Below are 57,671 nucleotides of genomic sequence, written 5' to 3' on the forward strand. Positions count from 1 at the left end.
CCGTCAATATATTGTGGACGACCGCGCGCTTTCCAGTCCTGCACGACAGCGTGAACTTCCTCGTCGCGGACAAACGCACCGTGAACACGCACCGGAGAAGTGGAGTTCGGGCCGGAATAGAGCATGTCCCCCATTCCCAGCAGCGACTCTGCGCCGCCCTGATCAAGAATGGTACGGGAGTCAATTTTGCTTGATACGGTAAAGGCGATACGCGTCGGAATGTTCGCTTTGATAAGACCAGTGATAACGTCCACGGAAGGACGCTGGGTCGCCAGCACAAGGTGAATACCAGCCGCACGCGCTTTCTGCGCCAGACGGGCAATCAACTCTTCCACTTTCTTACCAACGGTCATCATCAGGTCAGCGAATTCATCGACCAGCACGACGATATAAGGCAGTTTTTCCAGCACCGGATGCTGGGCATCCATGCTGTCACCCGGCTTCCAGTAAGGATCCGGGATCGGACGTCCCATACGCACAGCCTGGGCGATTTTCTCGTTATAACCGGCCAGATTACGTACGCCCAACGCCGACATCAGCTTATAGCGACGCTCCATCTCATTGACGCTCCAGCGCAGGGCGTTGGCGGCGTCTTTCATGTCGGTGACCACTTCGGTCAGCAGATGAGGAATACCTTCATAGACCGACAGTTCGAGCATTTTCGGGTCGATCATGATGAAACGCACATCTTCCGGCTGCGCTTTATAGAGCATGCTGAGGATCATGGCGTTCACACCGACAGACTTACCGGAACCGGTAGTACCCGCGACCAGCAGGTGAGGCATTTTTGCGAGGTCTGCCACCACCGGATCGCCAGCGATATCTTTACCCAGCACCACGGTCAGCGGGGATGGGTTATCGCGGAATTTGGTGTTATCCAGCACTTCACGCAGGTAGACGGTCTGACGTTTCTTGTTCGGCAGCTCAAGACCAACGTAAGGTTTGCCCGGTATCACTTCCACCACACGTACCGCAACGGTCGACAAGGAACGCGCCAGGTCGCGGGACAGGTTAGAAATACGCGCGGCTTTAACGCCTGGCGCCAGGTTCAGTTCAAAACGGGTGATAACAGGGCCCGGCGAGTAGTTCACCACGTCAGCCTTGATACGGAAGTCGGCCAGACGGGCTTCCACCAGACGCGCCATCTGCTCCAGCGCGAAGGTATCGACGGGTTCCACTTCCGACGGCGGCGGCGTTAACAGATCCAGAGAAGGCAGCGGCGTGCTTGGACGCTGGAGCGGACGGCTGTCACCGTTACGCATCAGCAGCGGGTGAATCAGGCTCTCCTGCGGCTGAGGCGCAGGCTGCTGGAACTGCGGCGGCTGCGGTTGCTGAACTGGTTGTTGCGGTTGCGCATATGGCTGATGAACGGGCTGCTGCGGCTGCGCATACGGCTGATGAACAGGTTGTTGCGGCTGTGCATAGGCCTGTGGTGCTGGCTGCTGGCGCACAGGCTCAACTTCCGGCATCACGCTCGGGGTAAATAAAGGCTCGCTCGGGCCATCATCCACCAGATCCTTCATCGGCGAGAATTCAAAATCAGACAGTGAGAACGGATTTGCACCAGCCGGTTGTTCACCGGAATAACGTTGCTGCTGGGTGGCGGCGAACTGGCGCGCTAATTCCGCTTCTGCAGCGTCATCTTCGTCTTCAGGCACAGGTTCATCGTGCTGATATTCTTCACCGTAGCGTTGATTCTGCTGCGCGGCGAACTGGCGGGCCAGCTCGTCCTGCTGCATCTCATCGACGTCATCTTCGTACTCATGCTCGCGCGCTTTCTCTTCCGCCATGCGCTGGGAAGGCAGCTTGATACCATAAGAGGCAAGTTCACGACGGGTTGGTACGCGAACGCGGTTAGGACGAGGCAGTTGCGGACCAATCCCCTCCTTCACCTGAGGACGTGGCGCGCCCCCTGTTGCCAGGCTAAAGACAGGTGCAGCCACGGCAGCGGCCGCGGTAGCCTGCTTCACGCTTTCCGCTACGGGTGCAACTACAGGTGTCGGGTCGACCGGTGGAACTGGGACAGAAGGCGCTTTTGTCACCGGCTCCTGCACCGGTTCAGGCACAGGCTGATACCAGGCAGCCAGCTGTTCGCGTTCACGCGCGCGGCGCTCTTCGACTTCTTCAAAATAGTACAGCGGTGGACGGGCTGGCTTCACCTCTTCCACGATTTCAGGTTCAGGCTGCGGCGCAACATGAGGCTGCACAGGTTCAACCGGTTCAGGCACATACTCCTGATACGGTTGGGCCACAGGCTGTTCAAAGTGAGGGTAATCTTGCGGTTCATACGCAGGCTGCGGCGGCTGATATGGCTGCTGCCACTGCTCCTGCTGCACAGGGACATAGCTCTCTGGTTCAGGCGCGATAACGGGCTCCGGCGTGTGAACACCGGGAGCAGTCTGCCAGTCAACCTGAGGTTGCTGAATAACGGATTCCGGCGGCGAAACCGGCGCGGATGGCATCACGGCGTCGACAGGCGCGGCATACGCCTGCGCTGCGGTTGTCGCGGCTGCGGCTGCCGCAACCGGTTCAGTGACCGAGTGACCGTTTAACAGCGGGTCGTATTCGTCAAAGTCCCCGGGCGTGGCCCGGCTGCCAGAGAAGAGCACATCGTCAGGATCGACTGCGACACCCGCAGCGCGATACGCCACCTGCTCGTCTTCATCCATGCGTTTACCGGAGAAGAGCGCCGCATCGGTTTTACGACCTAGCGGGTTGGCAAACTTCTCAGCAACACGCTGACGACGCGCCAGCGCGCCGCGCAGAATACGCGCACGACGAGATTCGCGACGCTGCACAGGCGCGTCATCTTCCTCTTCATCTTCGTACTCGTCTTCATCAATCCACGTATCGTCACGGCGGGTACGGTTGCTGGCGAAGGTCAGAATGGTGAGGATAAAACTACCAATTTTCTCGGCAATGCTCACCCATGACCAGCCGGTAAACAGCGTTAGCCCGGCCGCCCAAATGCACAGCAGCGCCAGCGTGCCGCCGCTGCTGTGCAGCATCGGCTGTAGCGCAGAACTGAGTAAGCTGCCGATTACACCGCCAGAGGCGAAGTACCAGATATCATCCGCATTGATTGCCGCCAGCCCGCACGAAGTAAGGATCAGCGCCAGCGCGCCAATCAGGCGCAGCGACACGGCGAAATAGTCGATGTAATCATCGTTCTGACGATGACGCCACGCAAACCAGCAGCCGCCAATGATAATAACGGGGAGGGTGTAGGCCATCACACCGAAAATGAAAAACAGCGTATCCGCCAGCCAGGCACCAGGGACACCGCCTAAATTATGGATAGGCTCATGCCATGCAGTTTGTGACCAGCTGGGATCTGAAGGATTGAAACTGAATAAGGCTGCCATCAGCCAGACGGCAAAAAGGGCAATAACAATCAGCAAAGCCTCGAGGAGACGACGTCCGCTGCTTAGCTTCGATAGTGTGACTTCTTTGTCTTCAGTGTATTCCTGGCTCAAAAAAGGCTCTCCAGGTATCAGGCATATCCTGCCTTTTTGCTAAAACGGACAACAGCGCCGGGACTCCCCGGCACTGTTGCTGTATGGATTAACAGGAGTGTAATCAAACTACGCTGATTTTGCACCTGTTCCGTGTTAGCGCGTCTTAATAACCAGACGATTGCTCTGTTTGACCTCTTCCATCACCACATATGTACGGGTGTCGTTCACGCCTGGCAGACGCAGCAGGGTTTCCCCCAGCAGCTTACGGTAGGCGGACATATCAGGCACACGGGTTTTCAACAGGTAGTCGAAATCACCAGACACCAGATGACACTCTTGAATTTCTTCAAGTTTTTGTACAGCGGCGTTGAATTGTTCAAACACATCCGGCGCACCACGATTCAGAGTAATCTCAACAAATACCAGAAGTGAGGCATCCAGATAATGCGGGTTCAACAGAGCAGTGTAGCCCTGAATGAACCCCTGTCTTTCCAGTCGGCGCACACGCTCAAGGCACGGCGTCGGGGAAAGTCCCACACGTTTTGAAAGCTCGACGTTGGAAATACGCCCATCCTTTTGCAATTCATTAAGAATGTTACGATCGATACGGTCGAGATCTTTGCCAGGGCGCTTCTTGCTATCTACCATTATTATTGTCTCTCTGTATTCCTTCCCTACTCCTGCCTGGACCCTGTGCACATCACTGTTCAGAGCCTGTACCCGTTAGTCATCACATCGCCTGATTATGTAATAGACGCGATGCGGATTCGGGTTCTGTTGGTAAGAAGACCGTTGCCCGAAGGCTGTCACCGACATCACGTATGGCGTCTGTCCACGCCATGCGTAGATTTCACTGACCCGGTAAAAATGGCATTTACGTGCATGCCTATGCGGCATACGGTTAACGCGGTTTTTTTTCTTCCTTGAATGTTTTCGCAAAAGCGCAGGGGATTGTCAAAGCAAAACATCGTTTTTTAGTACAACATGCCGGATATTCATTACGACAGGGTATTAATCCTCATTTTATTGCCTTAGAAACGACCGCTTTTATCGAGAAAGCGTGAGGTTATCGCGCGCTATTCATCGTCCATGGCTATTACACAGATTGATATCAAAATTGCTGCGCTCTTTTTTTACGGCAACAAATTCCCTACAATCCAGCCAAATGTCTGCCAACAACAATGGGGATCTCATGGGCACGGCCAAACACAGTAAGCTGCTAATCCTTGGTTCTGGACCTGCGGGATATACCGCAGCGGTCTATGCTGCGCGCGCTAACCTGCACCCGGTACTCATCACCGGTATGGAAAAAGGCGGTCAGCTGACCACCACCACCGAAGTGGAAAACTGGCCAGGGGACCCGAACGACCTGACCGGGCCGCTGCTGATGGAACGTATGCACGAGCATGCCGCTAAATTCGAAACCGAAATTCTGTTCGACCACATCAACAAGGTCGATCTGCAGAACCGTCCGTTCCGCCTGACGGGCGACAGCGGCGAATACACCTGCGACGCGCTGATCATCGCCACGGGTGCTTCTGCCCGTTACCTCGGTCTGCCATCCGAAGAAGCGTTCAAAGGCCGCGGCGTCTCTGCCTGCGCAACCTGCGACGGTTTCTTCTACCGTAATCAGAAAGTCGCGGTCATCGGCGGCGGCAACACCGCAGTGGAAGAAGCGCTCTATCTGGCAAACATTGCCTCTGAGGTGCACCTGATCCACCGTCGCGAAACCTTCCGCGCGGAGAAGATCCTGATCAAACGTCTGATGGATAAAGTAGCAAGTGGCAACATCGTGCTGCATACCAACCGTACCCTGGAAGAGGTGACGGGAGACCAGATGGGCGTTGCCGGTCTGCGTATCCGTGATACCCAGAACACTGATAACGTTGAAACGCTGGAAGTGGCGGGCCTGTTTGTGGCGATCGGTCACAGTCCGAACACCGCGATCTTCGACGGTCAGCTGGAGCTGGAAAACGGCTACATCAAAGTGCAGTCCGGCATTCACGGTAATGCGACCCAGACCAGCATCCCGGGTGTGTTCGCGGCCGGCGACGTGATGGACCATATTTATCGTCAGGCGATCACCTCAGCGGGAACCGGCTGTATGGCCGCGCTGGACGCTGAACGCTACCTCGATGGACTGGCTGAACAAGGTAAATAATCTTTACAAGTCAGTAACAAACGTAAATAAAGGCGGCGATAAGTCGCCTTTATTGTCTCCCCGTTGTAACATTGCGCTGCCCAACTTCTAATAACGTCACCTGCAAAGTACGCAATGGAAAAAACCCGTCAACAAGAGTTAACACGCTGGCTGAAACAGCAAAGCGTTATTTCCCGCCGCTGGCTTACGATTTCCCGCCTTTTGGGGTTCGTTAGCGGTCTGTTGATTGTTGCCCAGGCATGGCTGCTGGCCCGCATTCTTAATCACATGATCATGGAGAACATCCCGCGCGAAGCGCTCCTTCTGCCCTTTATTGTCCTGATCCTGATTTTTGTTCTGCGCGCCTGGGTGGTATGGCTGCGTGAGCGCGTCGGTTTTCACGCCGGACAGCACATCCGTTACGAGATCCGCCGTCAGGTGCTCGATCGTCTTCAGGAAGCCGGGCCCGCCTGGATCCAGGGTAAACCGGCCGGTAGCTGGGCGACGCTGATCCTTGAGCAGATTGACGATATGCACGACTATTACGCGCGCTATCTGCCGCAGATGGCCCTTGCCGTCTTCGTTCCGCTGCTGATCGTTATCGCTATCTTCCCGGTGAACTGGATGGCGGCGCTGATTCTGATGGGAACCGCCCCGCTGATCCCACTGTTTATGGCGCTGGTCGGGATGGGGGCAGCGGATGCCAACCGCCGTAACTTCCTGGCACTGGGTCGCCTGAGCGGACATTTCCTCGATCGTCTTCGCGGCATGGAGACATTGCGCATCTTTGGCCGCGGTGAAGCGGAAACCGAAAATATTCGCCTGGCGTCGCAGGACTTCCGTCAGCGCACCATGGAAGTCTTACGCCTCGCCTTCTTATCTTCCGGCGTACTGGAATTCTTCACCTCGCTGTCGATTGCCCTCGTGGCGGTCTACTTCGGCTTCTCCTACCTTGGCGCGCTGGATTTCGGTCATTACGGCACGGCGGTGACCCTTTCTGCCGGTTTCCTGGCGCTGATCCTGGCGCCGGAATTTTTCCAGCCGCTTCGCGATCTGGGAACCTTCTATCACGCAAAAGCGCAGGCGGTTGGCGCCGCCGATAGCCTGAAAACGTTTCTGGAAACGCCGCTGGCCCACCCGGAGCGGGGTGACGTAACGCTGAATGCTAAAGATCCGGTGACGATTGAAGCACAGGACTTTTCCATTCTGTCGCCCGAAGGCAAAGTCCTCGCCGGTCCGCTGAACTTTACCTTACCTGCCGGACAACGCGTGGTGCTCGTCGGCACCAGCGGTTCCGGGAAAAGCTCTCTACTGAACGCGCTATCCGGTTTTATGGCCTACACGGGTTCACTGCGGATCAACAAAACCGAACTGCGCAACCTCGAGCCTGACGCCTGGCGTAAACAGCTCAGTTGGGTAGGACAAAACCCGCAGCTCCCGGCTTCTACGCTGCGTGAAAACGTGCTTCTGGCGCGCCCGGACGCGCGTGAAGATGAGCTGCAATCGGTTCTCGACCGCGCCTGGGTCAGCGAATTTCTGCCGCTGCTGCCGAAAGGGGTGGATACCGTGGTCGGCGATCAGTCCGCCGGGCTGTCGGTCGGGCAGGCGCAGCGCGTGGCCGTTGCCCGAGCGCTGCTTAACCCATGCCAGCTGATGCTGCTGGACGAGCCCGCCGCCAGCCTGGATGCCCACAGCGAGCAGCGCGTAATGGAAGCCCTGAACGCCGCCTCCCGGCAGCAAACTACCCTGATGGTCACCCATCAGCTGGAAGGCATTGCCGACTGGGACCAGATCTGGGTCATGGAGAACGGCCGTATTGTTGAGCAAGGCGATTACGCCTCTCTCGTTGCCGCGCAGGGACCGTTTGCCGCCCTGCTGGCGAACCGTCAGGAGGATATCTGATGCGCGCTCTGCTGCCTTATCTTGCGCTCTATAAACGCCATAAATGGATGCTGACGCTGGGGATTGTGCTGGCGATTGTCACGCTGCTCGCCAGCATTGGCCTGCTCACGCTTTCTGGCTGGTTCCTGTCGGCCTCGGCCGTCGCGGGGTTCGCCGGATTATACAGCTTCAACTATATGCTTCCGGCGGCCGGGGTTCGCGGTACCGCCATCACCCGTACTGCCGGACGCTATTTCGAACGCCTGATGAGCCACGACGCCACCTTCCGCGTGCTGCAGCACCTGCGTATCTACACCTTCAGCAAACTGCTGCCCCTCTCCCCTGCCGGGCTGGCGCGTTTTCGTCAGGGCGAGTTGCTTAACCGCGTGGTGGCGGATGTCGACACGCTGGATCACCTTTATCTGCGCGTAATTTCCCCTATCGTGGGCGCGTTTGTGGTGATTGTGGTGGTCACGCTGGGGCTGTCTGTTCTGGATGTTCCCGTTGCGCTGACGCTGGGCGGGATAATGCTGTTAACGCTTATCGTTCTGCCGCCGCTGTTTTACCGCGCCGGGAAATCCACCGGGGAAAACCTGACTCGTCTGCGTGGGGACTATCGTCAGCAGCTGACCTCCTGGCTTCAGGGCCAGGCAGAGCTGACCATTTTTGGTGCCAGCAAGCGCTACCGCGCCCGCATGGAAAGTACGGAGCTAAACTGGCATGAAGCCCAGCGCCGCCAGTCGGAACTGACGGCCTTTTCTCAGGCGCTAATGATGCTAATCGGCGGTGTGGCGGTGATTGCCATGCTGTGGCTGGCTTCCGGCGATATCGGGGGAAATACACAGCCGGGTCCGCTTATTGCCCTTTTCGTTTTCTGTGCGCTGGCCGCATTTGAAGCGCTGACCCCGGTGACGGGCGCCTTCCAGCACCTGGGTCAGGTGATCGCCTCTGCCCTGCGCATCACCCAGATTGCCGAGCAGGAGCCTGAAGTCACGTTCAGTGCCGGGCAGACCGCGGTACCAGATCAGGTTGCGCTGACGCTTGACGATGTCACCTTCAGCTATGACAAACAGGCACAGAACGCGCTGGAGGGTATCACCCTTTCTGTTAATGCCGGACAGCGGATTGCGATCCTCGGCCGTACCGGCTGCGGTAAATCCACGCTGCTGCAGCTGCTGACCCGCGCCTGGGATCCGCAGCGCGGTCAGATTCGTTTTAATAACACGTCGCTGACCGATTTTAGCGAGCAGGCCCTGCGCAAAACCATCAGCGTCGTTCCGCAGCGCGTGCATCTGTTTAGCGCCACCCTGCGCGATAACCTGCTGCTGGCAGCCCCAGAGGCCACTGATGATACGCTTCGCGCCGTGCTGGAGCAGGTCGGGCTGCAAAAACTGCTTGAGGACGACGGGCTGAACAGCTGGCTGGGCGAAGGCGGCCGTCAGCTCTCCGGCGGTGAACTGCGCCGTCTGGCAATTGCGCGCGCGCTGCTGCACGATGCGCCGCTGATGCTGCTTGACGAGCCCACCGAAGGGCTTGACGCCACGACCGAGAGCCAAATCCTTGATTTGCTGGCCAATGTCATGACCGGTAAAACCGTCCTGATGGTCACGCATCGCCTGCGCGGACTGGCGAGTTTTGATCGGATAATTGTGATGGACAACGGACACATTATTGAGCAAGGTAGTCACGCAGAGCTGTTGGCGAAACAGGGTCGCTACTACCAGTTTAAACAGCGTCTGTAGACTATATTTGTAGCGTCCTCACTCGCGTACTGGAGTTTTGCTGTCATGCGCCTGGTCCAGCTTTCTCGTCATAACATCGCGTTCCCTTCTCCGGAAGGGGCGCTGCGTGAGCCCAATGGGCTGCTGGCCCTTGGCGGTGACCTCAGTCCTGCTCGACTATTGATGGCATACCAGCGCGGTATCTTCCCCTGGTTTTCTCCCGGCGATCCGATTTTATGGTGGTCTCCCGATCCGCGCGCCGTGCTGTGGCCAGATCAGTTTCACCTGAGCCGTAGCATGAAGCGTTTCCATGCGAAATCACCGTACCGCGTCACCCTTAATCACGCCTTTGGTCAGGTCATTGAAGGCTGTGCCGAAGACCGCTTTGAGGGAACGTGGATAACCCGCGATATTATTACCGCCTACCACCAGCTTCATGAGCTTGGCTACGCCCACTCAATCGAGGTATGGGACGGCGGAGCACTTGTCGGCGGCATGTATGGCGTGGCGCAGGGCACGCTGTTTTGCGGTGAGTCGATGTTCTCCCGCGCGGTTAACGCCTCGAAAACGGCGCTGCTGGTCTTCTGCCAGGCATTTGCCCAGCGCGGCGGACGCCTGATCGATTGTCAGGTGCTCAACGAGCACACGGCCTCTCTCGGTGCCGTTGAGATCCCGCGACGCCAGTACATTGAGCATCTGGATGCCAGCCGTCAGGAGAAGCTCCCCCGCGACTTCTGGATACCGAGAACGCTCTTTATGCCCAATGCCTAAATGTTTTCCGCATATTTTTTGTGAGGGTGTTATAATTATGCCGCAGAGTAGCTTCTGCCTGTTGCCCCGCCGCCGTTTGGGACCCTCGCTTCAGATAACGTCCTGACGTTTATCCTGTTGTCTCCCCTTTACGAATGCGCTTCCTGTTCGGTTGTACCGTGACGCTTGGGCAATGCGCCGAAACTGTTTTGCTGCGTTTTAATCGCGCAATTCTTTACTTAATTGATGAATTTCGGCATTATCTTGCCGGTTCAAAACTTGGTAGTGATACCCCAGAGGATTAGATGGCCAAAGAAGACAATATTGAAATGCAGGGTACCGTACTTGATACGTTGCCTAATACCATGTTTCGCGTAGAGCTGGAAAACGGTCACGTGGTAACTGCGCACATCTCCGGTAAAATGCGCAAAAACTACATCCGCATTTTGACGGGCGACAAAGTGACTGTTGAACTGACCCCGTACGACCTGAGCAAAGGCCGCATTGTCTTCCGTAGTCGCTAATTGTTTTCGCCTGTAATGGCAGATGAATATTAAATAAGGCCGGGATTTTCCCGGCCTTACTTTTTTGTGCTGCAGGCGATTATTTGACCATTCGATTCAGCCTCAGGGCTGTCTGTTCGACAGCAATGCCAGCCACTGAAAGTGACCGACATTAGCAGCCGCAATGTCCTTTAATGGCTGTGTCTCGCTATGCTTTCAGCCGTTTGCCACCCGGTAACCTATATTTATCAAAGCATCAAGCTCGTCTTTCGCAAACAACCTTGCCCGATAGCACTCGCCTGGGAACTCGGGATAGCCATCCAGAGTACAAATCAGATCGTAGATTGTGGCAATAATATGGCCTGTCGCATCACTGATAAAGAAAGAGCGAGCGTGGTTGGTGTAGATGCCATAGTAGTCACCATAATCGATTGCAGCCCCCATAAAATCAGTGATTTGAGGAACGCGAGAGGAAGGTAACTGGATAATGCTACCTGTCTGAGTTGCTGTTTTGGCAACCAGATCAACAGCATAGAACATGACCCTTGCAGGATCGGTTTTGTAAACATCAGCCGTTGGATCAAGAGTAATATCACGAGTAACCGCGTTTCCTTCATTATCAACGCAGGAGCGATTATCAAATAGCGAAAGAACGAATTTGCCTTCGGCCTCATTGTTTAACCCAGCAAAAGCGCTATTTTTAGTGACGAATACGGTATGAGCACCATTTTCAAAATTCGTAATACCGGAAGTTTCTATCTGCGTAACGCCCTGCCCCGCTGCGAAACCAGGGTTAAATCCACCGGTATTAATACTCCATAATATCGTACCATCGACAGGAGAAATACCAAACGTCAGGCCTGCAGAGCGAGTATGGACAACAATCGCTTCAGAGTTTGCTTCACCCTCGGGGATCCAGGAAAGCGAGTTAAGGTGAGCATCGTTTGTCGGGCTATTATTCAGGATCTGCGTATTATCGAATGCACGCGTATAATTTTTTGCCCACAGCATCATGCCTGTCTTTTCATCAAATTTTAAAATTGATGCATCCTGCCTCATCGTATTGGTCGAACGATCCGGGTTATCATTACCAATCATGAAGAGATTACCGGCTGAATCCCAGATCAGATCGTGGGTATTAGCATAGCGGTTGCCATCGCGGTCACGTAAATCAAATTCCAGAATCTCATTGCCTAAAATATCAATTTTAAAAAAACGTCGTCCATACCAGTGTTCATCTTCATCACTGCCGATAAAGAAATAACCATTATGCGTTTTTAGCATCTGATTACGATAGGGCTGAGCATAATAGCAACGAAGATCGCCATTTTGGTCGTAACCATCACAATTGGTGGTCATTAACCAACTGTTTCCCCATACGGCCGCAAACTTAGTGGGATCCGTTTGCTCAATATCGATATGGAATATTGTCGCATCGCGATAGACTTGTTCCTGTGTGCTTACCTGAATGGTTTGATTAAAAATTTCCACTCCGCTAAGGTTTTTAAAAACAACCTGCACTTGATTAAGATAGTTTGCGTACAGTCCAATAACCGGAATTTTTATCTCAGATAGAGAGATAATGTCATTTGATGAATACGTAAAATCTAAACTTGATGCGCTAGTTAATCTTCCAAGAACTGTATAGGAATATGTTACCGCCTCATCAATTATAAACTTCAGATATACTGCAAGCTGGTTATTTGCAGGCGCGAGATCCATTCCAAGATAGGTAATTGCCATGTTGTTCACCTGTTATTAAGTATTACTGTTCAACTTCTTTTACACGCATTTCTTTCACCTGTTGGGGAATAATCTTATTTCCTTTTACCAGATAATCAATAACCGCATCAGAAAGGTTATACCCACCTTTTACCTGTTTGTTCTGACCATCGATAAATGCGGTAAAACCATCGCCCCCAGGAGCAAGGAAACTATTTGTCGCTACGCGATAGGTATCAGTATCTACAATCGGCTTGCCATTAAGCGTAAATAGCACAACGCGGTGCCCAACAGGTTTATGTTGGTCGTATCGCATTTCCAGTCCTTTCGACATCTGCAAAACACCATTTGTAAGTGACGCTCCGTGTTCCATAAGATTGCGTAAGGATTTCCCTTTCAAATCCATGACAGTTAGCTCATTTGGAAACGGAAAAGCGCTGATAACATCGCCAAGGGTTATCGGACCGGCATTCAAGTCTGCGCGAAGACCACCTGAATTAGTGAGCGCCAGCTGCGCATCAGGCGCTGCAGCAAGCATTGCATCGGTAAATAAATTTCCAAGTGAAGATGACTCACCATAGGCGCGCGTAAGCGTAACAGGCGTCTCACCAACTTTTTGGCGAACCGTTTCGGACAGTTTTTTATTCCAGGTATCAATAACGCTCTGAGTTGCCGGATCGGGTTTCCATTCATCGGCATACAGGGTTTTAAGTTCGAAGCTTTTTATTTTATGGTGATGCGTTTTTAGATCCACATCGAGAACCAGCTTACCGATATCAATCCCCCCACTGTCAGTCGAAAGTACCAACGTGTTGCCTACTTTGAGCGGCTCCACTGTTCCAACATGCGCATGTCCGGTAATCAGAATATCCAGGCCCTTCACCTGCTTCGCCGTCTGAATATCCTTATCAAGGGCGCGCTTCACGTCTGTATTGCCGATACTGGACTGGCGTGCAGGGAAACCTTCATGCATAAGTGCAACGGTAATATCCACTTTTCCACGAAGTTCATCCAGATAATGCTGGAGATATTTCACCTCGTCACGCGCTTCAATCCCCTGACGCATTGACGAAGAAACGGTATCATCGAATGCAAACACGCCGTGCAACCCAATAACCCCAATTTTAATGCCATCCTTTTCGAGGATGGTATAAGGATTATTCCAGAAGAGGACATTACTGTTTTTATAAAAGACGTTCCCTAACAGTATCGGGAATTTAGCCTGACTGAGCTGTATAAGGGTATTATCCCAACCATGATCGAACTCATGATTGCCGACAGACGCAGCATCAAATGACATTGTATTCATAATATCTATGATTGCCTTCCCTTTTGTCAGGCTACTGATATACGGGCCGGTAAAATAATCCCCAGCATCGAAATAAAAAGTAGCCTTATTGTTTTTCTTTTCTTGCTTAACGTATGTTGCAATATTTGCAAAGCCACCCACAGCTCTTTTTCCCTCTGCAACATAGGGGAGTTTATAAGGCTCAACATGGGCATGCAGATCATTAGTATAAATGACGGTAACGTCCTGCGCTGGACTTAGCGAAGCATATCCCGACAATAATAAAACTGCGATTACTGTTTTTTTCATATTTCAACTCTCTAATTAAAAGAAGAGTTTCATTATCGATTAGCAAAAAACAGATTTTGTGAACTTTCTCACGGCATATAAAAAAGAGAGGCGTGAAAATCATCGACTCACAGAATCAGTTGGTGATATGCATGGAATGCGCTCCAAAAATAGACCTGAATGTTTGTAAAAGCTGGTCATGCCCTAATCTTGGAATACCTGATGCGAGTGATTATGTTGTTCCTGTTTATCGTCTCGGCTACGCTGCTCTTGAATGTCAAAAATGTGGCAGCCTTCCGCCCTTGTTTAATAAAAAAGAATGTGACGAGTGGTTCAGACACTTCATGCAACAAAAATTGGGAAATACAGGACAAGGTTGTCCTCGCTGTTTTACAACTCGCATCATTCACTATGGATACACAAAAGCCAGAACCCCACGCCTTCAATGTTGTACCTGCCGCTATGTGTTTACTCCACACTATGACAATGCTCAATGTCAGGATAAAAATATCACCCTTCTTTCCCGGCTCGAACAAGGCGTGCATTCTGGTGAAACGACAAACCAAAGGGCGCTTGCACAAGCGGTTAACGGGTTTGAACACGTTCTTCATGCCTCTGTCCCTGGATTAACAAGGGTGTCAACGACGACGATGGTAATACCGTTTCAGGGCCGCGCTGCGAGGCAGAAATTATATGTTGTGATCAGCGCCGATGCTGATTCAGGGAAAATTATGCAAATCACAACTAACTATAGCGACTGGAAAGCAGGCGATTCGTTGCTCTATAAAAGCTCACAGCCCAGCCCTTCTGCGATATTACCGTCGAGCGATGTTGATCTTATTCGTGAACAAGAGAAGCAATTTCTGACGCGGAGTCAGTTCGATGAAATTCAGTACGGTAGCGCCGAACTTAAGCGAAACGACCGGGGAAGCATAGTCCGTCCTGTCATAACCATACACAGTCATTTTCAGCGATTAAAACGACGATTCCCGGGTGTAACCGATCATTATCTCGCGCATGAGTGCGTCTTGCGTGGCGGTGCAATTACGGCCTGGTCAACAGAGGTTGGCCTTGGAAAAACCAATCTGTGGTTTGTGTCTGAAAAGCCTGAAAACGCCATGCTCTCTGAAAAGTCATTTTACCTGACTGGCAGCTGGAAAATGGGATGGTGGAAGAATGTATGGGAGCGCTGGGATAATGGCGAGAGATGCAAGATGATTGGCCTACTAACCGGACAGCAAAGTACAGCGGAACCCGCTTTGATTACGCTTGCACCCTGCACTGCATTTGGTGCCTGGCTGAAAGCCCATCCATGGTCATTACAGTGTCATCACTATGGAGCCCGGGTTGTGAGCCAGCATTTAGTGGGTCTTGGCTGTATTTATAACCAAAAATTGATTCTGTGAGCCCGTATTTTACGTCTTATAGACCGGCTCCAGGCAATAACGTACGTTAAGGTGAGCACGTAAGATTGTCAATTCATACACTTACAGGATGCCAGTCCTGACACCTGATTTGCAGGTTCGCCGCCATTTTATTACTGTGGATTTATCCAGAAACCAACGTCGAACAAAAGTGGAAAGCGCCTCGCAAAATTCCTCTGCGGCCTGATGCCGTCATCCCGACCCTCTCCCACTGGGAGAGGGAGAAAAGCAGGAATAAAAAAACCGGGCAAATGCCCGGTTTCTAACATTAGCCTTCCACTCACTCAGTGAGCCGCTTCCGGCTTGTGCTTCGCCGCACTCTGGAAATCGTACGTCAGTTCGTTCTTCGCCTGATCCAGCGCCACGGTCACCTGGCCGCCGTCCACCAGCGAGCCAAACAGCAGTTCGTTCGCCAGCGGTTTCTTCAGGTTGTCCTGAATTACACGCGCCATTGGACGGGCGCCCATCGCACGGTCGTAGCCTTTCTCGGCCAGCCAGTTTCGAGCCTCCTGGCTCACTTCCAGCGACACGCCTTTCTGATCCAGCTGTACCTGCAGCTCGACGATGAACTTATCCACGACCTGATGGATCACCTCGGTAGACAGGTGATCGAACCAGATAATGTTGTCCAGACGGTTACGGAACTCCGGCGTGAAGATCTTCTTGATCTCCTCCATCGCATCGGTGCTGTTATCCTGGTGGATCAGGCCGATGGACTTACGCTCGGTTTCTCGCACCCCGGCGTTAGTGGTCATTACCAGCACCACGTTGCGGAAGTCAGCTTTGCGCCCGTTGTTGTCGGTCAGCGTCCCGTTGTCCATCACCTGTAGCAGGATGTTGAACACGTCCGGGTGCGCTTTCTCGATTTCATCGAGCAGCAGTACCGCGTGCGGGTGCTTGATGACCGCGTCGGTGAGCAGGCCGCCCTGGTCAAAGCCCACGTAGCCCGGAGGCGCCCCGATCAAACGGCTGACGGTGTGACGCTCCATATACTCGGACATATCAAAGCGCAGCAGCTCAATACCCAGCGCTTTGGAAAGCTGAACCGTTACCTCGGTTTTCCCCACGCCGGTCGGGCCGGCAAACAGGAAGGAACCGACAGGCTTGTGCTCATGCCCCAGTCCGGCACGGGCCATCTTAATCGCTTCGGTTAAGGCCTCAATGGCTTTATCCTGACCAAAGACCAGCATTTTCAGGCGATTACCGAGGGTGCGCAGCGTGTCGCGATCGCTCTGAGAGACGCTCTTCTCAGGGATACGCGCGATGCGGGCCACCACGGACTCAATATCCGCCACGTTAACGGTTTTCTTACGCTTGCTGGCCGGCATCAGGCGCGCACGCGCCCCGGCCTCATCAATCACGTCAATCGCCTTATCCGGTAGATGACGGTCGTTGATGTATTTCACCGCCAGCTCCACCGCCGCACGCACCGCTTTCGCGGTATAACGCACGTCGTGGTGCGCTTCGTACTTCGGCTTCAGGCCGTTGATGATCTGCACCGTTTCCTCGACGGACGGTTCGGTCACGTCGATTTTCTGGAAGCGGCGCGCCAGCGCACGGTCTTTCTCAAAGATGTTGCTGAACTCCTGGTAGGTCGTGGAGCCAATCACGCGGATCTTGCCGCTGGAAAGCAGCGGTTTGATCAGGTTAGCGGCATCCACCTGGCCACCGGAGGCCGCACCTGCCCCGATGATGGTGTGAATTTCATCGATAAACAGGATGCTGTTGGTGTCCTGCTCCAGCTGTTTCAACAGCGCCTTGAAGCGTTTTTCAAAATCACCGCGGTATTTTGTGCCCGCTAGCAGCGAGCCGATATCCAGCGAGTAGATGGTGCAGTCGGCAATCACTTCCGGCACATCGCCCTGAACAATGCGCCAGGCAAGCCCTTCGGCAATCGCGGTTTTACCCACGCCTGACTCCCCCACCAGCAGCGGGTTGTTCTTGCGGCGACGGCACAGCACCTGGATCGCGCGCTCCAGCTCTTTATCGCGACCAATCAGCGGGTCGATACCGCCAACGCGAGCAAGCTGGTTAAGGTTGGTGGTGAAGTTTTCCATACGATCCTCCCCGCCTGCTTGCTCTTCATTGTTATTGACCTGATTGCTGGAATCCGATGCCTGGTTAGGCTCGTCTTTGCGCGTTCCGTGAGAGATAAAGTTAACCACGTCGAGGCGGCTGACTTCGTGTTTGCGCAGCAGATAGGCAGCCTGTGACTCCTGCTCGCTGAAGATGGCGACCAAGACGTTTGCGCCAGTCACTTCGCTACGCCCGGAAGACTGGACGTGGAATACCGCGCGCTGCAGCACGCGCTGGAAGCTGAGCGTCGGCTGCGTGTCGCGCTCTTCTTCACTGGCTGGCAGCACCGGTGTGGTTTGTTCGATGAAGGCTTCGAGTTCCTGACGTAGCGCCACCAGATCCACGGAGCAGGCTTCCAGCGCTTCGCGGGCAGATGGGTTGCTAAGCAGTGCGAGCAGTAAATGCTCGACGGTCATAAACTCATGTCGGTGCTCACGCGCTCTGGCGAAAGCCATGTTTAAACTGAGTTCCAGTTCTTGATTGAGCATAGGCACCTCCCCCAATTTTATGCCTTATCAGGCCTTTTCCAGCGTACACAGCAACGGATGCTCGTTCTCCCTCGCATAGTCGTTCACCATCGCCACTTTGGTCTCCGCCACTTCGGCTGTGAAGATGCCGCAGATAGCTTTGCCACGATAATGAACGGTAAGCATCAGTTGCGTTGCACGTTCTACATCATAAGAAAAGAACTTTTGTAGCACGTCAATAACAAATTCCATCGGCGTGTAATCATCGTTCATTAACATAACTTTATACATAGATGGCGGTTTTAGCGCGTCGCGCACTTTGTCTTCCGCCAGCTGGTCAAAATCCAGCCAATCGTTGGTCTTACCCATTATGCATAACCACTTTGAATCTACCTCAGATGTTAGATAACAATCATCTATTACTGTCATCCGCGATGTCTGTCACAAACTGTTGCAATAGCGTTAACTGCTTCAAACTTTGGTTGATTATTGTCCCATCTCCAGCGCCAAACGCTTGACGACTTCTTTCGTTTCTCTAAATTGTACAAGCGTGAGATGGCGAGGTTTTGAACAGCCCCCACTCCACCACCGGTTCATTCCATCTTAACTTATAAGATTTACGAAGGATGTCGAAGCATGGAAATGGGTACTGTTAAGTGGTTCAACAACGCCAAAGGGTTTGGCTTCATCTGCCCCGAAGGCGGCGGCGAGGATATCTTCGCTCACTATTCCACCATTCAGATGGATGGTTACAGAACGCTCAAAGCCGGGCAGTCCGTCCGGTTCGATGTTCACCAGGGACCAAAAGGCAATCATGCCAGCCTTATCGTCCCCATTGAAGCTGAGACGGTTGCATAGCTCTCTGTTTTATTGTGTACATCCCGCAGTCAAAATGCCAGCCCGATCGGCTGGCATTTTTATTTTCGGGTTATTCCCGAGCCAGCGCGTCCACCGGATCCAGCCGCGCCGCGTTGCGGGCGGGCAACCAGCCAAACAAAATGCCGGTAAAGGTTGAACACAAGAATGCGGTAATAATGGCCACCGGCGAGAAGCCAATTTCCCAGCCGGGTAAAAAGAGCTGGAGCGCGAAGGCGATCATCATCGAGAGCGCAATCCCCATCGCACCGCCGACCAGACACACCAGCACGGCTTCAATCAAAAACTGCTGCAGCACGTCGCTGGCCCGGGCCCCGACCGCCATGCGGATGCCAATCTCCCGGGTACGTTCGGTTACCGACACCAGCATGATGTTCATCACCCCGATACCGCCGACGACCAGCGAAATCACCGCCACCAGCGTGAGGAACAGCTGAAGAGTACGTGTGGTCTTTTCCGCCGTTTTCAAGAGGCCGTCCATATTCCAGGTGAAGAAATCTTTCTTCCCGTGGCGCAGGGTTAACAGCCGCTCAAGCTGCTGTTCGGCCAGCGCGCTGTCGTAGCCCTCCTTCACGCGCACGGTGATGGAGTTGAGCCAGGACTGCCCCATAATCCGCCCGGAGATGGTGGTATAGGGCAGCCAGACGCGCAGGATCTTGCTGCTGCCAAACATCGACTGCTTCTCTTCCGCCACGCCGATAACCGTGGCAGGCATGTTGCCGACCAGGATCACTTCGCCCACCACGTTGGCTTTATTGGGGAAGAGCTGTCTGCGCGAATTCGCGTCCAGCACCACCACCTGCGCCCTGCCCGCCAGCTGCTCGGCGTTGAAGGTGGCGCCTTCGCTGAAGGTCATACCGTAGACGTTGAAGTAGTCTCCGCTCACGCCGTTCGCGCTGGCTGCCACATCAACATTGCCCACGCGCAGGCGCAGGTTCTGCGACACCGCAGGCGTGGCAGAGTTGACCCATGGCTGCTTCTGAATGGCCGCCAGGTCGTCGTATTTCAGTGCCTGTTGATACTGCGGCTCGTCGTCGCCAAAGTCTTTGCCGGGATAGACGTCAATGGTATTGGTGCCAATAGCGCGGATATCTGCCAGCACCAGCTGTTTGGCCGCGTCGCCCACCACCACAATCGACACCACCGAGGCGATACCGATAATGATGCCGAGCATCGTCAGCAGGGTACGCATTTTATTGGCCGCCATCGCCAGCCAGGCCATGGTCAGCGCTTCACGAAAGCCGCTGGAAAACTGTCCCCAGCCGGTTGATGCTGGCAATGCTTCTTTAGATGCCGCAGCTCTGGACTCACGCGGCGGCGGGTTGCTGACCAGCTCGCCGTCGCGGATCTCAATTATGCGCTCCGCCTGTGCCGCCACCTGCGGATCGTGGGTCACGATGATGACCGTGTGCCCCCGATCGCGAAGCTGATGCAGGATCGCCATCACCTCTTCGCCGGAATGGCTGTCAAGCGCCCCGGTCGGCTCATCCGCGAGGATCACCTGCCCGCCGTTCATCAGGGCACGGGCAATACTCACGCGCTGCTGCTGCCCGCCGGACAGCTGCGAGGGCTGGTATTCCACCCGCTCCGCCAGCCCCAGACGCGTCAGCAGCATCTGCGCGCGTTCGAGCCGTTTTTTCCGCTCGACGCCCGCATAGACCGCCGGAACTTCAACGTTCTGCGCCGCATTAAGATGAGAAAGCAGATGGTAACGCTGGAAGATAAAGCCGAAATGTTCCCGGCGCAGCTTCGCCAGCGCGTCACCGTTCAGCGTGGAGACATCCGTTCCGGCCACGCGGTACGTGCCGCTGGTGGGTTTATCCAGACAGCCGAGAATGTTCATCAGCGTCGATTTACCGGAACCCGATGCCCCGACAATCGCCACCATCTCGCCCGCCTCCACGCGCAGGGAGATGCCCTTCAGCACCTCCACCGGGCCGTCGCCCGACGGATAGCTGCGACGAATGTCCTTCAGCTCAAGCAGCGCCGTCATTTGGCGGCTCCGGGCAGGCTTTCGCTGACAACAACCTCCTCGCCCTCTTCCAGTCCTTTCACCACCACCACGTCGGTGTCGTTGCGCGCGCCTATCACAACCTCACGCTCGCGCGTTTCGCCGTTGCGCAGCACTTTCACTTTATAACGGCTATCCCCGGCGGATTCGCCGAGCGCGGAGAGCGGAATGGTCAGCACGTTCTTCACGCCGGTCAGCTGGATATGCACCTGTGCGGTCATGTCCAGACGCAGCACGCCCTGCGGGTTTGGCACCTCAAAGCGGGCATAGTAAAAAATAGCGTCGTTAACTTTTTCCGGCGTCGGCAGAATGTCTTTCAGCACGCCTTCGTAGCGCGTCTGCGGATCGCCCAGCACCGTAAACCAGGCGTTCTGTCCCGGCTTAAGATGGATAACATCCGCCTCTGAAACCTGGGCTTTGACCAGCATAGTGCTCATGTCCGCCAGCGTCAGAATGTTTGGCGCCTGCTGCGCGGCAATCACCGTCTGGCCCTGCAGCGTAGTGATCTGGGTCACTTCACCCGCCATCGGCGCAACGATTTTGGTGTAGTCGAGGTTGGTTTTCGCCGTATCCAGCGAGGCCTGATTGCGCTTTATTTGCGCGTCAATCGTGCCAATCTGCGCCTGTTTCACCGCCAGTTCCGTGGTGGCCGTGTCTAAATCCTGCTTCGAAATCGCCTGGGTTTTGGCCAGCGCCTGCTGTCGGGTCAGCGTCACCTGCGCCAGGTTACGTTCTGCCAGCGCCTGCGCACGCTGCGCGCGCAGCTCCATCAGCGTGGCTTCCACCTCGCGGATCTGGTTCTCAGCCTGTTCAGGATCGATAACGCCGAGCAGCTGGCCTTTTTTCACCTTATCGCCAATCTCAACCGACAGCGTTTTCAGCTGGCCGCTAACCTGCGCGCCGACGTCAACCTTGCGCAAAGCGTCAAGCTTGCCCGTCGCAAGGACGTTTTGCTGCAGTTCGCCCGGGCGAACAATCAGTGTCTGATACTGCGGCACCGGCGCATTTAGCACCTGCCATAGCCAGTACCCACCGACTAAAACCACGACCGCCAGCAGCAGAAACAGCGTTCTGCGTTTTCCCTTGAGATTCATAAATATTCCAAATAAATGTTCTGGCAATTATAAATGTTGATTCTATCTAAACGACTCCTCAACGAAACCCCTGTTCTCTGAAATCGCCCTAATTTGTTTACGAGACGTTGACATTTCTCCTGTTGAAATAGCGATATTCCAAAAGGATCAGGATCTACCATGTCTTCTATCGTCGACACATCACTTTCAAACCTGCCGCAGCCTAAATCCGGCTGGCAGCTCTTCAAAAAACTGGCTTTCGGTGAGATCGCGCCCGGGCTGGCATGGGAAAAAACCGCCTATAGACGTAAGTTCATGCTGCGTTCACTGGCGACACCGCTCAGCACCGCTCGCCTGCTGTCTGACCTTGCAGAACATCCGCACCTGATGCAAATGCTCCAGGTTCAGCCGGGACTGCCCTGCCGCCTTCATCGTCCGTGGTTGACGGTCAATATGGATAGACAGCGTACGCTGGAATCGCTGTCATGGCACTATCAGATGATGTGTCGCCAGCTGCCGGCAAAGCTGACCAGTGGTTACCTTTCAAAGCAGGGCGTGACTCTGCTGACCTTAACCGGAAAAGATGAACAGCAATTTACCGTCCGTCTGTGTGCCGATGCGTTTATGGATAAAGAGGGAGAAGCTACCCTCGTTTTCTGTGGCGGTCAAAATACGGCGCTGGCGGAGATGACCTTTACCCTCTGCCAGTTTGAGGGAAAATCGACGCTGTTCATTGGCGGTTTGCAGGGCGCAAAAGCGCATGTTCCGCATGAGCTGATCCAGGGTGCGACGAAAGCCTGCCATGGCCTGTTCCCGAAACGTCTGCTGGTCGAGGCCGCCATGACCCTCGGCGCCGCGTTCCCGGTAGAGCAAATTGTCGCCGTCAGTAACGATACGCACATTTACCGCAGCTGGCGCTACCGCAAGAAAAAAGAGGGGAAACTGTTGGCCGATTACGACAGTTTCTGGATCTCCATCGGCGGTGAAAAGCAGGACAGCGGTAACTTTATGCTGCCGCTCGTCATGCCGCGTAAACCAATGGAAGAGATCGCCAGCAAAAAGCGTTCCGAATATCGCCGCCGCTACGAGCTGCTGGATAGCCTGATTCAGCAGGTGAAACAGGCGACCCAACGTTAATCCGCTCTCCCGCGAGCCAGCCACAGCACGCGGGAGAACATCTTCCGCAACAGGGTCGGTACCGCCTCCACGCCCCGCCTCCCCGCCTCCGTCGCCACTTCAATGGCTAAATCCGGTTTTGAGGAACGATGAATAGCTTTGGCGATCACGCGCCGCATATTCATCGGGACATCGACCGGCACCATGGCAATTCGGTGGAATACGTCGTCAAACCCCTGACGATACATAAAGTGTTCCATGTCCATGGCGGGCAGCATAGTTAAATGGTCGCGCTCTTCCTCTCGCTCGTTACTCAGCAGGCTTCGCACGGTCGAGGCATATTTTTTGCCCGCCTCATCGCCGTCGACCAGAACGTGCCACTCGATCCCCATCCGGCGGGCAAATTTTATCAGTGGCTTTAATCCCGACTGGGCGAACTCGATTACCTTGATGCCTTCCGCATCAAAATGGTGGCCGCACTGGCGCGCCAGTTCGTTGATGACCCAGGTTTCCGTTTCCCCCTCAACCAGCAGCCAGCAGCGGGCAAAGAGCGACGACGCCCGGTTAAAGCGAATATGGAACGCGATGCGCCGCCCGTCTTCCGCGTTCAAACCGCCCGGCCCAAGCCGGAAAGCGGAGACGCGGGAGGATTCACGCACCAGGCGACAGACGTGTTCTACCGGCGTCAGCGATAATAGCTCCCCGGAATTGGTGGTCGTAATACGCTGGAGCGGCAGCAGATTCAGCAGATGCCATGCCACGGAGAGCATGATGGGATGGAGGCGCGTTTCCGGGTCTTCCACCAGCAGCAGCGGTCGGGCGTCCCGGTCAAGACGAACGGTGCCTTTGGCCTGCAGAAGCGTTGAAAACAGCCCCAGCAGAATCACCCGATGGGTACGACCTCCGGGCCGGTCGATCATCCGGTTAATGATGTCGAGATAACGCCAGCTTCGCTGCTCATCATGAGAGCGGCGGCGCATCAGACGATGGCGCGACTCAGACGTTCCCTGTTCGGAAAAATAGTGCTCCAGAAGCTGTACCATTGCGGACAACCCCTGACGAATTTGGCCATCAGTAAGATTCTGCGGACGCGACACCAGCTCTCTTGCCAGAAAATCCAGCTCGCGGGCGGTGACTTCCACTTCCGGCATATTGGGTACGGTACCGTTACGAATACGCCGCATAAATCGCGCATCGCGCAGGCGTAACACCGGCGTCAGACGGATCAGGTGACGGGCCAGATCGTCGATATTGTCCAGCGGGATGGGGTTAGCTTTCTCATCGAGAAAATCACGCAGGGTGAGTACCCCCTCGTTCTCCGCCATCTCACCTTCCAGCCGGTAGAAAATCCGTTGAAAACCGTCATCGCACGGCACCCAACAGGGTGACAGCGGGCGGAAGCGACGCACGCGGTGACGTCCGGGCTCGGATTCGCGGAACGTCAGGATGATGTGCAGGTGCTTCTCGCGCCCCGTCACGTCGCCGGGGGGAAACCAGAAATCGTCGCGAACAAAGTGATACAGATCGTCCTCGGGCGAAAGCAGTAGCGTCAATGCATCCAGCAGGCTGGACTTGCCCCAAGCGTTCTCGCCGATCAGGACGTTGTTTTGCTCCAGCTGCAGTGACAGGCGGTTAATACCGCGAAACCCGACAATTTCCACACGTTCGAGAAGCATAAATCCCCCGACAAATGATCACTTTTTCCTTCAAGTTATCAGCAGTATAGCGGGAGGTGCTCTGTCACGACAGCATAACATTCACCCTTACAAGAATTGGTCTATGCTCTATTTACCGCTGATTTGAACAAGGATTGACATCACATTGCCTTAAATCAAATTAATCGAATTTATTTAAGTGGCGAAGGGATGTTGTTGGTTTCTAAAATACGGGCTCTTCGAGTCGTCATCCCTTTATGGCGATATATCCCGCGCGCGGGAAAGCGTGCGGAAAATTTTTGAGGTGGTTATGTTTAGAAAATTGGCAGCAGAATGCTTTGGTACATTCTGGCTGGTATTTGGTGGCTGCGGTAGTGCCGTTCTGGCAGCAGCATTCCCGGAATTAGGTATTGGTTTTGTCGGCGTCGCGCTGGCTTTTGGTTTAACCGTATTAACCATGGCGTTTGCCGTGGGGCATATTTCCGGCGGTCATTTTAACCCGGCCGTGACATTAGGTTTATGGGCCGGCGGTCGTTTTCCGGCGAAAGAGGTAATTGGTTATATTGTGGCGCAGGTGGTTGGCGGTATTATTGCGGCTGGCGTTTTGTACGTGATTGCCAGCGGTAAAGCCGGGTTCGACGCGGCGGCCAGCGGCTTTGCCTCTAACGGCTTCGGCGAGCATTCTCCGGGCGGCTACTCCATGTTGTCTGCCATCGTGATTGAAATTGTGCTGACCGCCGGCTTCCTGCTGGTGATCCACGGCGCAACCGACAAACATGCGCCAGCTGGTTTTGCCCCGATTGCCATTGGTCTGGCTCTGACGCTTATCCACCTGATTTCTATTCCGGTCACCAACACCTCCGTTAACCCGGCACGCAGTACCGCCGTCGCCATCTTCCAGGGCGGCTGGGCGCTTGAGCAGCTGTGGCTGTTCTGGGTGATGCCAATTATCGGTGGTATCCTGGGCGGCGTGCTGTACCGCACCCTGCTGGAAAAACGCGATTAATTGCTCGCGGTGTCGGGTGGCGCTAACGCTTACCCGACCTACGTGAGAGTGCACTTGTAGGCCGGGTAAGGCGTAGCCGCTACCCGGCTTTCTTTTGTCGCTTTACTGAACAGCCTTTATTGGGTAGTGTCACTGGCGCTTAACCGATACTCAAAAAGGACCGGCTGTTCATGTTTTCAGGACTCCTCATCATTTTGTTGCCCTTGATCGTGGGCTATCTTATTCCGCTCCATCGTGAATCCGCATTAAGGCTCATTAATCGATTCCTGAGCTGGATTGTCTACGTGATTCTTTTCTTTATGGGGATTAGCCTGGCATTTCTGGACAACCTGTCAGCGAATTTACTCTCAATTCTCCATTATTCTGTCGTCACCGTAGTCGTTATTTTGCTGTGCAATATTGCCGCGCTGCTGTGGCTGGAACGCACTATTCCATGGAAAAATCACCATCATCAGGAAAAGCTTCCTTCACGAATTGCAATGGCGCTTGAATCATTAAAATTATGCGGCGTCGTGGTGCTCGGTTTTCTTCTTGGGCTGACCGGTTGGGCTTTTTTACAGCACGCGACAGAGGCCAGCGAATATACGCTGATCTTCCTGCTGTTCCTGATTGGTATACAGCTGCGAAATAATGGCATGACCCTGAAGCAAATTGTCCTCAACCGTCGGGGAATGATGGTTGCCGTCATTGTTGTTGCCAGTTCCATGGTGGCGGGCGTCATTAACGCCTTTATTCTCGATCTGCCGCTGAAAACCGGCCTGGCGATGGCGTCAGGTTTTGGCTGGTACTCCCTCTCCGGTATTCTGCTTACTGAATCATTCGGCCCGGTGATCGGCAGCGCTGCCTTCTTTAACGATCTGGCGCGAGAGCTGATCGCCATCATGCTGATCCCGAGCCTGGTTCGCCGCAGTCGTTCTACCGCGCTGGGCCTGTGCGGTGCGACGTCGATGGACTTTACCCTGCCGGTATTACAACGCTCCGGGGGGCTGGAGATGGTGCCCGCGGCTATCGTTCACGGCTTCATTTTAAGCCTGCTGGTTCCGGTTCTGATGGCCTTTTTCTCGGCCTGATACTTCTTTGGCGGTAGGTTTCCTGCCGCCAAAATTGCGCTAAATCAATCTCCCTCTATTTTGTAGCAGAAAGCCCTTTCCACCGTTCAGGCACGAGCATAACCTTAAACATGTATATCAAATATAACTTTAACAGGTGTGATTATGTTTTGTGTGCAATGTGAACAAACCATCCGTACCCCGGCAGGCAACGGCTGCTCCTACGCACAGGGTATGTGCGGCAAAACCGCAGAAACATCTGACCTGCAGGACCTGCTGATTGCGGCTCTGCAAGGCCTTTCCGCCTGGGCGTTCAAAGCCCGCGAATACGGCATAGTCGACCACTACGTCGACAGCTTCGCCCCGCGCGCGTTTTTCTCCACGCTGACCAACGTTAACTTCGACTCTCCGCGCATTGTCGGCTACGCCCGCGAAGCGATTGCCCTGCGTGAAGCGCTGAAGGCACAGTGCCTGAAGGCGGACGTCAGCGCCCGCGTGGAAAACCCGATGTCAGAACTTCAGTTGGTCAGTAACGATTTGGGCGACCTCCAGCGCCAGGCGGCAGAATTCACCCCGAACAAAGACAAAGCGGCGATTGGGGAAAACATTCTCGGCCTGCGCCTGCTGTGCCTGTACGGCCTGAAAGGCGCTGCGGCGTATATGGAGCACGCGCACGTTCTGGGTCAGTACAACAATGAGATTTATGCGCAGTACCACAAAATCATGGCGTGGCTGGGCACCTGGCCTGCCGATATGAATGCCCTGCTTGAGTGCTCAATGGAAATCGGCCAGATGAACTTCAGGGTGATGAGCATTCTGGACGCCGGTGAAACCAGCACCTACGGCCACCCGACGCCAACGCAGGTCAACGTCAAGGCTACCGAAGGCAAGTGCATCCTGATTTCCGGTCACGACCTGAAAGATCTCTACAACCTGCTGAAGCAAACCGAAGGCACCGGCGTTAACGTTTATACCCACGGTGAAATGCTGCCCGCGCACGGCTACCCGGAGCTGCGTAAATTTAAGCATCTCATCGGTAACTACGGCAGCGGCTGGCAGAACCAGCAGGTGGAGTTCGCCCGCTTCCCTGGCCCTATCGTGATGACCTCTAACTGCATCATCGACCCGACCGTCGGCGCGTACGATGACCGCATCTGGACCCGCAGCATCGTCGGCTGGCCGGGCGTGAGCCATCTTGAAGGTGACGATTTCGGTCCGGTTATCGCCCAGGCGCAGCAGATGGCGGGCTTCCCGTACAGCGAAATTCCGCACCTTATTACCGTCGGCTTCGGTCGTGAAACCCTGCTGGGTGCCGCCGATTCGCTGATTGACCTCGTCAGCCGTGAAAAGCTGCGCCACATCTTCCTCGTCGGCGGCTGCGACGGCGCGCGCGGCGAGCGTAACTACTTCACCGATTTCGCCACCCGCGTGCCGGAAGACTGCCTGATCCTGACCCTGGCATGCGGCAAATACCGTTTCAACAAGCTGGACTTCGGCGACATCGAAGGTCTGCCGCGCCTGATCGATGCGGGCCAGTGTAACGATGCTTACTCGGCCATCATTCTGGCGGTCACCCTGGCGGAGAAACTGGGCTGCGGCGTGAACGACCTGCCGCTGTCTCTGGTGCTGTCATGGTTCGAGCAGAAAGCGATTGTCATCCTGCTGACCCTGCTCTCTCTTGGCGTCACCAACATCGTGACCGGACCGACCGCGCCAGGCTTCCTGACGCCGGACCTGCTGGCCGTGCTGAACGAGAAATTCGGCCTGCGTTCCGTGACCAACGTTGAAGACGATATGAAGCAGCTGCTGAGCGCGTAAGGAGTTATTCATGACCATGCCAACCTCACAATGCCCGTGGCGGATGCAGGTTCATCACATCCGTCAGGAGACGCCGGATGTGTGGACGCTGTCGCTGCTGTGCCATGACTACTATCCATATCGTGCAGGCCAGTATGCGCTGGTCAGCATTCGCAATTCGGCGGACACCCTGCGCGCCTACACGATCTCCTCGACGCCGGGCGTGAGCGAATACATTACGCTCACCGTCCGCCGCATTGACGACGGCGCGGGCTCCCAGTGGCTGACGCAGGACGTGAAGCGCGGGGATTACATCTGGCTGTCCGACGCGCAGGGGGAATTCACCTGTGACGACAAAGCTGACGATAAATTCCTGCTGCTGGCGGCGGGCTGTGGCGTAACGCCGATTATGTCAATGCGCCGCTGGCTGGCGAAGAACCGCCCCCAGGCCGACGTGCAGACGATCTTCAGCGTCCGTTCCCCGGAAGATGTGATTTTTGCCGAGGAGTGGCGTGAATACCCGGTGACGCTGGTGGCTGAGCACAACGCGACCCACGGTTTTGTGCCCGGTCGCCTGAGCCGCGAGCTGCTGCAAAGCGTGCCGGATGTTGCGAACCGAACGGTGATGACCTGCGGCCCGGCGCCGTACATGGCTATCGTGGAAGAAGAAGTGAAAGCGCTTGGCGTAACCCGCTTCTTCAAAGAGCAGTTCTTCACGCCGGTGGCGGAAGCGGCAAGCAGCGGCGTTAGGTTCACCAAACTGCAGCCTGCCCAGACCTTCTTTGGCCGCGTGGGGACCACGCTGCTGGAGGCGCTGGAAAGCAACAAGGTGCCGGTAGCGGCTGCCTGTCGTGCTGGCGTGTGTGGCTGCTGTAAAACCAAAGTGGTTTCCGGTGAGTACACCGTCACCAGCACCATGACGCTGTCCGACGCGGAAATTGCCGAGGGTTACGTGCTGGCGTGCTCGTGCCATCCGCAGGGGGATTTGATCCTCGCATAAACGATAAACGTTCGTTCGTAGGCCCGGTAAGCGTCAGCGCCACCGGGCTTTTTTGCCGGGCGGTACTGCGTTTACCCGACCAACAATTTTACCGCCACGCGGGCGCTTTACCCAGCGCAAACCGCCCTGCCCCTAAAAACGCGACAGCCAGCGAGCCGATAAAGAAGTACACCAGGCTTTCAATCGCCCATGCCCCAACCTTATCAAGGGCGAACGTTTCACCCATTCCCACCATCAGCCACGCCACAATCATCGTAAACGCCAGTACCAGCGCGGCCGGCCGCGTAAACAACCCGACAATAATCAGGATCGGCGCCACGACTTCGCCAACCAACACGCCGTAGGCGATAAATCCCGGCAGCCCTTTTTCCACCAGCATGCCGCTGATAAACCCCACGCCGCCAAAAAGCTTGTGCAAACCGTGAAAAAGCATCAGCCCGCCGACGGCAAGTCGTAACAAGAGTTTGCCAAGATCGTCGCACGATAGCTTTTCATTAACAGCAATTAACAATGATTTAACCATTTGAAATTATTCCTGTTTTAACTGAGACACTGCCAGATTATGCCGAATAATTGCGCGTGAAAAGCACCTTTTAATTGTGGGGATACGACGGGCAATACGGAGACTTTCTTCTAAGCTTGTAAGCGTTATCACAAAAAGGAGACGGACAACCATGAAACAAACCGTGGCTGCATATATAGCGAAAACGCTCGAACAGGCTGGCGTAAAACGTATCTGGGGCGTCACCGGCGACTCCCTGAACGGACTCAGCGACAGCCTTAACAAGATGAAGACCATCGAATGGATGCCGACCCGCCATGAAGAGGTTGCCGCCTTCGCCGCAGGCGCTGAAGCGCAGCTTACGGGTGAACTGGCCGTCTGCGCCGGATCCTGCGGGCCGGGTAACCTTCATCTGATCAACGGTCTCTTCGACTGTCACCGCAATCACGTGCCGGTGCTGGCGATTGCCGCCCACATCCCCTCGTCCGAAATCGGCAGCGGCTATTTTCAGGAGACGCATCCGCAGGAGCTGTTCCGTGAATGCAGCCACTATTGCGAACTGGTTTCATCCCCGGAGCAGATCCCTCAGGTGCTGGCGATCGCCATGCGTAAAGCCGTGCTGAATCGCGGCGTTTCTGTGGTCGTTATTCCGGGCGATGTGGCCCTCAAGGCTGCGCCAGAAGGGGCAAGCACCCACTGGTATCACGCCCCGCAGCCCGTCGTCACGCCAGCAGAAGAGGAGCTGAAAAAGCTGGCGCAGCTGCTGCGTTACTCCAGCAATATCGCCCTGATGTGCGGCAGCGGCTGCGCTGGCGCGCACAAGGAGCTGCTGGAATTTGCCGGAAAGCTGAAATCCCCGATTGTCCACGCCCTGCGCGGCAAAGAGCACGTCGAGTACGACAACCCCTACGATGTTGGCATGACCGGACTGATCGGTTTTTCTTCAGGCTTCCACACCATGATGAACGCCGACACGCTGATCCTGCTTGGTACCCAGTTCCCGTATCGCGCGTTCTACCCGACGGATGCCAAAATCATTCAGATTGATATCAACCCTGCCAGTATCGGCGCGCACAGCAAGGTCGATATGGCGCTGGTGGGCGATATCAAATCCACCCTTTCCGCCCTGCTGCCGCTGCTGGAAGAGAAAACCGATCGCAAGTTCCTTGATAAGGCGCTAAGCGACTATCGCGATGCCCGCAAGGGGCTGGACGATCTCGCCAAACCGAGCGACAAAGCCATTCACCCGCAGTACCTGGCGCAGCAGATCAGTCATTTCGCGGACGAAGACGCCATTTTTACCTGCGACGTGGGCACGCCAACCGTCTGGGCGGCACGCTATCTGAAGATGAACGGCAAACGTCGCCTGCTCGGCTCGTTTAACCACGGCTCGATGGCCAACGCCATGCCGCAGGCGCTGGGCGCAAAAGCCACGGCGCCGGAGCGTCAGGTGGTGGCGATGTGCGGCGACGGCGGGTTCAGCATGCTGATGGGGGATTTCCTGTCGGTAGTACAGATGAAGCTCCCGCTAAAAATCGTGGTGTTTAACAACAGCGTGCTGGGCTTCGTGGCGATGGAAATGAAGGCCGGAGGCTATCTCACGGACGGTACCGAGCTGCACGACACCAACTTCGCGCGCATCGCCGAGGCCTGCGGCATCACCGGTATTCGCGTGGAGAAAGCCTCCGAGGTGGATGAAGCCCTGCAGCGCGCCTTCTCCATCGACGGCCCGGTGCTGGTGGATGTCGTCGTCGCCAAAGAAGAGCTGGCGATCCCGCCGCAGATCAAGCTTGAGCAGGCCAAAGGCTTTAGCCTGTACATGCTGCGCGCAATCATCAGCGGCCGAGGCGACGAGGTGATCGAACTGGCAAAAACCAACTGGCTCAGGTAAAACATTTCACATGACCTCTTAAATTAAAGGGATGTGAAATGATTGATTTACGCAGTGATACCGTTACCCGCCCGAGTCGGGCCATGCTCGAAGAGATGATGGCCGCTCCGGTCGGGGACGACGTCTACGGTGACGATCCGACGGTAAACGAACTGCAGCGCTATGCGGCAGAACTGAGCGGCAAGGAGGCCGCCCTGTTTATGCCGACAGGCACACAGGCGAACCTGGTCGCGCTGCTCAGCCACTGCGAGCGAGGTGAAGAGTATATCGTCGGCCAGGGTGCGCATAACTATCTCTACGAAGCCGGCGGTGCGGCCGTGCTCGGCAGCATTCAGCCGCAGCCGATTGACGCCGCGCCGGACGGCTCCCTGCCGCTCGATAAGGTCGCGGCGAAAATCAAAGCCGACGATATTCATTTCGCCCGTACCAAATTGCTCAGCCTCGAAAACACCCACAACGGCAAAGTGCTGCCGCGCGAGTACCTGAAGGCGGCGTGGGAATTTACCCGCGAGCGTAAACTCGGCCTGCACGTGGACGGCGCGCGTATCTTTAACGCCGTAGTGGAGTATGGCTGCGAGCTGAAAGAGATTACGCAATACTGCGACTCGTTCACCATCTGCCTGTCAAAAGGACTGGGCACGCCTGTAGGTTCACTGCTGGTTGGCAATACGGACTACGTCAAGCGCGCCAACCGCTGGCGCAAAATGACCGGCGGCGGGATGCGTCAGGCGGGTATTCTGGCGGCTGCCGGGCTGTATGCCCTGAAAAACAACGTGGCGCGTCTGAAGGACGATCACGACAACGCCGCGTGGATGGCGGCGCAGCTGCGCGAGATTGGCGCCGACGTGATGCGCCACGACACCAACATGCTGTTCGTCCGCGTGGGCGAGGATCGCGCCGCTGCGCTTGGCGAATTTATGAAATCACGTGGCGTGCTGATCAACGCCTCACCTGTCGTGCGCCTGGTCATGCATCTCGACGTGAGCCGCGAACAGCTGGCGGACGTGGTGAAACACTGGCAGGCGTTTTTACAGCGATAAGGAGCATCACGTGCCGCAACGCATTCTGGTGCTCGGCGCCAGCGGGTATATCGGTCAGCATCTCACCGCGGCGTTAAGCCAGCAGGGACATCAGGTGCTGGCTGCGGCACGCAACACCGAACGCCTGCAAAAACTCGGTTTGCCTGGCGTTACCTGCCACAGCGTTGACCTCAACTGGCCGAAGGAACTTCCCGCCCTGCTGGAAGGGGTCGACACGCTTTACTACCTGGTGCACAGCATGGGCGAAGGCGGGGATTTCATCGCCCACGAGCGGCAGGTGGCGATGAACGTTCGCGATGCGCTACTGCAAACCCCGGTTAAGCAGGTGATTTTTTTAAGCTCGCTTCAGGCTCCCGAGCATGAGCAATCCGATCATCTGCGTGCCCGCCAGCTGACGGCTGAGACCCTGCGCGGCGCCAATATTCCCGTCACCGAACTGCGCGCCGGGATCATCGTTGGCGCAGGCTCCGCCGCCTTCGAAGTCATGCGCGATATGGTCTACAACCTGCCCGTACTCACGCCGCCGCGCTGGGTACGCTCGCGCACCACGCCGATTGCGCTGGAGAACCTGCTGCATTATCTGGTGGCCCTGCTGGATCGCCCGGCGGAGCAGCACCGCGTGCTGGAGGCGGCAGGCCCGGAAGTGCTGAGCTATCAGGAGCAGTTCGAACACTTCATGCACGTCAGCGGACGCCGCCGCTGGCTGATCCCCATCCCCTTCCCGACCCGCTGGATTTCGGTGTGGTTTTTGAATGTGATCACCTCCGTGCCGCCGACGACCGCCAAAGCGCTTATCCAGGGGCTGAAGCACGATTTACTGGCGGACGATCGCGAGCTGCGCGCCTTAATTCCCCAGGAGCTGATCCGCTTTGACGATGCCGTGCGCAAGACGCTGAAAGAAGAAGAACAGCTGGTGAACTCCAGCGACTGGGGTTACGACGCTCAGGCGTTTGCCCGCTGGCGCCCGGAGTACGGCTATTACCCGAAACAGGCGGGCTGCACGGTGAAAACCCGCGCCAGCCTGGCCGCGCTGTGGGAAGTGGTGAACCAGATTGGCGGCAAAGAACGGTATTTCTTCGGTAATATCCTCTGGCAAACGCGCGGGGCGATGGACCTGCTGGTGGGCCACCGGCTGGAAAAAGGCCGCCCGGCAAACCCGTATCTTGCGGTGGGTGACACGGTAGATAGCTGGAAGGTGATCATCGTCGAGCCGGAAAAACAGCTGGCGCTGCTGTTCGGCATGAAAGCCCCGGGGCTGGGTCGACTCTGCTTTACCCTGAAAGACAAAGGGGATTATCGTGAACTGGACGTGCGCGCCTGGTGGCATCCGCACGGAATGCCGGGTCTGTTCTACTGGCTGTTGATGATCCCTGCCCACCTGTTTATCTTCCGTGGGATGGCGAAACGCATTGCGCAACTGGCAGAACAAAAGACGGAAAAGATCTAAATAAAACTCTCTTTCTTTCACCTTTCCCATTGCATAGCGCCGTAATTCACGAAAGAATGCGCACGAAATTCTTTTCAACACAGTGGATTGATATGAAGGTACTGGTTACCGGGGCGACCAGCGGCTTAGGCCGAAATGCGGTCGAATTTCTGCGCAACAAGGGCATCAGCGTCAGGGCTACCGGTCGCAACGAAGCGATGGGAAAACTGCTGCAAAAAATGGGCGCAGAGTTCGTCCATGCCGACCTGACGGAGCTGGTCTCCTCGCAGGCGAAAGTGATGCTCGCCGGTATCGACACGCTGTGGCACTGCTCCAGTTTTACCTCCCCGTGGGGAACCCAGGAAGCCTTCGATCTCGCCAACGTGCGGGCTACCCGCCGTCTGGGTGAATGGGCCGTTGCCTGGGGCGTGCGTAACTTTATTCATATCTCGTCACCGTCACTCTATTTCGACTATCACCACCATCGTGACGTGCAGGAAGATTTCCGCCCTGCTCGCTTTGCCTGCGAGTTTGCCCGCAGCAAGGCGGCCAGCGAAGAGGTCATCGACCTGCTGGCGCAGTCAAACCCGCATACCCGCTTTACGGTCCTGCGTCCGCAGAGCCTGTTCGGGCCGCACGACAAGGTGTTTATTCCGCGTCTGGCGCAGATGATGCACCACTACGGCAGCGTGCTGCTGCCGCGCGGCGGCGATGCGCTGGTCGATATGACCTATTACGAAAATGCCGTTCACGCCATGTGGCTGGCCAGCCAGCCGGACTGCGATAAGCTTACCTCCGGTCGCGCCTACAACATCACCAACGGCGAACCCTGCACGCTGCGCAGCATTGTGCAGCGCTTAATTGACGAGCTGCAGATCGACTGCCGTATCCGTTCTGTTCCCTATCCAATGCTGGATATGATTGCCCGCAGCATGGAGCGCTTTGGCAGTAAATCAGCCAAAGAGCCTGCGCTGACGCATTACGGCGTCTCTAAACTTAACTTTGACTTCACGCTGGATATTTCGCGAGCGGAGAGTGAACTGGGTTATAAACCGGTTGTGACGCTGGATGAGGGGATTATGCGCACCGCGGCATGGCTGCGGGATCACGGGAAGCTTCCTCGGTAGATGGGGCCCGACATTTTTACGATGAAAAAAGCGGCAACCCGAAGGTTGCCGTTTGTCATTTTGCTGATTACAGCGCAGTCCACGCGTCCTGCCATGCAATCCCTTTACCAGGCTCGTAGTAGGATGGCGCGTTATTGCACCAGCCGCTGTACGGGTAAGGTTTGCACTGGAACAGCTGGCCGCGGTTGTTAACGATATCGCCTGCTTTCCATTTGGTTTTGGACGTCCAGGTCGGGTAAGTCCCGGTCTGGCCGCCGCTGGCCTGTTTAGGCTGTACGTTCAGCGTATAGCTGGTGCTGCTGCTCAGCTCGCCGTCACTGACGGTAAGGTTGATCTGATACTGCGTCGCCGCGGCCACGTCTGGCGCATTGAAGGTAATAATCGCTTTATCTTCGCCGCTTACGGTCTGGCCGTTCGGAGCCGTCCAGGTATAAGTCAGGTGGTTACCGTCTTCGTCAGTCGAGCCAGACGCGTTCAGAGAAACTGATTTACCCGCTTCAACCGCCCCCACCGGGCCGGAGATTTTTGCTACCGGCGCATGGTTTACAGACGCTGGCGTATTATCGTCTGGCACCGGCGTGGTGTTGCCTTCGTCCGTTGGGTCGACAGGGGTCGGTGTTGGCGTCGGGGTTGGCGTCGGGGTTGGCGTGACGTTACCGCCGTCGGAAGTCCCGTCTTCACCCACCACGTTCACATTGAAGTAATGCTTCACGCATTTGGTGTAGTCCCCCTCTTTAAAGGCGCTGAATGGCGTCTGGTAACCCACCAGCTGGCAAGAGTAGGTCTGGCCTGACGGAGTATCCGCGCTCCATCCCCAGTCCTGTTCCCAGTAGATCTTCAGCGCGCCGGCACCGCCTTCGTCGAACTGTTTCATGTTGGCGCAGCCCAGCACTTCGTTAGAAGGAACTGGTACTTTCAGGTAGTTGGCGAACTCTTTGTAATATTTGATACGATTTTGAGACTGGGCGATCTCAGTCGGGCCGCCACACTCTACGCCGCCGTTGATGATCTGCGTGGTCACGCCGAAGCCTGGTACCAGACCATTCGCCTTATCGTGATCGTTCGGCTGCCATGTGCCGTCGATAACCTGCAGCATGCTCGGTTTTGGCGGCTGCGGGTAGGCGAAGAAGAAGATCGCGGAAGCAAGGTTCAGCCAGGTGTCCGCCACCAGCTCAGGTTTGTCCAGCAGTACACGGACGTCGCCGTACATCGCTTCAGAGAACGGGCCGTAGTTGTAGTTATAGGAGAGCTGTTTCGCACCGCGACCAAAGTAGCTAACGAAATCGCCATCTTTGTCTTTACCGCACGGCCAGGTCTGGCCCTGCCAGACATCCGGGTTACATTCACCGTTGTAGCCGCCCTTCTGACCTTCGCTCCAGCCCATCTCACGCACGTAGACCAGCGCCTGTCGCCACTCGGCTTCCGGACGCCACGACTCGTGGCCGCCGGTTTCCTGCGCGAAGTGCGCAAACATGGTTGCCAGAGACTTACGGCAGATGGCATCGCTGTTACGACCATCGGTATAGGTCTGGCACAGTGCCGGGAATTTACCGACCGCTTTCAGGAAGTTGCTGTAAGTATATTCCGGCGCACGTAGTGGGAAGAGGTAATCCCAGTCGCTGGCCTTGATAATCCCTTCCACGCGCTTGACGTTTTCCGGGTTTGTCGATTTCCCCGGCTCAATTTGTTCCACCAGGCTGTTGTCCAGCGTGCGGATGGTTGACTTCACTGAAGCCATAAGCGGGAAGTTGGTCAACTCCTGCTCTTTCTTCTGCAGATCGCTGGCCTTAACGGTGTAAGGTTCGCTGCTGGCCTGCAGCAGGGTTGCCTGAGCCATAAAGGGTGCAACGCATGCGCCCGCGATAAGAACACTGAGTAATGTCCTTTTGTTCATGTCAATAGTCCTCTTAATTATATTAAGGGTCAATAAAAGTTAATTTTTTCGCGGTTTATTTATTAATCATTTAATAAATAAACCCGGGAGCAGTTTCGTTTTATGAAGAACACCAGTCGGTACTCTTCAAAAAACAAAAATCAATAATAATAACGGTTGCGGGTGCTACGTTTTAACTTCTGATATTTATTCCAGACCTTGCGGGCATAGACCATGCGCTGCGCGAAATTCTCTTTTCTCAGGCCCGCGTTATAGGCGCCGACCGCCTCCCAGTTATAGCCATAAATTTTAATCATTCCGGATAATATCGATGCGCCAACCATAATCGAGGTGCAGGGCTCGGTAATTAATCGGTACTCATTAATGCCTTTTCGCTCCAGATCGGAAAAATGTGAACTGTTAATCTGCATCAGTCCGACATCACGCGTGCCATCATGATTCAGTCCAATCGCATTGGGATTCATTCCCGATTCAACATTAGCAATGGCATATAACAGATAAGGATCCACATGATAATAACTGGCGGCTTTATCCCAGCAGTTGGCAAAGACGCTATGGCTTATTACCAGCAACAATAAAAATAACGTTTTCATTTTCAGTCCGGCTCTTTTTCATTGTCTCCTTACGCGGTTATTACTCTTTTCCTGATTTACGGCCCACGTCCGTCTCGGGACGTGGACCGTAATAGCGGGCAAATTTCTTACCCGCATCGTTATAGCAGTGGCTTACTGGCAGTCAGTCGCCGGGCCTTTTTTCACCCATACATCGCTGCTACCTGGTTTATCACCCTTCGTCCACCATTTCGCGGTGTAGGTGTAACCGTTGTAGGTAGTGGTGTCGCCGCCGTTATAAACCACGTCGGAGCGCCAGTTGAATTTCACCTGGCTTACCAGCTCCCATGCATCCACACCGAAGCCCGGCTGGTTGCCCTGAGTCCAGTATTTTGCTTTCCAGACCAGGTTGTCAAAGCTGACGGTATTCCCCGCGTTGTAAACCTTGCTTGCGCTCCAGGCAGCATATTTACTGGCGTTGGCGTCAACAGGCTTATCGCAGCTATTGGTGGCAGAACCTTCGTCAGACGGCGTGTTGCCTTCATCTGATGGGGTGTTACCTTCGTCAGATGGCGCGTTGCCTTCATCGGATGGGGTATTTCCTTCGTCAGACGGCGCGTTGCCTTCATCGGATGGGGTGTTGCCTTCGTCAGACGGCGTTTCCGCTGCTTTAGGCGTTACCGTCACCTGTACGTTAGTCTGTACGCTGGACTTGCCATCGCTTACCACCACGGTCAGCGTGTAAGTTGATTCCGTGTCCACGTCCGGTGCGGTGATGTTCAGGTTCGCGGTGTCTGCGCCTGTCGCCTGCATATTCGCAGGAACGCTCCAGGAGTAGGTCAGTGCGTCGCCATCAGGATCGTTAGCCTGAGCGTGCAGAGAGTAGCTCTGGCCCGCTTCCAGCGTCACGGCTTCCATCTGGTTCACAACCGGTGCCTGGTTTGCTTTCGGCGCTTTGTTCACGACCTGGACGTCAGCAGTACTGCTCAACCCTTTCGCGTCAGTAACCGTCAGGCGGAACGCCAGAGTCTGGTTACTGGTGACAGCGGCAACGTTGAAGGTCGCTTTCGCTTTGGTGCTGTTGGTGATAGTCACCGACGGGCCAGAGATCTGCGTCCACTTGTAGGTGATGGCATCGCCATCCGGATCGGTGGAAGCCGAGCCATCCAGGGTCACCGTCGCCGGACCGGTTACGCTCTGGTCAGCGGCAGTCGCCACAGGCGCATGGTTGGTCACTACCGGATCAACCGGCGCAGCGCCACCGCCTGTCAGGCTTTCATTCATCGCGTTCAGAATGTCTCCGGTATCGGAGTCGATAGACCAGGCAAACAGACCGCCCAGGTTTTTCGCGAGCACATACTGACCTTTCGCCGTTGCGGAACGCGCATCTTCATAGGTAATCAGATCGCCGGTGGTTTTGTTAAACAGATACGGCGCTTCAGCGGTAGCATCATAGTTGTATTCCCAGCCCGCTTTGCCTTTGTACTCGTTAACGATCTGACGATAGTCAACCACGCCCGGTTCCCAGGTCCCTTTCACCATGCCCGTTGCCGTGCCGGTGAACGGGTTGTTATTGCTGTAACCGTGAACGCCGGTCCAGCCGCGACCATACATGGCCGTCCCCACGACAATTTTGCCTGGCTGTACACCCTGCGCGAGCAGTGCATTCACGCCGTTTTCGGTGGTGTAATTAGTATCCGGTTTGTTCGCCGGCGCACGCAGTGCCGCCTGGTGACCCAGCTCGGTGTTGCTCCAGCCGCCGTAGAAGTCGTAGCTCATCAGGAAGATGTGATCCATATACTGCTGGGCAGTGGTGTAATCAACGTCTTCAATTTTGTCGCTGCCTGAACCGATTGCTGAGGTCAGCTCAAAGGTACGGCCGGTTTCGGCTGACAGTTCATTCATCATGGCGCGCAGTTCGCGCATCAGTGCGGTATAGGTTTCTTTATCCTGCTGCGGGTTGCCCAGCGTTTCGTTCTGACCGCCGCCGCCCGGGAATTCCCAGTCGATATCCACACCGTCGAAGAATTTCCAGGTTTTCAGGAAATCTTTAACGGAAGCCACGAAGCGATCGCGGATCGCTTTGTCATGCATTTTGAAGAACGGATCGGAAAGGGTCCAGCCACCGATAGAAGGCAGCACTTTCAGGCCCGGGTTGGCTTTCTTCATTGCCATCAGCTGGCCGAAGTTACCTTTGTAGGGATCGTCCCAGCCGCTTACGCCAGCCTGAGGCTTCTGCAGTGCGGCCCACGGGTCGTGGATCGCCACCTGGAAGTCCTGACGGCCCGCACAGGCGCGCTTAAGCGCTTCGAAGCTGTTACCGCCCTCAATGGTTTTCAGGCTGTCGTTGATGCCGTCGCCGCCGCAGATTGGAATGAAGCCATACAGAATGTGGTTAAGGTTAGCCGCCGGAATTTTGTCCACGGGGAAGTTACGGTCGTAAACACCCCACTCAGGGAAATAGGCCCCCATCACTTTATCGGTGTGCTTAGAGAGGGTTTTGTTATTTTCCTGCATGGTGGTGTTGAGTGGCAGCAGATGGCTACCGTCGGTATCCGCGACGATAATCAGTTTGCTGGCACTGGTGCTGCAGCCGCTGGCATTGCAGAGCTCAACCGTTTCCTGATAGCGACCGCCTTTCTTCACTTTAAACGTAGCCGTGCCGGACATGCTGCCTGCGCCAGTCCAGACGGTTTTGCCGTCAAGCAGCACTTTCGCTGAAGTCGGCGCCGCGCCGCTCCAGACGTCCCACTGCACTTTAACATCGGCGCCATCATGGACTTTGACGAGGTTGTTGTAAGCAGAAGCAGACTGATCAACTTCGACAATGGCAAATTTATCATTACCACTGGCGATAGTTGCTTTACCGGGCACTGCTGCGAACACCGGGCTTGCAGCCGCTGCAACGAAGAGTGCCAGATATTTAGGCTTCAGAAATTTCATTATTTGATCCTGATAATACGATTTGTGAAATTAAATACCCATGCTTTTCCATTAAACATGGACGAACGTTATTGACTGATAAATTAATCATGAACGCTTCTGGTTCACGAAAGACCTTCTTATTAGTACGCCGTACTTCCCTCCACTCATAAAACCTTCAACAAATATTTTATTGCGGAGAGGAGAATACAGTGGGGAATTTAATTTTTCCTTTCATTCCCTAAATAAAAAAACATCAAAAAAAACTTGACTACATTATTTAAATGATAAAAAGCGAAATTTGCGCAATTAATATAGCCAGCCCGGAAAACGCAATATATGGACCAAAGGAAATAAGGTTATTTTTATTCTCAAAGGGCTTTAACAGGCAATGCATAATAATGCCCCCCAGCGCCGCGATCAGCAAAATAGAGGGCAACGCCTGCCATCCGCACCACGCGCCTAGCGCAGCCAGCAGCTTAAAATCACCATAGCCTAACCCTTCCCGGCCGGTCAGCAGGCGGAATGCCCAATAAACCAGCCAGAGCGACAGATATCCCGCCACCGCGCCAAAGATAGCATCGGTCAGCGGTAGCGTCCGGAACAGGGCATGGAACATCAGCCCCGTCCACAGCAGCGGCTGGGTCAGGCAGTCCGGCAGCAGCATATGGCGCGCATCGATCACCGCCAGCGGCAGCAGAAAACTCCACATCACCCACAGCGCGATGAGCGCCGAAAACGACGGTGCCAGCGCGGCGCTGGCGGCGAAAAAGGCAGCGCTACAGACTTCCACCAGCAGCAGCCGCAGCGGAATCGCGCTATTGCAGTGTCGGCAGCGACCGCGCAGCGCACACCAGCTAATGATGGGAATATTTTCCCACGCGCTCAGGGCTTGCTGGCACTTCGGGCAGTGAGAGGCGGGAAACAGCAGATTGCCTGCCCCCTCTTCTTCCATTACCAGCGGCGGAATACGCTCCGCGACTACGCCCAGGAAACTGCCGAGGATTGCCCCCAGCGCTCCGCTCATCACGCACAGTCCCGGCAGATTCGCTTGCTGCAACAGCATTAGCGGGTTCATGCGCTTTTCGCCCAGCTCAGCGTAACGCGTGCCTTCACGTCACTCTGACGATCCACCGGCGTTAACGCGAGTTTCTCCAGATGTATACCGGAAGAAACGTTCATCTCACGTAGCCAGTTTTGCAGGGCAGAAATGTTGACGCGCTCGACAACAAAGGTTAGCGACTGCTCTTCCTGACGCACGTCTGTCAACGCGACGTGCACGACTTTGGCACTTTCTTCCACCACGCTGCGCGGATTCGGGGTATTGACTATTCTGGACTGGAGATGGTTTTTATCAATTTCCTGGCGCATCCACTTCAGCGTCTGCTTCTGCTTAAATAACACGGCCTCGTTATTTTTGATCAGAGTATCGAGCGGCATCATCGCGCCGTAATAAACCATCGCACAGCAGAGTGCCCCGCCGCAGAGTTTAAATAAATTACGCTCGCGTGGACTATAATTTTGCCAACGGTTTTTTAACTGGGCTATTTGCGTTTTCATTTATAGCTCCCGGTAATAATGGCGGTATATGGCGCCTCGCCGGAAATCGGCTGCATCGCAAATTCAAAGGTATCGGCGCTGCGGGCGACAAAATCCTGCAGGGTCTGTTTATCCATGGATTTCACATTCAACGTCAGCTGATTTTGCGTTTCGTCATATTCCACGTTATTGATCTCCAGAGACGGCAGTGACTGCTTGATTTGATTCAGCGCTTCGAGCTGCAGGAAGACCCCTTTCTTAGCCTTGCTGATATTCTGCCCGACGTAGTACTTCAGGTTGCTGGTCTGGCGCAGGGTCGGGAAATAGTGCTGCGCTACGGTGGTCATCTCACGGTGGATCTCGTTTTGCTGGTGAGTGAGCATCAACGCCATACCTACGCGGGGGCCGATCAGCAGGCCGACGCAAACCAGCGCCGCCGCAGCGAGGGCCGTTTTCGCGTGGCGAAAACGCGGGCCGCTGGCGCTGCGCCCGGAAAACTCTCCGTGCAGCATGTTGATACGACAGCCCTGCCACTGGGTCTGGATCAGCACCAGCGGATGCTGCCACGCCAGCAGCTCATCCACCTGTACCTCCTGCGGCGCATCGCCATAGCAGCACACCTCACCCGTCGGGCATTTACTCAACAGCAGCGGCAGCAGGACCGCATCGGCTTCGCCAGCGCTGCTGGGAGAAAAACGCAGCCAGTAGCTCTCTTCCAGGCTCACCAGCGTAGTACCCCCTTCACTCACCGGCAGCAGCCAGGCATCCGGCAGCGCCTGGACCACCGTGAGCCCCGCCTGAGCGAACAGCTCAAGCCAGTGGCGCAGACGTTCAGCGTCGATGGCCACGGCATCCACTTCTGGCCCCTTTTTGTTCAGCACCGTCCAGTGCAGCGTCTCCACCTCGCCGAGCAATGTCTCTTCCGCCATCCACGAGAACTGCGCCGTCTGGGCTGAAAGTCCTTTTTTCGGCAGGGTAAAATGACGAAAAATCGTCTCGCTCGCCGGCAGCAAAAGGCACACCTGCTGAGAAAGCGGATGACAGGAAAGTTCGCTCAGTGCGCTCCAGCCCGTCAGATATTCCACCCGATCGTTACCGGATTCACACCACCAAATTTTGCCGTCCTCACGGGTATCGGGACGAATAAAAAGCACCTTTTTCATCATCTTCTACTTATCTTATTCAACCATTCGGTAGCGGCGTTGCCAGGTAACGACCTTGCCAGCCTCACTGTCAACGTGAAGCTGGCTGACGACGCGCAGCGTTAAATCATCGGTATTGCCGGTGGTATCCACCCGAAAATAACGACTGTTGACCGCAACCCTGTCCTGAATCTGCGCCAGGATATCTTTGGTCTGCGGATAGTTGCTCTCCAGCACTTTGCTGAATGCCTCCAGCGACTCCCAGCCCTCTTCCGGGCGTGAATCGATCAGGCGGGCAGCATCGTCCGTGTTTAACACGCCGGTAAAAACCGCCGCCAGCAGCGGCGACTGTTCTCGTGTTAAGGTATTCACATTTATGGTGCCATCCGTATCCGGCAAGGCGCACAGCAGTTTGCTGACCTTCGGCCATGCGGCCTGCGGAAAGGCGGGCAGCAGTCTGATTTCATTGATGGTGCGCATCATTTGATTCGCCGGACCACGGGCGGGCGTCACGCTCGCCCAGGCATCGGCCTCCTGGCCCTGTTTCGCCGTCACGTCGTCGGCGTCAAGATAATCCACCAGTTGCTGGTAAATCTCTTCTGCCGCCAGCGTACCGACGCCGCCTTCTGCCAGCAGCTGTTCGACAATCTGCTCTTTGACCGGTTTTTCCGGCAGCGCAGTGGCGTCGGCCGGGGCCGCTGGCGCCGCGTCAACGGCCAGCAGACTATTGACGTTAAAGCAGGTCCGGGCATCCTCCACCTGACTCACCACGGTGTAATTATCCCCGTGGGTTTCCAGGGGCTGGGCCCAGTCACCTCGCGGCGACAGCCCTGCCCCCTCTGAACTGGCCGCTTTCTGCAATACGTTTTCCAGTACCTTCTGTTGACGGGCAATGGCCCAGCGCAGCGTCTGCTGGCTGACCTGATAATGCGTTTTTTGCAGGTGGCGGCAGAACTGCTGACTGATTTTCGCCGCCAGGGCGGACATCATTACCAGCAGGATCAGCACCACCAGTAGCGCCACGCCACGCTCTTTCCGCGCAGGTTTATCGCTCATGAACTCACTCCTGGTTGTGCTGCCGTATCGGGCTGCGGGTTGGTTACGGGCTGCGCCGCATTCTCCGCTGCCGGCTGCGCCGGATCCGCATTCGTCTCTTTTGGTGCGGTCTGGATCTCAGGCATATCGCCGGGAGTGATAAAAACCCAGCGCCAGGTTTCGCCGTTTTCCATAGTCAGATTCAGCTCAACGCCATCAGGCTGATGGGCGATGTCGGTCCATTTCTCCTGCCAGCCTTCGTGCCAGAAACGCCATTTCATCGCTTTCACATCGTTCAGAATCGGTACTTCTTCCGGCTGCGCGCTGGCGGTGCCGTCGATAGCAGCCCAGACGTTGCGCCACAGGCGCTTGTCCTTTAACGTCCAGCTCACCCGCTCTAGCTGCACCTGACCGCTAATGCCGTTAAGGGTTGTCATTTCCAGACCATTCTGCTGCTGAACGAACACCTCGCCGCTGTTGCGCGGCGCGCGCGCCTGCTGCTGATAAAAGTCGCGCGAAAGCAGATTGTACGTGCGCTGAAGCGCCGTCACTTTTGTCGCCGCCTCGTCGCTGACCGTCGAGGTGCGCATCGCGCCGTCGAGAATTTGCCAGGCGAGAATGCTGATCACCGCGAAGATGGCCAGCGCAATCATGATTTCCAGAAGGGTAAAGCCCTGCTGACGCTGCGCCTTACTCACGATCCACCTCCGGTTCGTCGAGCTGAAGTGCCACCACCGGTTGCGCATCGCTTCCTTCGCTGTAAACCCGTACCTCATCGGCAAAGGTATTTTCGGCGGTTTTCACCCGCTGGATATGCCAGGTCCAGGTTTGTCCGCCCATGGTTTCGGTTCCCACCTGCTCGGCATCCGGAAAATCGGTCTGAGCAAGCTGCGCTTGCGCCAGTTGATTTTCCGCCACCCAGCCGGCCTGCAGTGTTTCCGACAGGCTGTGGGTAAAGCGCACGTTCAGGGTGACGGAGTTCATGAGCGCCAGCGCCGCGGTGGAGAAAATCACCAGCGCCACCATCACTTCCAGCAGGGTCATCCCCTGATCTTTGGTTTTGCGTTTAGTCATCGTTTTCCACCACCACGGGAACAGAGCCCTGTGACGTCACGTGAAAGCGCTGCTTTTTATCCAGGCTTTCAAGACTGAGCGTAAAGCGGCTCAGCTCTCCGTCCGGTAAAAATATGATTTGCGGTTCATCGTCCAGCGTGGCCGCCAGCGTTCGCGGCGAGAGGGAGACGTGCACCTCCTCAGGAAACTCGCCGCGGGTCGCGATCCGTCCCGCCTTTAGCGGTGCCCAGTGGCGTTCGCCGTTATTTCCAACCTGTGTCACCAGTTCAAATTCTGACGAGGTCATCACCAGCCCGACAATATTTCCGTCCATTACCGCGCGGTCAGAACCATATTCAACGAGGGATTTTAGCTGCTGACCAAATGTATCTGCGCCGCTGCGTGATGGAATGGTGGTGACCACCATCATGGCGCTCAGGGCGAATATCACCAGCGCCACGATAATTTCCAGCAGGGTAAATCCACGTTGCTTATTCATTACTTATCTTTTTTATCAAAAGACCAGTTGCTGATATCGTCGGCAGTATTCGCTTCTCCATCCGGACCGGCTGAGAAAATATCGACAGCGCCATGCTCACCCGGGCTGACCAGAATATAGTCATTGCCCCATGGATCCTGCGGCAGGCGGCGAATATAGCCATCGTCACGGTAGCCTTTCGGAATGGGCGCAATTTCAGGTTTGGTCACCAGCGCCTGCAACCCCTGCTCGGTGGTCGGATAGCGATGGTTGTCGAGCTTGTACATATCCAGCGAACCTTCCAGCGCCACAATATCGCTGGTCGCTTTCTGAATATCGGCTTTTTCTTTATTGCCCATTAAATTAGGCACGACCATACTGGCCAGCACACCGAGAATAACGATAACTACCATTAATTCGAGCAGCGTGAATCCCGCCTGACGCTTCAGGCTATTCTTTTTCAAAGACATGATTAACCCACCATATTATTAAGTTGAAGAAGCGGTTGTAATATTGAAAGAACGATAAATAGAACAACGGTCGCCATAGTTACTACCAGTGCCGGCTCAAATACCGACAGCGTTAAAGTAATTCGATGCTGTAATGCAGATTCCTGGTTTTCCGCCGCGCGATCCATCAACGAGCCCAGCTCGCCGCTCTCCTCCCCGGAGGCCACCATATAAAGCATGGTGGGTGGGAAAATTTTCGCCTGTTCCAGCGCGTTGTAGAGAGATGCCCCCTGGCGCACGGTGTCCGCCGCCTGCTCAAGCACCTGCCGGGCATAGAGGTTTTCTATCCCGTCCATCGCGATATACATCCCTTCCAGCAGCGGAACGCTGCTGGCCTGCAAAATACTCAGCGTGCGGATGTAGCGCGCGCTGTTGATGGCGCAGACCAGTTTTTTCAGCGGTGAATTTAGCAACAGCCACCGATGATAAACAAATCGGTTCTTTTCTTTTTTTATCCAAAATTTAAAGCTCGCCGACGCCCCGAACAGGCCGCCGGCGATAACGATGCCCCAGGCCTGTAGAAAGTCGCTCACCGCAATCAGCGTGCGGGTGGTCATCGGCAGCTCTTGTTTCATATGGGTGAACTGGTCGATGACCTGCGGCACCACGGCGACCAGCAGAATGGAGATCACCGCGATCGCCACTACCGTCAGGGTGATGGGGTACACCATCGCCTGGGTGAGCTTGCTTTTCATCTTCTGGCGCTGCTCGTTGTATTCGGCGAGCTTTTCCAGCACGCCCCCGAGATGACCGGTCTTTTCACCGGCCATCACCAGGGTGCAGTAGAGCTTATCGAAGCTGCGCGGAAACTGGCTGAAGGCGTCGAACAGCGTGTGGCCTTCCACGATCTTGTCGCGGATTTCGGTCACCATCGCCGCCAGGGTTTTATCTTCCGTCTGCTTCGCAATTGCCTTGAGCGCACTCTCCAGCGGCAGCGCGGCATTGACCAGCGTCGCAAGCTGTCGGGTAAACATCGACAGCACCGGAATCGACAGTTTTGCCCCTTTACGGGCGTTTTTCCCCGCCGCCGGATCGCTGGTTGGGGAGATATTCACCGGCATCAGCTTTTGTTCGCGCAGCATCTGGCGCACCTGCTTTGGCCCTTCGGCTTGCAGGTTGCCGCGCTGGGTTTTCCCGGCGGCGTCCGTCGCGGACCACGCATACCAGGCCATTACGCATCCCCTCCGCGCTCGGCGGTGACGCGCATCACCTCTTCCAGCGAGGTCACGCCGGAGATCACCTTCAGCAGGCCGTTTTCACGCAGGCTGTAGGCCTCTTTGAAAAGCTGCGTTTCGATGGACATCTCATCTTTATCTTCATGGATCGCACGGCGCATGGCGCTGTCGACTACCAGAAATTCATGGATGCCTGCGCGTCCCTGGTAGCCGCTCTGGCGACACTGTTCGCAACCCACGGCGCGATAAATCGCTTTCGGTGGCGTTTCCATAAAGGTGAACAGCGCTTTCTCATTGTCATCCAGCGGACTGGTCGTGCGGCAGTGTGGACACAGCCGACGCACCAGACGCTGGGCAATGACGCCAAGCAGCGACGAACCAATTAAAAAAGACTCCAGCCCCATATCACGCAGACGGGTAATGGCGCCCGCCGCACTGTTGGTGTGCAGCGTAGACATTACCAGGTGACCGGTGAGCGACGCCTGCACCGCGATTTGCGCGGTTTCACCGTCACGAATTTCCCCGATCATTACCACGTCTGGATCCTGGCGCAGAATGGCGCGCAGCCCGCGTGCAAAGGTCATATCCACGCGCGGGTTGACCTGGGTCTGTCCTACCCCTTCCAGTTCATACTCGATCGGATCTTCCACGGTCAGAATGTTGCGTTCATGACCGTTAAGCGCCGACAGCAGCGCGTACAGGGTGGTACTTTTCCCCGAACCGGTCGGGCCGGTCACCAGGATGATGCCGTGCGGACGTTCAATCAGTCCCTTTAACTTCACCAGCTCTTCGTCAATCAGACCGAGCTTGTTGATGTCCGGCTTAAGGTTGCTTTTATCCAGCAGACGCATCACCACGCGTTCTCCGTACTGAGACGGAATAGTGGAGACACGCACGTCAATAGCCTTACGACCAATGCGCAGCGAAATACGACCGTCCTGGGGGAGACGTTTTTCGGCGATATCCAGTTTGGACATCACTTTGATACGCGACACCAGCAGCGGCGCGAGCTTGCGCGCCGGCTGCAGCACCGGACGCAGCACGCCGTCAACGCGAAAACGAATGCTCAGGGTGCGCTCGAAGGTCTCGATATGAATATCGGAGGCCCCCTCTTTCACCGCTTCGCCCATAATGGCGTTGATCAGGCGGATCACCGGCGAGTTCTCGTCGTTATCAAGCAGATCTTCGTTGTCAGGGATCTCCTCGGTTAACGCCATCAGGTCAATATCGGCGTCCATGTCGTCCACCAGCTGCTGCGAGACGCCGCTGTTCTGCTGCCAGATTTTGGTCAGCAGTTCGTCAAACGCTTCCGCCGTCAGGATCGTCGGGGCATAGGAGCGCCCCAGCACGCGGCGCATCTCCAGCAGGGCATACGCATTCGCATCCTCGCGGATATAAACCTCATCGTTATAGAACAGGACCCCGTTCTCTTTCGCCCAGGTGCTGGTACAGAGCGCATTACTTATCTCGGTCATGTCGCTTCCGCCTTACTCTTTGAACGGGTTGCGGGACGACACCGGCGCACTGGCGCTCACCGGCGTGGCGCGGCTCTGGGACGGATAGGCCGGCAGCATCGGGGAATCAGAATTCTCTACAATGCCCAGCTTGTGCTCTTCCATACGCTGCTGCTGACGCGCCTGGATCTGATCGTATTTCTCTTTCGACGCCGCGCTGTAGTTGTCGTCGTCGCGCAGTACGGTGGTGTGGATAAACACCATCAGATTACGTTTGGCGCTGTCCTGCGAGGTATAGCGGAACAGCTGCCCCACGACCGGAATATCGCCCAACAACGGCACTTTCGAGACCGACTGTTTGGTGACGTTTTCCATCAACCCCCCCAGCACCACCGTCTGCCCGCTGTGGACCATCACTTCGTTGTTGATGGTGCGGGTGTTGAACGTTGGGCCCAGGCTGGCATCGGCCGTCGAGGTGTTATCCACGCTGGAAACTTCCTGCTCGATCTTCAGGTGGATCATGTCGCCATCGTTGATCTGCGGTACGATTTTCAGCTTAGTACCGACGGTTTTACGTTCCACCGAGTTAAAGACGTTATCGCCGCTGGTGGTCTGTGAACCGGAGAGTACCGGTACATCCTGACCGACGTTGAACGACGCCTCTTTGTTATCCAGCGTCACCACGCTCGGCGTCGACAGAATGTCGTTTTTGCCGTTAGTGGACAGCGCCGTCATCAGCGCGCCAAAGTCGCCGTTAAAGAAACCGGTCGCCAGGCCCGTATAGCTGCCAATGACTTTTGACTTCTTGATCTGGCTAATCGGCAAACCGGTCGAACCAAACTGAACCCCACCGTGTTTACCGGTCCACTGCACGCCAAGATCCAGACCGTTACCATCCTGAACTTCGGCGATGATAGCCTCCACCAGTACCTGCGGACGGCGGATATCCAGCTTATCGATCACTTTTTCCAGCGAGTTCATGACGTTTGGCTGGGCGGTGATCACCAGCGAATTGGTAGACTCGTCGGCGCTAATATTCAGATCGCTTGCCATAGGCGCGGCTTTGCTCTTGCCGCCGCCCGCTTTATCTTTCAATTGCTCGCCGATCCCCGTCAGCACCGGCACCACTTTGCTGGCATTGGCGTATTTCAGGTAGAAGACGCGGGTGTTGCCCTCGTTGTTCTGCTCGCGATCGAGCTGGGAGATGAGCATCCGGGTGCGCTGACGCGCGTCCGGGCTGCCGCTAATCACCAGGCTGTTGGTTTCATCGTCGGCGACCACTTTGGTCGCCAGCTGCGGGGCGTTTTGCCCTTTCTGCTCTTCGTTGTTGAGATTGTTCAACATGTCAGAAAGATCTTTGGCCGAGGCAAAACGCAGTGGCACGATTTCACGGCGCTGGACGCCGCTTTGATCCACACGCTGTACCAGATCGACCAGGCGGTTAACCACCGAGGCTTTGCCGGTTAACAACAGCACGTTTGACGGTTCAAAATGGACCACGTTGCCGATGCCGGAGGCGTCGTTTAACTGACGCAACAGGGGGGCCAGCTCACGTACCGGGACGTTCTCCATTCGCACCACGCGGGTGATGATTTCATCGCCTTTGCCGGGGTTTTTGCTGTCGGCAATCGGTGCGCCCGACATGCGGGCCACCGAAGAGCGCACGACTTTTACCATCCCGTTATCCATCGGGATCACCGACAGACCATAGAGATCCAGCACGCTCAGGAAGAACTGATAATATTCCTCTTCCGTCAGCACGTTGTAGGTACGCACCGACACCGTTCCCTGAACGGAAGGATCGACCAGAATGGTTTTATTAAGGTTACGCCCGACGGTATCGATAAATTCGCGGACATCGGTATTTTTAAAACTGGCGCTAAAGTTCGCCGCGAACAGCGAACCGGAATATAATGACAATGCGGTCAGCGCTACGCACGCCCATGGAAATTTCTTCATGTCTGTACACTTATTAATTGTTTAGAACATTGACCCGAATATTTTCAAGGTGAGCGTGACGCCGAATAGTGACATCCGCTTCTTTCATTTTTGACCAGCGGGCAACGATCTCTTTTGCCTGCGCCTCTTTAGTCATATCCACATCGTCAACTTTTACCACCACATCACCTTTTTCCAGGCCAGCATGGCTGTAGAAAGGAGACGCATTGCGTGGATTAATGTTGTAGCCTTCCAGCTGGCCTTTCTCGATTAATGGTTTTAACACCAGATAATCATCCAGATGCAGATTATCTAACCCTGCATCTTTCTTCGATTTGGTTACCGGGCCGCTGTCAACGCCGCCTTTAAAATAGTCTGGTTTTTTAAGTGAAATAACCTGAGGTGCGCCTTCATAATTCACCACCACATTATCGGGATGAATTTCGGCAATATAGGCATTGTCAAAACCGGCGAGCATTTCGCCCTCGCGATAGCTCTTTTGTCCGGAGGGGGTTTTTATCACCGCAAAGGACAGCCAGGCTTCGTCGCTGTTGAGAATACCTTCGATTTCCGCACTGAGCGACTTTTTCACTGCCGCTGGCTGTTTCTCTGGCATCACCGCCGGCGTAAAAAGTACAAACTGAGTTTCATCATGACTTTTTTTTTGCATCTTCTGCTTTGAATCAGACAATCTGTTCGTAACTTTCTTATAATCTTTATAAACCATATACCCTTGCTGGCCGCAGAAAATGAGCAGCACAAACATTACGCAGGGCATAATCAATTGATTAACAAATGACATCCGCATTTTTTAACGAGCCTTTCTGCCAGTCAGTAATTCACAGCACAGGGCTGTATGAGTAAGTGGCGTAAATACTAATGCGTTCCCTCTCCCCCGCCCATTTATACTTCCGCCAACAATAATTTAGAAAAAGATTGAACGTTAAATAAACCTATGTTAGAAGCGCAGGCCGAATATTTTTATCCTGCATTCAAATTGCCCCTTCCTCCTGTATCCTTTACTTTTCCGTCTCCTTGTTATGAATGAAAGAGACGGTAATACGCTATGTATATGCGCCATTTTAATTTCACTACCCAGCCTTTCCGGACTATCAGCCGGATGCCAGGTGATTTTTTTGTTCCGTATCATCAGGATGTGTTCGGTTTGCTGAAAGAGAAGTGCCAGACAGCAGGCGTTACTGCGCTCTTTAGCGACGACAGCTATCTCACCTCGCAGTTTTGCGATGCGCTTAAAAAGCATGACGGCACGCTGATTGCCATTAACGCCTTCCCGAAACTCAGCGCCAGCGGCATGCTCTATAAACTCAACACCACCACTAAAGAGAGCAAAACCCGGATCCAGGCTATTGATGCTGTGCTGCGTCAGTGGCAGGACGAGATGTTGTCCCGCAAAACCTCACGTAAAGTACTGGTCATCTCGCATATTCAGTCGATGAAAGCGAATTGCCATGACGCACTGTCCATGCTGTTAACCCGCGCGCAGGAGCTGGATGTGCCTCTGTCGGTTGTGCTGATGGGATCGGCCGACCAGGAAGCCGCCCTCCAGCAGTCCGGGTTGCGTGAATCTCTTCATACGCGTCACACGCTCCGGCCTCTCACCTGCCGCGAATCCCTGAGCTATGTTCAGGCCCAGTGTGAAGCGCATGGCAGCGACGCGACGCCGTTCACCCGGGCCCGCGTGCGCAAGATGCATGTTCTGACCAAAGGACAGGCAGGCAAACTCAACGAGCTGGCGCACATTGCGATGCTCGCCGCCTGGACCGAACGTTCAGCGCAGGTATCGCCGCGCCATCTGCGCCTCGCCGCAGGAGAAGTTCTGCCGGCGAAACCGAGGGGCAAACGCCTTGCCGTTATGGGCCTTTTTGCCTCTGTACTGTTTGCCGCCTGCGGCTGGACATTGATGCCCGCCATTACCGCCAGACTGCCGGTACAGCTGCCCGTGATGACCAGCTGGAAACCGCAGACGCCAAAAACCGACGCCCCAGCGGTGCCGGTTATTGATAATGAAGTGGTGAACAAGCCCGATGCGATGCATCAGCTTTATACCATGTGGGGTTATGACGCCACGATGGAAGAGGCGCTCTGCCAGAACGCCGGGCGGGTCAACCTGATGTGTAAGGAGGGCAGCGCTCCGGTCGAGGAGTTGGCAAAAGAGGGTTACCCTTGGATCGGCGAGATCAAAACGGGCGATCACCTGAACTATGCCGTGGTGGCCAGAGTAGATGATAACTCGCTGGATCTGCTGATGAATAATCGCACCTGGCAGGTGAGCCGCAGATGGTTTAACCAGCATGCAACGGGCAATTACACCCTATTGCACCGCCTTACGCCGCAGGGGAAAGATGCCGTGAGCGCCGAAAGTAGCGTCAAAGATTTGGGCTGGATGGATCAGCAGCTTAGCCTGGCGCTGAATCTGCCCGAAACCCACGCAAAGGTGTGGACGGCGGAACTAATGCAACGTACCCGCGAGTTTCAGCAGAAAATGCATCTGCATGTGGACGGGATTGCGGGTGAAGATACATTGATGCAGTTAATGCGTGAAACCAGGACTACGCCAAGCGTGCTTATTCAGTCCGCAAATATATCTGCGACCCCTACCGCGCAGGAGAAGCATTCATAATGTCCACGATTACTCTGGCTGCCCAGCGCAGCTATACCCTGAACGCACCGGTCTGGTTTTCTTACCGGCGCCCCTCGCTGAAAAAAGCGGTCTTTGCCACCCTGATCTGGTTGATGGGGATAGTGATGACGATCGCCGCGGGACTTTACGCACATATCTACTGGGATCTTCGTCATCCGGTACCTGAGCCAATAAAAGCGAGCGCCGTCAGGCCAGAAACGAAGCTATCGGATATGCATTACGTCTATGTCAGTAAACCGTTCCCGCGGCCTGAACCAAAGCAAGAACCGATGACAAAAGAGATGCCGCCACTGCAGGAGATGCCAATTGATAGCGGCGATGCCGACTGGCAGCAGGCGCCCGACGGTGAAATACCGCGTGATATTTCCCGAGATACATTGCCGGGAACAGAAATGAACAATTCTGCTATTACCGAACAGGATAATACCGGTCACACAGTTGATGACGGGGCTATCAAAGCATTATTGATGAAGGCGTTAAAAGAGCAGGAGAAAGATTATTCGCAGGGAAAAATACCCGCCCCCCCGTTGAGGAAACCGCGGCAGGAACGCAGGCAAATAATACACTTAAACATAGCCCCCCTTTCAGTTAAAAAGGGGGTGAGAAGCGATTAATATTTTTCCGGCAACGTCGACAAACACATAAGACGACCTTTATCAACCTGGATATAATTACCTTTTTTCAGGTCTGCGAGGATTTTAATAATGGTACTCCGGGCCAGACTGGTATATTCCTGAATATAGTCGTAAACATTGATATCGCGCTGATGATGTACCATCAGTTCGTTAATTTCCAGCAAGAACTCGCGAACAATCGAGTACGCGCTGCGGGCGACCAACACTTCGTCACGCTTGCTGAGCAGGCAAATATACCAGGAGAGGACTTTACTCAAGGCTTCCCACAGGTTTTTTTCGCTCATCAGACGGAAAAAATCATCCTTTTTAATAGTGCGCACCACGGTATTTGCACGCACCAGACCGTACATATGCGCTGAATTGTAATAAATAGAGGAGAGACCGAAAATACATTTATTCTGTAAGGTGAATACACACAGTTCATCCGACTTGCGGCGGAATTCAACTTCACCGCTAATGATAAAATGAATATCTTCATTGTTCTCGGTACTGATACGCTGCCATTTGCGTAAGGTTCTTTCTTCAAAACCTTCAGTTGCCGCGATAATGGCGTCAAGTTCTTCTTGTGGACGGCTATTTTTACTGTAGATACTTAACATAGTTATACCCATTAATATTAAATTGAAAAAGGTGAACGTGTGCAATCACAGCGCAAAAATGCGTAGTCCATTTAATAAATGTAAAGTAAAGCTAAGCCAGGCTAAGACGCTAGCACATCCCTATTTCTTATTTGCCGTGCTGATAGATTGTCAACCACGTTTGCGAGTATTTTCGACTGAGGAAACTATAAAACATTTACGCCGCGAATGTGATTAGAAAATTAGTCCAAAAGGAGACCGTGTAAAAGTGGAGTCGGGTAACCCGAGGGATTACCCCTGCCCGTAGCGCTCTAACAGCGCCTCCGCGATTGCCAGCGTTTCGCGATCGGCCACGCCGTCCCAGCGCGCCGGGCGAAAATGCATCTGAAACGCGACGATCACGCGCTTCTGCTGTGCGTTCGTCATGTTATCGGTCACCTCATAGCCGTAGCGCGCCAGCAGATCGAGCAACACCTTCGGCTCAACAAGCTCATCTCGCGGCTTGCCGTTCAGGTAAAACGCCACCCGCGCCGGGTCGGGCCATGCGCCAATCCCCTGCAGCGCCAGCTGACGCCAGGGGAACAGCGGGCCGGGATCGTCTTTGCGCTGCGGGGCGATATCAGAATGGGCCACCACATTTTCAGGTTTGATGTTGTAGCGGGCGATAATGTCTTTGGCGAGCGGCACCAGCGCCGCAATCTGCGCTGGCTCAAAAGGGGTAAAGTGCTTAACGCCCGACGCTTTTTGCCAGCCACGGTTCTCCAGCTCAATGCCGACCGACGTATCATTGATGCGGTTGGTGCCGCGCCAGAAGCTGATGCCCGCATGCCAGGCCAGTTCGCTCTCGGGTACCAGTTGCCAGATGCGCGGCTTGCCGTCCGGTGCGGGAGGCCTGGCAGGGATCAAATAGTGAGAGCTGACGTTTTTATCCGTCAGCGTGGCCAGCGAGCTGTCAAAATCATCCGCGGTGTAGTGGATCACCAGCACCTTAATGCGCGGATAAGCCGCCTGAGCCTGATGACGCGTATCCAGCTCGTAGGCGCCTTTGTCGATAACCCCTTTTTCCGAGGCACATCCTGCCAGCAGCAGCGCCAGCAGGGGCGCGGCAAACGAACGCCTCATCTCAGGGTTTTCACCGCCGTACCGCTTACGCTCACCATCAGCATGCTGCCATCTTTCCCGACCGTTTCGTAATCGATATCAATCCCCACGACCGCATCAGCGCCGAGGCCTTCCGCCTGCTCGCCAAGCTCTTTAAAGGCGATTTCACGCGCTTTACGCAGCTCTTTTTCATATGCGCCCGAGCGGCCGCCAACGATATCGCGGATACCGGCAAAAAAGTCACGGAAGATATTGGCACCGAGAATCGCTTCACCGGTGACCACGCCGCAGTACTCGGTGATGGTCTGCCCTTCCAGGGTTGGCGTTGTTGAAAACTGCATGGTTTCTCTCCTTCTTTAGCGTTCAATGCCTTAGGCACAGCATTATCGGTTCGTTACGCTATGATTGAAAGGATAGTTAATAAATAAGGAAATCAACATGCGCTATTCAGCTTTAACACTTTTAGTGCCCTGCGCGCTGGTGCTCAGCGCCTGTACCACCACGGTCACGCCTGCCTTTAAGGATATCGGTACCCGCAGCGGCCCCTGCATTGAGGGCGGCCCGGACACCGTGGCGCAGCAGTTCTATGATTATCGCATTCAGCACCGCAGCAACGATCTCACCGACCTGCGCCCGTATCTGAGCGATGGTCTGGCAAAACTGCTTAACGATGCCACCCGCGATCCGCAGCACAACGCGCTGCTGAAATCCGATCCGTTCTCCAGCCGCGCCACGCTGCCGGACAGCGCCGAAGTGGCGAGCGCGTCAACCATTCCGAACACGGATGCCCGCAATATTCCGCTGCGCGTTAAGCTGACGCAGGGAACCCAAACCTGGCAGGATGAAGTGCTGATGATCCGTGAAGGACAGTGCTGGGCGGTAGACGACGTGCGCTACGTGGGCGGCAGCGTTCATGCCCCGGCAGGCACGCTGCGCCAGTCGATTGAAAATCGCTAAACCCGCCGATATAACCTGGTAACCCCCGTAAAATGTGCGGCATTTCTTGCGGAATGCCGACATTTATACTCGCCGACCTTGCCGTTCGCTATTTTGTGCTATGTTTAAGAGGAAATACGGGTTATATTTAACTTTTAACGCAGAAATATTGCATAACTATTCTGTCAACGGTACTATCTGCGGCCTCAATTGCTATAGATTGCCTGGATGAGTAAAGACTGCCCCGATGAGTATTAAACTAAACGGCATTAACTGCTTCTACGGCGCACACCAGGCGCTGTTTGACATCACGCTGAGCTGCCCGGAAGGCGAAACGCTGGTTTTGCTTGGCCCAAGCGGTGCAGGTAAAAGCTCCCTTCTGCGTGTTCTTAATCTGCTTGAAATGCCTCGTTCAGGTACGCTGGCGATTGCCGGTAACCACTTTGATTTCGCGAAGACGCCGTCTGATAAAGCGATTCGCGAGCTGCGTCAAAACGTCGGCATGGTCTTCCAGCAATACAATCTCTGGCCGCACCTGACCGTGCTGCAGAACCTGATTGAAGCCCCGTGCCGTGTGCTGGGGTTAAGCAAGGATCAGGCGATCGCCCGTGCCGAAAAGCTGCTGGATCGTCTACGCCTTAAGCCCTACAGCGACCGCTACCCGCTGCACCTGTCCGGTGGTCAGCAGCAGCGCGTGGCCATTGCCCGTGCGCTGATGATGGAGCCTGCGGTACTGCTGTTTGATGAACCCACCGCCGCGCTGGACCCGGAAATCACCGCTC

At 55.1% G+C, this 57,671-nt stretch carries 48 protein-coding genes (2 of these 48 only partly in view); 20 read left to right on the forward strand and 28 right to left on the reverse strand.

Features of this window, described 5'->3' with window-relative positions:
* On the reverse strand, positions 1–3,476 hold the 5' portion of the coding sequence (ftsK, locus tag UR504_RS04350; RefSeq protein ID WP_302234670.1) for a DNA translocase FtsK. The gene continues 256 nt to the left of window position 1, outside the view; only the first 3,476 of its 3,732 coding nucleotides appear in the window; it begins with the start codon at positions 3,474–3,476; its stop codon lies beyond the left edge, outside the window.
* Between the two features lie 135 nt (positions 3,477–3,611).
* On the reverse strand, positions 3,612–4,106 hold the full coding sequence (gene lrp / locus UR504_RS04355) for a leucine-responsive transcriptional regulator Lrp (RefSeq protein ID WP_000228469.1): 495 nt from the start codon (positions 4,104–4,106) through the stop codon (positions 3,612–3,614).
* A gap of 544 nt (positions 4,107–4,650) precedes the next feature.
* Between lrp and trxB the strand changes: the two genes are divergently transcribed.
* The 5 genes from trxB (at position 4,651) to infA (ending at position 10,474) form a co-directional block, all read left to right on the forward strand.
* Positions 4,651–5,619, forward strand: coding sequence for a thioredoxin-disulfide reductase (trxB, locus tag UR504_RS04360; protein ID WP_032638969.1), 969 nt, complete (start codon positions 4,651–4,653; stop codon positions 5,617–5,619).
* 114 nt (positions 5,620–5,733) lie between these two features.
* Positions 5,734–7,500 (forward strand): heme ABC transporter permease/ATP-binding protein CydD, encoded by a 1,767-nt coding sequence (gene cydD, locus UR504_RS04365; RefSeq protein WP_143344886.1) that lies wholly within the window; start codon positions 5,734–5,736, stop codon positions 7,498–7,500.
* Positions 7,500–9,221: a heme ABC transporter ATP-binding protein/permease CydC gene (gene cydC / locus UR504_RS04370; protein ID WP_320739366.1), complete on the forward strand. Its 1,722-nt coding sequence runs from the start codon at positions 7,500–7,502 to the stop codon at positions 9,219–9,221. Before cydD ends, cydC begins: the two co-directional genes overlap by 1 nt.
* A 45-nt stretch (positions 9,222–9,266) precedes the next feature.
* A complete protein-coding gene (aat, locus tag UR504_RS04375) occupies positions 9,267–9,971 on the forward strand; it encodes a leucyl/phenylalanyl-tRNA--protein transferase (protein WP_111963917.1) in 705 nt (234 codons plus the stop codon).
* Between the two features lie 284 nt (positions 9,972–10,255).
* Positions 10,256–10,474, forward strand: coding sequence for a translation initiation factor IF-1 (gene infA / locus UR504_RS04380; RefSeq protein WP_002211347.1), 219 nt, complete (start codon positions 10,256–10,258; stop codon positions 10,472–10,474).
* A 195-nt stretch (positions 10,475–10,669) separates the two neighbouring features.
* On the opposite strand, the gene UR504_RS04385 is transcribed toward infA, so the two are convergent.
* Together UR504_RS04385 and UR504_RS04390 are read right to left on the reverse strand one after the other, a co-directional pair.
* Positions 10,670–12,196: an aryl-sulfate sulfotransferase gene (locus UR504_RS04385; RefSeq protein ID WP_320739367.1), complete on the reverse strand. Its 1,527-nt coding sequence runs from the start codon at positions 12,194–12,196 to the stop codon at positions 10,670–10,672.
* A 22-nt stretch (positions 12,197–12,218) separates the two neighbouring features.
* A complete protein-coding gene (locus UR504_RS04390) occupies positions 12,219–13,772 on the reverse strand; it encodes a bifunctional metallophosphatase/5'-nucleotidase (RefSeq protein WP_302234662.1) in 1,554 nt (517 codons plus the stop codon).
* A 92-nt stretch (positions 13,773–13,864) separates the two neighbouring features.
* Here UR504_RS04390 and UR504_RS04395 point away from each other — a divergent pair, with 92 nt between their 5' ends.
* Positions 13,865–15,157, forward strand: a complete 1,293-nt coding sequence (locus UR504_RS04395; RefSeq protein ID WP_302234661.1) for a hypothetical protein — start codon at positions 13,865–13,867, stop codon at positions 15,155–15,157.
* 302 nt (positions 15,158–15,459) lie between these two features.
* Here UR504_RS04395 and clpA read toward each other — a convergent pair whose 3' ends face one another.
* Complete coding sequence (clpA, locus tag UR504_RS04400; RefSeq protein WP_014831269.1) at positions 15,460–17,739, reverse strand: ATP-dependent Clp protease ATP-binding subunit ClpA; 2,280 nt, start codon at positions 17,737–17,739, stop codon at positions 15,460–15,462.
* Between the two features lie 27 nt (positions 17,740–17,766).
* Positions 17,767–18,087: an ATP-dependent Clp protease adapter ClpS gene (gene clpS, locus UR504_RS04405; RefSeq protein ID WP_006174393.1), complete on the reverse strand. Its 321-nt coding sequence runs from the start codon at positions 18,085–18,087 to the stop codon at positions 17,767–17,769.
* Positions 18,088–18,354: 267 nt separating this feature from the next.
* On the opposite strand from clpS, the gene cspD reads away from it, so the two are divergent.
* Entirely contained in the window at positions 18,355–18,576 is a 222-nt protein-coding gene (gene cspD, locus UR504_RS04410; protein WP_008499993.1) for a cold shock-like protein CspD, read from the forward strand.
* Between the two features lie 70 nt (positions 18,577–18,646).
* Here cspD and macB read toward each other — a convergent pair whose 3' ends face one another.
* The gene (gene macB / locus UR504_RS04415; RefSeq protein WP_115874622.1) at positions 18,647–20,587 is read right to left on the reverse strand and encodes a macrolide ABC transporter ATP-binding protein/permease MacB; all 1,941 of its coding nucleotides are present in this window, start codon (positions 20,585–20,587) and stop codon (positions 18,647–18,649) included.
* Entirely contained in the window at positions 20,584–21,699 is a 1,116-nt protein-coding gene (gene macA, locus UR504_RS04420; RefSeq protein WP_127730241.1) for a macrolide transporter subunit MacA, read from the reverse strand. Before macA ends, macB begins: the two co-directional genes overlap by 4 nt.
* Before the next feature lie 159 nt (positions 21,700–21,858).
* On the opposite strand from macA, the gene UR504_RS04425 reads away from it, so the two are divergent.
* Positions 21,859–22,815 carry a VirK/YbjX family protein gene (locus UR504_RS04425; RefSeq protein WP_302234660.1) on the forward strand — a complete coding sequence of 319 codons (957 nt, stop codon included), beginning with the start codon at positions 21,859–21,861 and terminating at the stop codon, positions 22,813–22,815.
* Here UR504_RS04425 and UR504_RS04430 read toward each other — a convergent pair.
* The gene (locus UR504_RS04430; RefSeq protein ID WP_115874620.1) at positions 22,812–24,470 is read right to left on the reverse strand and encodes an ATP-dependent endonuclease; all 1,659 of its coding nucleotides are present in this window, start codon (positions 24,468–24,470) and stop codon (positions 22,812–22,814) included. The genes UR504_RS04425 and UR504_RS04430 overlap by 4 nt on opposite strands.
* 289 nt (positions 24,471–24,759) lie before the next feature.
* Here UR504_RS04430 and aqpZ point away from each other — a divergent pair, with 289 nt between their 5' ends.
* The 4 genes from aqpZ (at position 24,760) to hcr (ending at position 29,301) form a co-directional block, all read left to right on the forward strand.
* A complete protein-coding gene (aqpZ, locus tag UR504_RS04435) occupies positions 24,760–25,455 on the forward strand; it encodes an aquaporin Z (RefSeq protein WP_008499998.1) in 696 nt (231 codons plus the stop codon).
* 170 nt (positions 25,456–25,625) lie between these two features.
* Entirely contained in the window at positions 25,626–26,525 is a 900-nt protein-coding gene (locus tag UR504_RS04440; protein ID WP_274242453.1) for a lysine exporter LysO family protein, read from the forward strand.
* 144 nt (positions 26,526–26,669) lie between these two features.
* A complete protein-coding gene (gene hcp, locus UR504_RS04445) occupies positions 26,670–28,322 on the forward strand; it encodes a hydroxylamine reductase (protein ID WP_320739370.1) in 1,653 nt (550 codons plus the stop codon).
* A gap of 10 nt (positions 28,323–28,332) precedes the next feature.
* A complete protein-coding gene (hcr, locus tag UR504_RS04450; protein ID WP_127730233.1) occupies positions 28,333–29,301 on the forward strand; it encodes an NADH oxidoreductase in 969 nt (322 codons plus the stop codon).
* An 88-nt stretch (positions 29,302–29,389) separates the two neighbouring features.
* On the opposite strand, the gene UR504_RS04455 is transcribed toward hcr, so the two are convergent.
* Positions 29,390–29,824 (reverse strand): DoxX family protein, encoded by a 435-nt coding sequence (locus tag UR504_RS04455; protein WP_115874615.1) that lies wholly within the window; start codon positions 29,822–29,824, stop codon positions 29,390–29,392.
* A 151-nt stretch (positions 29,825–29,975) separates the two neighbouring features.
* Here UR504_RS04455 and poxB point away from each other — a divergent pair, with 151 nt between their 5' ends.
* The 4 genes from poxB to UR504_RS04475 all read left to right on the forward strand — a co-directional run bounded on the left by poxB (position 29,976) and on the right by UR504_RS04475 (position 35,287).
* Positions 29,976–31,694, forward strand: coding sequence for a ubiquinone-dependent pyruvate dehydrogenase (gene poxB / locus UR504_RS04460; protein ID WP_320739371.1), 1,719 nt, complete (start codon positions 29,976–29,978; stop codon positions 31,692–31,694).
* A gap of 38 nt (positions 31,695–31,732) precedes the next feature.
* Positions 31,733–32,734, forward strand: coding sequence for a low-specificity L-threonine aldolase (ltaE, locus tag UR504_RS04465; RefSeq protein WP_274242450.1), 1,002 nt, complete (start codon positions 31,733–31,735; stop codon positions 32,732–32,734).
* Positions 32,735–32,744: 10 nt separating this feature from the next.
* Positions 32,745–34,181, forward strand: a complete 1,437-nt coding sequence (locus UR504_RS04470) for an SDR family oxidoreductase (RefSeq protein ID WP_320739372.1) — start codon at positions 32,745–32,747, stop codon at positions 34,179–34,181.
* A gap of 92 nt (positions 34,182–34,273) precedes the next feature.
* A complete protein-coding gene (locus tag UR504_RS04475; RefSeq protein WP_320739374.1) occupies positions 34,274–35,287 on the forward strand; it encodes an NAD(P)-dependent oxidoreductase in 1,014 nt (337 codons plus the stop codon).
* A 67-nt stretch (positions 35,288–35,354) separates the two neighbouring features.
* On the opposite strand, the gene UR504_RS04480 is transcribed toward UR504_RS04475, so the two are convergent.
* The 15 genes from UR504_RS04480 to gspC form a co-directional block, all read right to left on the reverse strand.
* The gene (locus UR504_RS04480; protein WP_320739376.1) at positions 35,355–37,181 is read right to left on the reverse strand and encodes a glycoside hydrolase family 19 protein; all 1,827 of its coding nucleotides are present in this window, start codon (positions 37,179–37,181) and stop codon (positions 35,355–35,357) included.
* Positions 37,182–37,321: 140 nt separating this feature from the next.
* Positions 37,322–37,774: a type III secretion system invasion protein IagB gene (gene iagB / locus UR504_RS04485; protein WP_302234654.1), complete on the reverse strand. Its 453-nt coding sequence runs from the start codon at positions 37,772–37,774 to the stop codon at positions 37,322–37,324.
* Between the two features lie 132 nt (positions 37,775–37,906).
* Positions 37,907–40,675 carry a glycosyl hydrolase family 18 protein gene (locus tag UR504_RS04490; protein ID WP_302234653.1) on the reverse strand — a complete coding sequence of 923 codons (2,769 nt, stop codon included), beginning with the start codon at positions 40,673–40,675 and terminating at the stop codon, positions 37,907–37,909.
* A gap of 259 nt (positions 40,676–40,934) precedes the next feature.
* Complete coding sequence (locus UR504_RS04495; RefSeq protein WP_302234652.1) at positions 40,935–41,732, reverse strand: prepilin peptidase; 798 nt, start codon at positions 41,730–41,732, stop codon at positions 40,935–40,937.
* Positions 41,729–42,214 carry a type II secretion system protein M gene (locus tag UR504_RS04500; RefSeq protein ID WP_302234651.1) on the reverse strand — a complete coding sequence of 162 codons (486 nt, stop codon included), beginning with the start codon at positions 42,212–42,214 and terminating at the stop codon, positions 41,729–41,731. The genes UR504_RS04495 and UR504_RS04500 overlap by 4 nt, the downstream gene beginning before the upstream one ends.
* Entirely contained in the window at positions 42,211–43,356 is a 1,146-nt protein-coding gene (gene gspL, locus UR504_RS04505) for a type II secretion system protein GspL (protein WP_271367685.1), read from the reverse strand. Before gspL ends, UR504_RS04500 begins: the two co-directional genes overlap by 4 nt.
* A 15-nt stretch (positions 43,357–43,371) precedes the next feature.
* Positions 43,372–44,391 (reverse strand): type II secretion system minor pseudopilin GspK, encoded by a 1,020-nt coding sequence (gene gspK / locus UR504_RS04510; protein ID WP_302234650.1) that lies wholly within the window; start codon positions 44,389–44,391, stop codon positions 43,372–43,374.
* Positions 44,388–45,068: a type II secretion system minor pseudopilin GspJ gene (gspJ, locus tag UR504_RS04515; protein ID WP_302234649.1), complete on the reverse strand. Its 681-nt coding sequence runs from the start codon at positions 45,066–45,068 to the stop codon at positions 44,388–44,390. Before gspJ ends, gspK begins: the two co-directional genes overlap by 4 nt.
* Positions 45,061–45,444 (reverse strand): type II secretion system minor pseudopilin GspI, encoded by a 384-nt coding sequence (gene gspI / locus UR504_RS04520; protein WP_115874605.1) that lies wholly within the window; start codon positions 45,442–45,444, stop codon positions 45,061–45,063. Before gspI ends, gspJ begins: the two co-directional genes overlap by 8 nt.
* Positions 45,437–45,922 (reverse strand): type II secretion system minor pseudopilin GspH, encoded by a 486-nt coding sequence (gene gspH / locus UR504_RS04525; protein ID WP_115874604.1) that lies wholly within the window; start codon positions 45,920–45,922, stop codon positions 45,437–45,439. The genes gspI and gspH overlap by 8 nt, the downstream gene beginning before the upstream one ends.
* Entirely contained in the window at positions 45,922–46,371 is a 450-nt protein-coding gene (gene gspG, locus UR504_RS04530) for a type II secretion system major pseudopilin GspG (protein ID WP_111963893.1), read from the reverse strand. Before gspG ends, gspH begins: the two co-directional genes overlap by 1 nt.
* Positions 46,372–46,373: 2 nt before the next feature.
* The gene (gene gspF / locus UR504_RS04535) at positions 46,374–47,582 is read right to left on the reverse strand and encodes a type II secretion system inner membrane protein GspF (protein ID WP_249576437.1); all 1,209 of its coding nucleotides are present in this window, start codon (positions 47,580–47,582) and stop codon (positions 46,374–46,376) included.
* Positions 47,582–49,060 (reverse strand): type II secretion system ATPase GspE, encoded by a 1,479-nt coding sequence (gspE, locus tag UR504_RS04540; RefSeq protein ID WP_302234648.1) that lies wholly within the window; start codon positions 49,058–49,060, stop codon positions 47,582–47,584. Before gspE ends, gspF begins: the two co-directional genes overlap by 1 nt.
* A gap of 12 nt (positions 49,061–49,072) precedes the next feature.
* The gene (gene gspD / locus UR504_RS04545) at positions 49,073–50,998 is read right to left on the reverse strand and encodes a type II secretion system secretin GspD (protein WP_248182534.1); all 1,926 of its coding nucleotides are present in this window, start codon (positions 50,996–50,998) and stop codon (positions 49,073–49,075) included.
* Positions 50,999–51,011: 13 nt separating this feature from the next.
* Positions 51,012–51,743, reverse strand: coding sequence for a type II secretion system protein GspC (gene gspC, locus UR504_RS04550; RefSeq protein WP_274243239.1), 732 nt, complete (start codon positions 51,741–51,743; stop codon positions 51,012–51,014).
* A gap of 300 nt (positions 51,744–52,043) precedes the next feature.
* On the opposite strand from gspC, the gene UR504_RS04555 reads away from it, so the two are divergent.
* Both UR504_RS04555 and UR504_RS04560 read left to right on the forward strand, forming a co-directional pair.
* A complete protein-coding gene (locus UR504_RS04555) occupies positions 52,044–53,618 on the forward strand; it encodes an ExeA family protein (protein ID WP_302234647.1) in 1,575 nt (524 codons plus the stop codon).
* On the forward strand, positions 53,618–54,253 hold the full coding sequence (locus UR504_RS04560) for a hypothetical protein (RefSeq protein WP_302234646.1): 636 nt from the start codon (positions 53,618–53,620) through the stop codon (positions 54,251–54,253). Before UR504_RS04555 ends, UR504_RS04560 begins: the two co-directional genes overlap by 1 nt.
* Here UR504_RS04560 and UR504_RS04565 read toward each other — a convergent pair.
* The 3 genes from UR504_RS04565 to UR504_RS04575 form a co-directional block, all read right to left on the reverse strand.
* A complete protein-coding gene (locus UR504_RS04565) occupies positions 54,250–54,873 on the reverse strand; it encodes a helix-turn-helix domain-containing protein (RefSeq protein ID WP_302234645.1) in 624 nt (207 codons plus the stop codon). The genes UR504_RS04560 and UR504_RS04565 overlap by 4 nt on opposite strands.
* A 270-nt stretch (positions 54,874–55,143) precedes the next feature.
* Positions 55,144–55,974 carry an N-acetylmuramoyl-L-alanine amidase gene (locus tag UR504_RS04570; RefSeq protein ID WP_274242437.1) on the reverse strand — a complete coding sequence of 277 codons (831 nt, stop codon included), beginning with the start codon at positions 55,972–55,974 and terminating at the stop codon, positions 55,144–55,146.
* On the reverse strand, positions 55,971–56,294 hold the full coding sequence (locus UR504_RS04575) for a heavy metal-binding domain-containing protein (protein WP_239632177.1): 324 nt from the start codon (positions 56,292–56,294) through the stop codon (positions 55,971–55,973). The genes UR504_RS04570 and UR504_RS04575 overlap by 4 nt, the downstream gene beginning before the upstream one ends.
* 97 nt (positions 56,295–56,391) lie before the next feature.
* On the opposite strand from UR504_RS04575, the gene UR504_RS04580 reads away from it, so the two are divergent.
* Positions 56,392–56,910: a lipoprotein gene (locus tag UR504_RS04580; protein ID WP_159513739.1), complete on the forward strand. Its 519-nt coding sequence runs from the start codon at positions 56,392–56,394 to the stop codon at positions 56,908–56,910.
* Positions 56,911–57,136: 226 nt separating this feature from the next.
* A protein-coding gene (gene artP, locus UR504_RS04585) for an arginine ABC transporter ATP-binding protein ArtP (RefSeq protein WP_274242436.1) crosses the window boundary here: on the forward strand, positions 57,137–57,671 show its 5' portion. The gene runs 194 nt beyond the window's last position; the window shows 535 of its 729 coding nt (coding positions 1–535); its start codon is at positions 57,137–57,139; its stop codon lies off the right edge, out of view.

The sequence above is a fragment of the Enterobacter sp. 241F3 genome (assembly GCF_034106785.1).
Lineage (GTDB): Bacteria > Pseudomonadota > Gammaproteobacteria > Enterobacterales > Enterobacteriaceae > Enterobacter > Enterobacter vonholyi.

Coding starts and splice junctions, on each gene's coding strand:
- aqpZ (WP_008499998.1), top strand. CDS start 24,760: ATGTTTAGAAAATTGGCAGCAGAATGCTTTGGTACATTCTGGCTGGTA.
- aat (WP_111963917.1), top strand. CDS start 9,267: ATGCGCCTGGTCCAGCTTTCTCGTCATAACATCGCGTTCCCTTCTCCG.
- UR504_RS04565 (WP_302234645.1), bottom strand. CDS start 54,873: ATGTTAAGTATCTACAGTAAAAATAGCCGTCCACAAGAAGAACTTGAC.
- gspC (WP_274243239.1), bottom strand. CDS start 51,743: ATGTTTGTGCTGCTCATTTTCTGCGGCCAGCAAGGGTATATGGTTTAT.
- gspD (WP_248182534.1), bottom strand. CDS start 50,998: ATGAAGAAATTTCCATGGGCGTGCGTAGCGCTGACCGCATTGTCATTA.
- UR504_RS04555 (WP_302234647.1), top strand. CDS start 52,044: ATGTATATGCGCCATTTTAATTTCACTACCCAGCCTTTCCGGACTATC.
- gspK (WP_302234650.1), bottom strand. CDS start 44,391: ATGAGCGATAAACCTGCGCGGAAAGAGCGTGGCGTGGCGCTACTGGTG.
- gspG (WP_111963893.1), bottom strand. CDS start 46,371: ATGTCTTTGAAAAAGAATAGCCTGAAGCGTCAGGCGGGATTCACGCTG.
- hcp (WP_320739370.1), top strand. CDS start 26,670: ATGTTTTGTGTGCAATGTGAACAAACCATCCGTACCCCGGCAGGCAAC.
- hcr (WP_127730233.1), top strand. CDS start 28,333: ATGACCATGCCAACCTCACAATGCCCGTGGCGGATGCAGGTTCATCAC.
- cydC (WP_320739366.1), top strand. CDS start 7,500: ATGCGCGCTCTGCTGCCTTATCTTGCGCTCTATAAACGCCATAAATGG.
- gspH (WP_115874604.1), bottom strand. CDS start 45,922: ATGAATAAGCAACGTGGATTTACCCTGCTGGAAATTATCGTGGCGCTG.
- UR504_RS04480 (WP_320739376.1), bottom strand. CDS start 37,181: ATGAACAAAAGGACATTACTCAGTGTTCTTATCGCGGGCGCATGCGTT.
- gspI (WP_115874605.1), bottom strand. CDS start 45,444: ATGACTAAACGCAAAACCAAAGATCAGGGGATGACCCTGCTGGAAGTG.
- cspD (WP_008499993.1), top strand. CDS start 18,355: ATGGAAATGGGTACTGTTAAGTGGTTCAACAACGCCAAAGGGTTTGGC.
- UR504_RS04575 (WP_239632177.1), bottom strand. CDS start 56,294: ATGCAGTTTTCAACAACGCCAACCCTGGAAGGGCAGACCATCACCGAG.
- UR504_RS04570 (WP_274242437.1), bottom strand. CDS start 55,974: ATGAGGCGTTCGTTTGCCGCGCCCCTGCTGGCGCTGCTGCTGGCAGGA.
- gspE (WP_302234648.1), bottom strand. CDS start 49,060: ATGACCGAGATAAGTAATGCGCTCTGTACCAGCACCTGGGCGAAAGAG.
- macB (WP_115874622.1), bottom strand. CDS start 20,587: ATGACGGCGCTGCTTGAGCTGAAGGACATTCGTCGCAGCTATCCGTCG.
- UR504_RS04440 (WP_274242453.1), top strand. CDS start 25,626: ATGTTTTCAGGACTCCTCATCATTTTGTTGCCCTTGATCGTGGGCTAT.
- lrp (WP_000228469.1), bottom strand. CDS start 4,106: ATGGTAGATAGCAAGAAGCGCCCTGGCAAAGATCTCGACCGTATCGAT.
- UR504_RS04425 (WP_302234660.1), top strand. CDS start 21,859: ATGTCTTCTATCGTCGACACATCACTTTCAAACCTGCCGCAGCCTAAA.
- gspL (WP_271367685.1), bottom strand. CDS start 43,356: ATGAAAAAGGTGCTTTTTATTCGTCCCGATACCCGTGAGGACGGCAAA.
- UR504_RS04390 (WP_302234662.1), bottom strand. CDS start 13,772: ATGAAAAAAACAGTAATCGCAGTTTTATTATTGTCGGGATATGCTTCG.
- UR504_RS04580 (WP_159513739.1), top strand. CDS start 56,392: ATGCGCTATTCAGCTTTAACACTTTTAGTGCCCTGCGCGCTGGTGCTC.
- clpA (WP_014831269.1), bottom strand. CDS start 17,739: ATGCTCAATCAAGAACTGGAACTCAGTTTAAACATGGCTTTCGCCAGA.
- iagB (WP_302234654.1), bottom strand. CDS start 37,774: ATGAAAACGTTATTTTTATTGTTGCTGGTAATAAGCCATAGCGTCTTT.
- UR504_RS04490 (WP_302234653.1), bottom strand. CDS start 40,675: ATGAAATTTCTGAAGCCTAAATATCTGGCACTCTTCGTTGCAGCGGCT.
- gspF (WP_249576437.1), bottom strand. CDS start 47,582: ATGGCCTGGTATGCGTGGTCCGCGACGGACGCCGCCGGGAAAACCCAG.
- UR504_RS04560 (WP_302234646.1), top strand. CDS start 53,618: ATGTCCACGATTACTCTGGCTGCCCAGCGCAGCTATACCCTGAACGCA.
- ltaE (WP_274242450.1), top strand. CDS start 31,733: ATGATTGATTTACGCAGTGATACCGTTACCCGCCCGAGTCGGGCCATG.
- UR504_RS04430 (WP_115874620.1), bottom strand. CDS start 24,470: ATGCTTCTCGAACGTGTGGAAATTGTCGGGTTTCGCGGTATTAACCGC.
- infA (WP_002211347.1), top strand. CDS start 10,256: ATGGCCAAAGAAGACAATATTGAAATGCAGGGTACCGTACTTGATACG.
- macA (WP_127730241.1), bottom strand. CDS start 21,699: ATGAATCTCAAGGGAAAACGCAGAACGCTGTTTCTGCTGCTGGCGGTC.
- poxB (WP_320739371.1), top strand. CDS start 29,976: ATGAAACAAACCGTGGCTGCATATATAGCGAAAACGCTCGAACAGGCT.
- UR504_RS04500 (WP_302234651.1), bottom strand. CDS start 42,214: ATGAAAACGCAAATAGCCCAGTTAAAAAACCGTTGGCAAAATTATAGT.
- UR504_RS04495 (WP_302234652.1), bottom strand. CDS start 41,732: ATGAACCCGCTAATGCTGTTGCAGCAAGCGAATCTGCCGGGACTGTGC.
- UR504_RS04385 (WP_320739367.1), bottom strand. CDS start 12,196: ATGGCAATTACCTATCTTGGAATGGATCTCGCGCCTGCAAATAACCAG.
- UR504_RS04475 (WP_320739374.1), top strand. CDS start 34,274: ATGAAGGTACTGGTTACCGGGGCGACCAGCGGCTTAGGCCGAAATGCG.
- clpS (WP_006174393.1), bottom strand. CDS start 18,087: ATGGGTAAGACCAACGATTGGCTGGATTTTGACCAGCTGGCGGAAGAC.
- UR504_RS04455 (WP_115874615.1), bottom strand. CDS start 29,824: ATGGTTAAATCATTGTTAATTGCTGTTAATGAAAAGCTATCGTGCGAC.
- trxB (WP_032638969.1), top strand. CDS start 4,651: ATGGGCACGGCCAAACACAGTAAGCTGCTAATCCTTGGTTCTGGACCT.
- cydD (WP_143344886.1), top strand. CDS start 5,734: ATGGAAAAAACCCGTCAACAAGAGTTAACACGCTGGCTGAAACAGCAA.